52 protein-coding genes and 1 riboswitch (2 of these 53 running past the window's edge) are annotated in these 57,292 nt (G+C 56.1%); of the genes, 29 read left to right on the top strand and 23 right to left on the bottom strand.

Translation table 11 applies throughout. The annotated features are described in order from the left end of the window. A protein-coding gene (gene ilvA, locus IAE30_RS15800) for a threonine ammonia-lyase, biosynthetic (RefSeq protein ID WP_038644129.1) crosses the window boundary here: on the top strand, positions 1–1,317 show its 3' portion. It extends 231 nt beyond the left edge of the window; the window shows 1,317 of its 1,548 coding nt (coding positions 232–1,548); its start codon lies beyond the left edge, outside the window; it ends in the stop codon at positions 1,315–1,317. On the opposite strand, the gene ilvY is transcribed toward ilvA, so the two are convergent. Continuing rightward, positions 1,318–2,199 carry an HTH-type transcriptional activator IlvY gene (gene ilvY / locus IAE30_RS15795; RefSeq protein ID WP_034820008.1) on the bottom strand — a complete coding sequence of 294 codons (882 nt, stop codon included), beginning with the start codon at positions 2,197–2,199 and terminating at the stop codon, positions 1,318–1,320. 161 nt (positions 2,200–2,360) lie between these two features. On the opposite strand from ilvY, the gene ilvC reads away from it, so the two are divergent. Next, positions 2,361–3,836 carry a ketol-acid reductoisomerase gene (ilvC, locus tag IAE30_RS15790; RefSeq protein ID WP_038644132.1) on the top strand — a complete coding sequence of 492 codons (1,476 nt, stop codon included), beginning with the start codon at positions 2,361–2,363 and terminating at the stop codon, positions 3,834–3,836. A 488-nt stretch (positions 3,837–4,324) separates the two neighbouring features. On the opposite strand, the gene IAE30_RS15785 is transcribed toward ilvC, so the two are convergent. The 3 genes from IAE30_RS15785 to IAE30_RS15775 form a co-directional block, all read right to left on the bottom strand. Beyond that, a complete protein-coding gene (locus IAE30_RS15785) occupies positions 4,325–5,656 on the bottom strand; it encodes an MFS transporter (RefSeq protein WP_038644134.1) in 1,332 nt (443 codons plus the stop codon). 289 nt (positions 5,657–5,945) lie between these two features. Next, positions 5,946–6,947 (bottom strand): inner membrane protein YhjD, encoded by a 1,002-nt coding sequence (gene yhjD / locus IAE30_RS15780; protein ID WP_200539084.1) that lies wholly within the window; start codon positions 6,945–6,947, stop codon positions 5,946–5,948. Between the two features lie 45 nt (positions 6,948–6,992). Continuing rightward, positions 6,993–7,892, bottom strand: a complete 900-nt coding sequence (locus IAE30_RS15775; protein WP_045814179.1) for a LysR family transcriptional regulator — start codon at positions 7,890–7,892, stop codon at positions 6,993–6,995. Between the two features lie 115 nt (positions 7,893–8,007). On the opposite strand from IAE30_RS15775, the gene IAE30_RS15770 reads away from it, so the two are divergent. Next, the gene (locus tag IAE30_RS15770; protein ID WP_045832235.1) at positions 8,008–8,766 is read left to right on the top strand and encodes an SDR family NAD(P)-dependent oxidoreductase; all 759 of its coding nucleotides are present in this window, start codon (positions 8,008–8,010) and stop codon (positions 8,764–8,766) included. Between the two features lie 222 nt (positions 8,767–8,988). Here IAE30_RS15770 and IAE30_RS15765 read toward each other — a convergent pair whose 3' ends face one another. Continuing rightward, entirely contained in the window at positions 8,989–9,837 is an 849-nt protein-coding gene (locus IAE30_RS15765) for a PhzF family phenazine biosynthesis protein (protein ID WP_200680356.1), read from the bottom strand. A 113-nt stretch (positions 9,838–9,950) separates the two neighbouring features. Here IAE30_RS15765 and IAE30_RS15760 point away from each other — a divergent pair, with 113 nt between their 5' ends. Next, entirely contained in the window at positions 9,951–10,574 is a 624-nt protein-coding gene (locus IAE30_RS15760) for a glutathione S-transferase family protein (protein WP_038644142.1), read from the top strand. Here IAE30_RS15760 and IAE30_RS15755 read toward each other — a convergent pair. Beyond that, positions 10,541–12,031, bottom strand: a complete 1,491-nt coding sequence (locus IAE30_RS15755) for a PLP-dependent aminotransferase family protein (protein WP_038649803.1) — start codon at positions 12,029–12,031, stop codon at positions 10,541–10,543. The genes IAE30_RS15760 and IAE30_RS15755 overlap by 34 nt on opposite strands. Before the next feature lie 136 nt (positions 12,032–12,167). On the opposite strand from IAE30_RS15755, the gene IAE30_RS15750 reads away from it, so the two are divergent. Continuing rightward, the gene (locus IAE30_RS15750) at positions 12,168–12,755 is read left to right on the top strand and encodes a LysE family translocator (RefSeq protein WP_200680355.1); all 588 of its coding nucleotides are present in this window, start codon (positions 12,168–12,170) and stop codon (positions 12,753–12,755) included. A gap of 71 nt (positions 12,756–12,826) precedes the next feature. Here the strand turns inward: IAE30_RS15750 and mqo are convergent, their stop codons facing one another. Both mqo and IAE30_RS15740 read right to left on the bottom strand, forming a co-directional pair. Next, on the bottom strand, positions 12,827–14,437 hold the full coding sequence (mqo, locus tag IAE30_RS15745; protein ID WP_200680354.1) for a malate dehydrogenase (quinone): 1,611 nt from the start codon (positions 14,435–14,437) through the stop codon (positions 12,827–12,829). Positions 14,438–14,967: 530 nt separating this feature from the next. Then, positions 14,968–15,210, bottom strand: coding sequence for a DUF1158 family protein (locus IAE30_RS15740; RefSeq protein ID WP_038644148.1), 243 nt, complete (start codon positions 15,208–15,210; stop codon positions 14,968–14,970). Positions 15,211–15,493: 283 nt separating this feature from the next. Between IAE30_RS15740 and mntP the strand changes: the two genes are divergently transcribed. The 9 genes from mntP to IAE30_RS15695 all read left to right on the top strand — a co-directional run bounded on the left by mntP (position 15,494) and on the right by IAE30_RS15695 (position 25,925). Further along, the gene (mntP, locus tag IAE30_RS15735) at positions 15,494–16,066 is read left to right on the top strand and encodes a manganese efflux pump MntP (protein ID WP_200680353.1); all 573 of its coding nucleotides are present in this window, start codon (positions 15,494–15,496) and stop codon (positions 16,064–16,066) included. Positions 16,067–16,508: 442 nt separating this feature from the next. Further along, positions 16,509–17,516, top strand: coding sequence for an N-acetyltransferase DgcN (gene dgcN, locus IAE30_RS15730; protein WP_038644154.1), 1,008 nt, complete (start codon positions 16,509–16,511; stop codon positions 17,514–17,516). Position 17,517: 1 nt separating this feature from the next. Then, positions 17,518–18,483 (top strand): N-acetyl-D-Glu racemase DgcA, encoded by a 966-nt coding sequence (dgcA, locus tag IAE30_RS15725; protein ID WP_038644156.1) that lies wholly within the window; start codon positions 17,518–17,520, stop codon positions 18,481–18,483. 15 nt (positions 18,484–18,498) lie between these two features. Further along, positions 18,499–20,367: an ABC transporter ATP-binding protein gene (locus tag IAE30_RS15720; protein ID WP_200539087.1), complete on the top strand. Its 1,869-nt coding sequence runs from the start codon at positions 18,499–18,501 to the stop codon at positions 20,365–20,367. A gap of 21 nt (positions 20,368–20,388) precedes the next feature. Further along, complete coding sequence (locus tag IAE30_RS15715; RefSeq protein ID WP_038644160.1) at positions 20,389–21,930, top strand: glutathione ABC transporter substrate-binding protein; 1,542 nt, start codon at positions 20,389–20,391, stop codon at positions 21,928–21,930. Positions 21,931–22,037: 107 nt separating this feature from the next. Further along, complete coding sequence (locus IAE30_RS15710; protein ID WP_034819965.1) at positions 22,038–22,967, top strand: ABC transporter permease; 930 nt, start codon at positions 22,038–22,040, stop codon at positions 22,965–22,967. After that, positions 22,967–23,851, top strand: coding sequence for an ABC transporter permease subunit (locus tag IAE30_RS15705; RefSeq protein ID WP_200539088.1), 885 nt, complete (start codon positions 22,967–22,969; stop codon positions 23,849–23,851). Before IAE30_RS15710 ends, IAE30_RS15705 begins: the two co-directional genes overlap by 1 nt. 2 nt (positions 23,852–23,853) lie before the next feature. Continuing rightward, positions 23,854–24,900, top strand: coding sequence for a P1 family peptidase (locus IAE30_RS15700; protein WP_200539089.1), 1,047 nt, complete (start codon positions 23,854–23,856; stop codon positions 24,898–24,900). Positions 24,901–25,103: 203 nt separating this feature from the next. Further along, a complete protein-coding gene (locus IAE30_RS15695; RefSeq protein ID WP_200680352.1) occupies positions 25,104–25,925 on the top strand; it encodes a M55 family metallopeptidase in 822 nt (273 codons plus the stop codon). On the opposite strand, the gene IAE30_RS15690 is transcribed toward IAE30_RS15695, so the two are convergent. Continuing rightward, complete coding sequence (locus IAE30_RS15690) at positions 25,920–26,069, bottom strand: hypothetical protein (protein WP_200539091.1); 150 nt, start codon at positions 26,067–26,069, stop codon at positions 25,920–25,922. The two genes, IAE30_RS15695 and IAE30_RS15690, sit on opposite strands and share 6 nt — an antisense overlap. Before the next feature lie 197 nt (positions 26,070–26,266). Here IAE30_RS15690 and IAE30_RS15685 point away from each other — a divergent pair, with 197 nt between their 5' ends. Beyond that, positions 26,267–27,103 (top strand): fumarylacetoacetate hydrolase family protein, encoded by an 837-nt coding sequence (locus IAE30_RS15685; RefSeq protein ID WP_200680351.1) that lies wholly within the window; start codon positions 26,267–26,269, stop codon positions 27,101–27,103. A gap of 236 nt (positions 27,104–27,339) precedes the next feature. Here IAE30_RS15685 and IAE30_RS15680 read toward each other — a convergent pair whose 3' ends face one another. The 6 genes from IAE30_RS15680 to IAE30_RS15655 all read right to left on the bottom strand — a co-directional run bounded on the left by IAE30_RS15680 (position 27,340) and on the right by IAE30_RS15655 (position 34,013). Then, complete coding sequence (locus tag IAE30_RS15680; protein ID WP_200680349.1) at positions 27,340–28,851, bottom strand: serine hydrolase; 1,512 nt, start codon at positions 28,849–28,851, stop codon at positions 27,340–27,342. Continuing rightward, on the bottom strand, positions 28,848–29,588 hold the full coding sequence (locus tag IAE30_RS15675) for an ABC transporter ATP-binding protein (RefSeq protein ID WP_045814146.1): 741 nt from the start codon (positions 29,586–29,588) through the stop codon (positions 28,848–28,850). The genes IAE30_RS15680 and IAE30_RS15675 overlap by 4 nt, the downstream gene beginning before the upstream one ends. Before the next feature lie 95 nt (positions 29,589–29,683). After that, positions 29,684–30,511 (bottom strand): ABC transporter ATP-binding protein, encoded by an 828-nt coding sequence (locus tag IAE30_RS15670; protein WP_200680347.1) that lies wholly within the window; start codon positions 30,509–30,511, stop codon positions 29,684–29,686. Beyond that, a complete protein-coding gene (locus IAE30_RS15665) occupies positions 30,512–31,411 on the bottom strand; it encodes an ABC transporter permease (protein ID WP_045832220.1) in 900 nt (299 codons plus the stop codon). Next, a complete protein-coding gene (locus IAE30_RS15660; RefSeq protein WP_038644180.1) occupies positions 31,408–32,418 on the bottom strand; it encodes an ABC transporter permease in 1,011 nt (336 codons plus the stop codon). Before IAE30_RS15660 ends, IAE30_RS15665 begins: the two co-directional genes overlap by 4 nt. Next, complete coding sequence (locus IAE30_RS15655; protein WP_200680346.1) at positions 32,418–34,013, bottom strand: ABC transporter substrate-binding protein; 1,596 nt, start codon at positions 34,011–34,013, stop codon at positions 32,418–32,420. Before IAE30_RS15655 ends, IAE30_RS15660 begins: the two co-directional genes overlap by 1 nt. A gap of 199 nt (positions 34,014–34,212) precedes the next feature. On the opposite strand from IAE30_RS15655, the gene IAE30_RS15650 reads away from it, so the two are divergent. Together IAE30_RS15650 and IAE30_RS15645 are read left to right on the top strand one after the other, a co-directional pair. Next, a complete protein-coding gene (locus IAE30_RS15650) occupies positions 34,213–35,262 on the top strand; it encodes a dipeptidase (protein WP_200680345.1) in 1,050 nt (349 codons plus the stop codon). 2 nt (positions 35,263–35,264) lie between these two features. After that, a complete protein-coding gene (locus tag IAE30_RS15645; protein ID WP_038644186.1) occupies positions 35,265–36,179 on the top strand; it encodes a LysR family transcriptional regulator in 915 nt (304 codons plus the stop codon). A gap of 105 nt (positions 36,180–36,284) precedes the next feature. Here the strand turns inward: IAE30_RS15645 and IAE30_RS15640 are convergent, their stop codons facing one another. Both IAE30_RS15640 and IAE30_RS15635 read right to left on the bottom strand, forming a co-directional pair. Then, a complete protein-coding gene (locus IAE30_RS15640; RefSeq protein ID WP_038644188.1) occupies positions 36,285–37,637 on the bottom strand; it encodes an MFS transporter in 1,353 nt (450 codons plus the stop codon). Positions 37,638–37,809: 172 nt separating this feature from the next. Then, on the bottom strand, positions 37,810–38,712 hold the full coding sequence (locus IAE30_RS15635; RefSeq protein ID WP_200680344.1) for a GntR family transcriptional regulator: 903 nt from the start codon (positions 38,710–38,712) through the stop codon (positions 37,810–37,812). 135 nt (positions 38,713–38,847) lie between these two features. On the opposite strand from IAE30_RS15635, the gene IAE30_RS15630 reads away from it, so the two are divergent. After that, on the top strand, positions 38,848–39,876 hold the full coding sequence (locus tag IAE30_RS15630; RefSeq protein ID WP_200680343.1) for a zinc-binding alcohol dehydrogenase family protein: 1,029 nt from the start codon (positions 38,848–38,850) through the stop codon (positions 39,874–39,876). Positions 39,877–40,238: 362 nt separating this feature from the next. Here the strand turns inward: IAE30_RS15630 and IAE30_RS15625 are convergent, their stop codons facing one another. Further along, a complete protein-coding gene (locus IAE30_RS15625; protein ID WP_200680342.1) occupies positions 40,239–41,156 on the bottom strand; it encodes a nucleoside hydrolase in 918 nt (305 codons plus the stop codon). 302 nt (positions 41,157–41,458) lie between these two features. Beyond that, positions 41,459–41,534: riboswitch (Fluoride riboswitch) on the top strand. A gap of 91 nt (positions 41,535–41,625) precedes the next feature. Between IAE30_RS15625 and crcB the strand changes: the two genes are divergently transcribed. After that, positions 41,626–42,003, top strand: coding sequence for a fluoride efflux transporter CrcB (crcB, locus tag IAE30_RS15620; RefSeq protein ID WP_038644194.1), 378 nt, complete (start codon positions 41,626–41,628; stop codon positions 42,001–42,003). 118 nt (positions 42,004–42,121) lie between these two features. Then, on the top strand, positions 42,122–42,919 hold the full coding sequence (locus IAE30_RS15615; RefSeq protein ID WP_200680341.1) for a sugar phosphate isomerase/epimerase: 798 nt from the start codon (positions 42,122–42,124) through the stop codon (positions 42,917–42,919). On the opposite strand, the gene IAE30_RS15610 is transcribed toward IAE30_RS15615, so the two are convergent. The 3 genes from IAE30_RS15610 to IAE30_RS15600 all read right to left on the bottom strand — a co-directional run bounded on the left by IAE30_RS15610 (position 42,916) and on the right by IAE30_RS15600 (position 45,473). After that, a complete protein-coding gene (locus tag IAE30_RS15610; RefSeq protein ID WP_200680340.1) occupies positions 42,916–43,521 on the bottom strand; it encodes an alpha/beta hydrolase in 606 nt (201 codons plus the stop codon). The two genes, IAE30_RS15615 and IAE30_RS15610, sit on opposite strands and share 4 nt — an antisense overlap. An 11-nt stretch (positions 43,522–43,532) precedes the next feature. Then, the gene (locus IAE30_RS15605) at positions 43,533–44,474 is read right to left on the bottom strand and encodes a glutathione S-transferase family protein (RefSeq protein WP_200680338.1); all 942 of its coding nucleotides are present in this window, start codon (positions 44,472–44,474) and stop codon (positions 43,533–43,535) included. A 99-nt stretch (positions 44,475–44,573) separates the two neighbouring features. Further along, entirely contained in the window at positions 44,574–45,473 is a 900-nt protein-coding gene (locus IAE30_RS15600) for a LysR family transcriptional regulator (RefSeq protein WP_038644200.1), read from the bottom strand. A gap of 231 nt (positions 45,474–45,704) precedes the next feature. Here IAE30_RS15600 and IAE30_RS15595 point away from each other — a divergent pair, with 231 nt between their 5' ends. Further along, positions 45,705–46,829 (top strand): GNAT family N-acetyltransferase, encoded by a 1,125-nt coding sequence (locus tag IAE30_RS15595; protein WP_200680336.1) that lies wholly within the window; start codon positions 45,705–45,707, stop codon positions 46,827–46,829. Here IAE30_RS15595 and IAE30_RS15590 read toward each other — a convergent pair. Then, positions 46,826–48,658, bottom strand: a complete 1,833-nt coding sequence (locus IAE30_RS15590; RefSeq protein WP_038644202.1) for an ABC transporter ATP-binding protein — start codon at positions 48,656–48,658, stop codon at positions 46,826–46,828. The two genes, IAE30_RS15595 and IAE30_RS15590, sit on opposite strands and share 4 nt — an antisense overlap. A gap of 62 nt (positions 48,659–48,720) precedes the next feature. Between IAE30_RS15590 and IAE30_RS15585 the strand changes: the two genes are divergently transcribed. Further along, positions 48,721–49,215: a GNAT family N-acetyltransferase gene (locus tag IAE30_RS15585; protein WP_200680335.1), complete on the top strand. Its 495-nt coding sequence runs from the start codon at positions 48,721–48,723 to the stop codon at positions 49,213–49,215. Positions 49,216–49,443: 228 nt separating this feature from the next. Here the strand turns inward: IAE30_RS15585 and IAE30_RS15580 are convergent, their stop codons facing one another. Beyond that, positions 49,444–50,358, bottom strand: a complete 915-nt coding sequence (locus tag IAE30_RS15580; RefSeq protein ID WP_200680334.1) for a sugar ABC transporter substrate-binding protein — start codon at positions 50,356–50,358, stop codon at positions 49,444–49,446. Between the two features lie 468 nt (positions 50,359–50,826). On the opposite strand from IAE30_RS15580, the gene IAE30_RS15575 reads away from it, so the two are divergent. The 7 genes from IAE30_RS15575 to kdpA form a co-directional block, all read left to right on the top strand. Beyond that, positions 50,827–52,221, top strand: coding sequence for an MFS transporter (locus IAE30_RS15575; RefSeq protein ID WP_200680333.1), 1,395 nt, complete (start codon positions 50,827–50,829; stop codon positions 52,219–52,221). Beyond that, positions 52,202–53,161 (top strand): 2-hydroxyacid dehydrogenase, encoded by a 960-nt coding sequence (locus tag IAE30_RS15570; protein ID WP_045832207.1) that lies wholly within the window; start codon positions 52,202–52,204, stop codon positions 53,159–53,161. Before IAE30_RS15575 ends, IAE30_RS15570 begins: the two co-directional genes overlap by 20 nt. Positions 53,162–53,382: 221 nt before the next feature. Continuing rightward, positions 53,383–53,691, top strand: a complete 309-nt coding sequence (locus IAE30_RS15565; protein WP_071845581.1) for a type II toxin-antitoxin system RelE/ParE family toxin — start codon at positions 53,383–53,385, stop codon at positions 53,689–53,691. A 42-nt stretch (positions 53,692–53,733) separates the two neighbouring features. Beyond that, positions 53,734–54,066, top strand: coding sequence for a HigA family addiction module antitoxin (locus IAE30_RS15560; RefSeq protein WP_038644208.1), 333 nt, complete (start codon positions 53,734–53,736; stop codon positions 54,064–54,066). 263 nt (positions 54,067–54,329) lie between these two features. Then, the gene (locus IAE30_RS15555; protein WP_038644209.1) at positions 54,330–55,493 is read left to right on the top strand and encodes an HD-GYP domain-containing protein; all 1,164 of its coding nucleotides are present in this window, start codon (positions 54,330–54,332) and stop codon (positions 55,491–55,493) included. 108 nt (positions 55,494–55,601) lie between these two features. Then, positions 55,602–55,691, top strand: coding sequence for a K(+)-transporting ATPase subunit F (gene kdpF / locus IAE30_RS15550; protein ID WP_064511346.1), 90 nt, complete (start codon positions 55,602–55,604; stop codon positions 55,689–55,691). Continuing rightward, positions 55,691–57,292, top strand: partial view of a potassium-transporting ATPase subunit KdpA gene (gene kdpA, locus IAE30_RS15545; protein WP_038644210.1) — the 5' portion only. The gene runs 78 nt beyond the window's last position; 1,602 of the gene's 1,680 nt are visible here — the first part of the coding sequence; the start codon lies at positions 55,691–55,693; its stop codon lies beyond the right edge, outside the window. The genes kdpF and kdpA overlap by 1 nt, the downstream gene beginning before the upstream one ends.

Genomic DNA, 57,292 nt, shown 5'->3' with positions numbered 1-57,292 from the left:
AAAGCACGCGGCGTGATTACGGCTTCGGCCGGTAACCACGCACAGGGTGTGGCACTTTCGGGGAGTCGGCTTGGCATCAAATCACTGATTGTGATGCCGGTGGCCACGGCAGACATCAAGGTTGATGCAGTGCGCGCATTTGGCGGTGAGGTTTATCTGTTTGGTGCTAACTTCGACGAGGCAAAAGCCAAAGCCATCGAGCTGGCCGAGCAGCAGGGTTATACCTTTGTGCCGCCGTTTGACCACCCGGCAGTGATTGCCGGGCAGGGCACGCTGGCCATGGAATTGCTGCAACAAGATGCGCATATCGATCGCGTGTTCGTGCCGGTCGGCGGTGGTGGCCTGGCAGCTGGCGTGGCGGTGCTGATCAAACAGCTGATGCCGCAGATCAAAGTGATCGCGGTAGAGTCGGAAGACTCAGCCTGTCTGAAAGCGGCGCTGGATGCGGGCGAGCCAGTGGATTTGGCGCGCGTCGGCTTGTTTGCTGAAGGTGTGGCGGTGAAGCGCATCGGCAACGAGACATTCCGTCTGTGCAAAGAGTATCTCGATGACATCATCACGGTGGATAGCGATGCCATCTGCGCGGCGGTGAAAGACCTGTTCGAAGATGTGCGTGCGGTAGCGGAACCTTCGGGTGCGCTGGCGCTGGCGGGCATGAAGAAGTACATCCAGCAGCACGACATCAAAGGCGAGCGCCTCGCGCACGTCTTGTCGGGCGCCAACGTCAACTTCCACGGTCTGCGCTATGTGTCGGAACGCTGCGAAATTGGCGAACAGCGCGAAGCGTTGCTGGCGGTAACGATTCCCGAACAGCAGGGCAGTTTCCTCAAGTTCTGCCAGACGCTGGGTGGCCGTTCGATCACCGAGTTTAACTACCGTTATGCGGATGCCGATAACGCCTGCATCTTCGTCGGCGTGCGTTTAACGCGCGGTCTGGAAGAGCGCAGCGAGATCATCAGTCAACTGAATGAGAGTGGCTATAACGTCGTGGATCTGTCGGATGACGAGATGGCGAAACTGCATGTGCGCTACATGGTGGGCGGTCGTCCGTCGAAACCGTTGCGCGAACGTCTGTTTAGCTTTGAGTTCCCGGAAGCACCCGGCGCGCTGCTGAAATTCCTGCAGACGCTGGGCGCGCACTGGAATATCTCGCTGTTCCACTATCGCAGCCACGGCACCGATTTTGGTCGTGTGCTGGCGGCCTTCGAAGCCAACGATCAAGAGCCGGATTTTGAAACGCATCTCACGGCGTTGGGCTACGAATGGCACGATGAGGCGAACAACCCGGCGTTCCGTTTCTTCCTCGCTGGGCAGTAGTTACAGCAGGTTCCAGAAAGCACTGATCAGCGGCTCCCCGAGCCGCTTTTTTTGTACACAGACGCCCAGTTCCAGCGGCGCGACCGACTCCACATTCTCCAGCGTCAGTACGCGATTGCGTACCGGCTCCGGGCTGTTCTCCAGCACCACATCTGGCAGCAGCGCAATACCACATCCCAGCGCCACCATTGAGACAATCGCCTCATGCCCGGACACCGTGGCATAAATTTGCGGATTGGGGATGCGATGGCGACGGAACCACAAATCGATACCGCGCCGCACCGGGCCTTGTTCCGGCACAATAAACGGAATCTGCGACCAATCAGGTTGCGCCTGTGTGGCCTGGCTGCGCACCGCACACGGCAGGGCGGGCGCGATCAGCACCAGCGGAAGAATGGCGAGCGGCGTGAAGTCGATGCTGGCGGGCAGCGATTCCGGACGTCCGGCAATGGCCAAATCTGCCTCGCCAGATTGCACCATCTCAATTGCGTCGGCGGCATCGCCGGTGGTGAGTTTGATTTCCACCTGCGGATGTTCGGCGCGGAAGCGGTCGAGAATCGGCGGCAAATGGCTGTAAGCGGCGGTCACCGAGCAAAATATGCGCAGTTCGCCGCTTAGGGACGGGCCGTTCAGATCCATCACGTGGCGCAGTTGTTGATATTGCAATAAGGTTTGTTGTGCAAACTGCTTGAGGCGTTCACCGGCTTCAGTGAGCGTGACGGTGCGGTTATCGCGCAGAAACAGCGCGTGACCCACATCTTCTTCAAGGCGCTGAATCTGGCGCGATAGCGTGGAGGGACTGACGTGCATAGCACGCGCGGTGCGACCAAAGTGACAGCTTTCGGCCAGATGAAGAAAGAGCTTCAGGTCTCGTAAATCCATGCGCGTTTCACCTCAAAGGGTTGTTGCAAATTCTGCAATGTGACCTTGCTAATATATCAATTTAAGCAATAGATTTCCTGTCATATGATGGGGTCATTCGCGGCACTGAACAGGGTGTCGTTACCGAACAAAAGCAATCACAACATCTAACCGGAGTACCCATGGCTAACTACTTCAACACATTGAATCTGCGCAACCAGTTAGCGCAGTTAGGCAAATGTCGTTTCATGTCACGCGATGAATTCGCGGATGGCGCAAGCTTCCTGAAAGGCAAAAAAGTCGTTATCGTTGGCTGTGGCGCTCAGGGTCTGAACCAGGGCCTGAACATGCGTGACTCCGGTCTGGACATCGCTTATGCACTGCGTGCTGAAGCGATCGCTGAGAAGCGTGCTTCTTTCCGCAAAGCGACCGATAACGGCTTCAAAGTAGGCACCTACGAAGAGCTGATCCCACAGGCGGATCTGGTGGTTAACCTGACGCCAGACAAACAGCACACCGCAGTGGTTCAGGCGGTTCAGCCTCTGATGAAAGATGGCGCAGCGCTGGGTTACTCACACGGTTTCAACATCGTTGAATCGGGCGAAACCATTCGTAAAGATATCACTGTGGTGATGGTTGCACCGAAGTGCCCAGGTACTGAAGTGCGTGAAGAGTACAAGCGTGGTTTCGGTGTTCCAACCCTGATCGCGGTTCACCCAGAAAACGATCCAAAAGGCGAAGGCCTGGCGATTGCGAAAGCCTGGGCTGCTGCAACCGGCGGTGACCGTGCTGGCGTCCTGGAGTCTTCCTTCGTTGCAGAAGTGAAATCTGACCTGATGGGCGAGCAGACTATCCTGTGCGGTATGCTGCAGGCCGGTTCTCTGCTGTGCTTTGACAAGCTGGTGGCTGAAGGTCACGATGCGGCTTATACCGAAAAACTGATTCAGTTCGGCTGGGAAACCATCACTGAATCACTGAAGTTCGGTGGTATCACCCTGATGATGGATCGTCTGTCTAACCCGGCGAAAATCCGTGCTTACGCACTGTCTGAGCAGCTGAAAACCATCATGGCTCCGCTGTTCCAGAAGCACATGGATGACATCATCTCGGGCGAATTCTCTTCCGGTATGATGGCTGACTGGGCGAACGACGACAAAAACCTGCTGACCTGGCGTGAAGAGACCGGTGCAACTGCATTCGAGAACGCACCACAGTTCGACGGCAAAATCGAAGAGCAGGAATACTACGATAAAGGCGTTGTGATGGTTGCCATGGTGAAAGCGGGCGTTGAGCTGGCCTTCGAAACCATGATCGACGCAGGCATCATTGAAGAGTCGGCTTACTACGAATCACTGCACGAGCTGCCGCTGATCGCGAACACCATCGCACGTAAGCGTCTGTATGAAATGAACGTGGTTATCTCTGATACTGCAGAATACGGTAACTACCTGTTCTCCTTCGCGGCAGTACCGCTGCTGAAAGAGTTCATGACCACGCTGCAGCCAGGCGATCTGGGTAAAGCAATCGAAGGCACTCAGGTTGATAACGCACAGCTGCGTGACGTCAACGAAGCCGTTCGTCAGCACCCAATCGAAGCGGTTGGCCGTAAACTGCGTGGCTACATGACCGACATGAAACGTATCGCGGTTGCTGGCTAAGCCACACGCGACACAGTTTTCAGCATAAGAAGAACCCCGGCTTGCCGGGGTTTTTTTATGCCTGAACAGATAGCTTCCCGCAGCCAATAACTAAAAAACGCGACTAAGCCGCAATGCCATGGCGATAACGCAGCCTGGGTCCGCTTAGGGTCTGGCGTCCTCGCGCCGCTAACGCGGTGCCCTCACGTCATTCGTCTGCCTGACGGAACGGCGGGGGATGGCACATCCCTGTGCCGCCCCGCCTTTCGCCCGCGTCCTGCGGGCTATCCTGGCATACTCATTCTGTTCGGCGCTGCGGATTGCCCGCCCCTAAGCGGCCCCAGCCTGCTCCTGAACTTTTGTGCGTTTTGTTAAAAAGGTCACAATGCGTATGGCCTCAAATAGCTGGAATAACGCCATTCAAGGCAATGTATTTTTGGCCCTATCTCAATTCTCACCCAATAAAAAACCCGGCCTGAGCCGGGTTTCATCATTTCAAACAGGCGCTATCACGCTTCGTACAGCGTCTGATGGCGCGTCTCTTTACAGGCAATCAGTGCAATCAGCGTCAGTACCGCCATGGAAGCCAGATAGAAACCGACTGCCTGCAAACCGTAGTTAGCGTTCAACCATGTCGCAATATAAGGCGCAACAGACGCACCTAAAATTGACGACAGATTGTACGAGAAGGATGCGCCGGTATAACGCACTTCCGTCGGGAACAACTCTGGCAGCAGCGCGCCCATCGGACCAAACGTCAGGCCCATAATGCTCAGACCCAGCAGCAGGAAGCCCATCACCAGAATCTGCGAGCCTGAACCCAGCAGCATTGGGAACATCAGCGCGAAAGCGATAATCATCAAAGTAATGGTGATCATGGTGCGACGACGGCCATAACGATCCGCCAATAGACCTGCAATCGGCACCATCACACCAAAACCAATCACTGCCACCATCAGCATCCACAGGAAGCTATTACGGGAGTAACCCAAGCCCGCAGGCGCTGGCGCAGTGCCGTAACTCATCGAGTACACGGTCATGATGTAGAACAGCGTATAGGTCGCCAGCATGATGAAGGTGCCAAGAATCGTAGCGGTCAGATGCTTGCTCAGCAGCGTGCCGATGGGCATTTTGACCTGCTTGTTCTCTTTCTGCACTTTGGCAAAAACCGGGCTTTCATGCAGCGAAACGCGCACATAGAGGCCAATCAGTACCAGTACGGCAGAAAGGATAAACGGCACACGCCAGCCCCAGTTCATGAACTGCTCATCGGTCAGCAACCAGGAGAGCAGCAGGAAAGTACCGTTAGCGAAGAAGAAGCCAATCGGCGCGCCGAGCTGTGGGAAAGAGCCGTAGAGCGCACGTTTCTTCGCGGGGGCATTCTCGGTTGCCAGCAGAGCCGCGCCGCCCCATTCACCACCCAAGCCCAGACCCTGACCAAAACGCGCCAGCGCCAGCAGCAGTGGAGCGGCGACGCCAATGGTTTGATAGCTCGGTAGCAGGCCGATCAATACCGTGGAGACGCCCATGGTCAGCAGCGATGCTACCAACGTCGCTTTACGGCCGACACGGTCGCCGAAGTGGCCGAACAGCGCAGAACCAATTGGACGCGCGACAAAGGCGATAGCGAAAGTCGCCAGCGACTGTAGCGTCGCGACGGTGGGATCGCCCTGCGGGAAGAAAATGTGCGGGAAAATGATCACTGCCGCAGTGGCATAAATATAGAAATCGAAGAATTCGATCGCGGTGCCGACAAGCGATGCCACGACCACTTTGCCGCGTGAGTTTACGGGCGTGTCGTCGTGTTTTTTGTCGAGTGTTTCTGTGATGGAGGCTTGCATGACTGTTTCTTAATTGTAAATGTAGACAGAGAATCTTACGCACCTGTTTTGCGGCATTCAATGACGAAAACCCGCGCCAGAACAGGCATTTTCGGCGAAAAAGTGGATAATTTCTGAGTTGCGGCAATCGACGGGGGATGGGAACGGGAAGTGTCACTTTTTTGGCGGGAATCTCTGCAAAAGGGCCAAATTAAAGTGACCCTTTAGCGTTTCCTGCTGGTTTTTGCTGAAATAATAGCCCGCAGGAAACATTTTTAGCTGTCAGGGCAAATGTAACAAATTTGCGATGTTAATTGCCCTGATGCGGCTGCGGCATCTCTTTATCATCCTTGTATTTTGCGGTGGCGATCCACGCGGCGCAGAACAGTGTCAGACGGGCGAAGAAGTAAAAGAACGCCATTAATCCCAGCACCGAACCAAAGGCTGCGCCGGACGGTGAGGTGGCCAGCTTAGGCAGCGTCAGCGTCATGACAAACTTAATCACCTCAAAGCCAATCGCCGCCAGCAGCGTGCCGCGAAACAGCGCTTTTTTGCGCGGCTTGTGGCGCGGCAGAATCCAGAAAATCCACAGGAACAACAAATAGTTGGCAAAAATGGAGATCGACAGCGCAATGATGGTCATTGCCGGGCGCAGCCACTCGATATCCTCCAATCCCAACGCGTTAACGATGGCATTCTGCGCGGCACCGGCAATGGAGGTCAGCGACAGCGTAATCACCAATGCCAGCATCAGGCCGAGCAACGACACCAAATCACGCGCATATTTCTTCCACAACTTCTCTTGATCGTCCGGCTTACGCTCCCAAACATCACGCGACTGCGCACGCACCGCCTCGCGCAAATTGCCCATCCAGTTGATGCCGGAGTAAAGCGCCAGCAGCAAACCGGTTAACCCGACCGTCGCGCGTTGCTGAATCGCGGTGTTCACGGTGTTCTTTAGGGTGGTGGCCAGCGTAGGATCGCTGATGCTGTTAACGATTTTGTTGATCAACTCGGTGAGTAAATCCTGATTCGACGCCAGCACAAAACCGACTGCCGCAAAGGAGACCATCAAAATCGGTATCAGAGATAGGAAGGAGAAGTAAGTGATCGCCGCACCAAACTGGCTGCCGAGGCGATCGTTAAACCGATCCAGCGCGCGCATAAAATGCGCCACCGCCGGAATGGCCTGGAACCAGGTCGCAAACCGCGACACGTTCTGGATTGAGCCATCCACGGTTTTGTTACCGGTCTTGATATCAATAAGCGGCTTCTTTTCAGCCGTGGATTCTTGGTTAGGTTTGTCTGTCATAGACGGTCAGCATCCTGTTCACTGCGAAATTAAAATTATAGCCCTTTATGTCACATACTCCTGCAACACCTGACTCAGCCACTCCATAAACACCCGCACGCGGCGTGCTACGTTGCGGCGATGTGGGTAAAGCAACGAAATCGGCATCGGCTTAGCCGGGAAGTGATGCAGCACTTCCACTAACTGGCCTGATTCCAGCAGTGGCTGCACGCCAATCGCGGGCACCTGAATAATGCCTAAACCCGCGATGCAGGCGGCACGATAAGTTTCGGTGCTGTTCACCGTCACCACGCCGCCGGTCTGAACATAGTGGCACTGCTTACCATCAAAATATTCAAACCCCAGAGAGGGCTGTCCCAGCTGCTGGGTGTAATGCACCATCGCGTGCTGTGCCAGATCTTCGAGGCGCACCGGCATGCCGAAGCGGGAAAGGTAGTCGGGACTGGCGCAGTTAATCAAGGCATGTGATCCGATTTTTCGCGCAATCAGACCCGAATCTTTCAGCTCGCCCACACGGATCACGCAGTCAAAACCTTCACGAATCACATCCACCTGGCGATCGCTGCTGCTAAGCTCAATTTCGATGCCGGGATAATGCTGCAGAAACTCGGGCAAACGCGGCAGGATAAATCCGGTGGCCATGGCCACCGACATATCGACGCGCAACTTGCCGCTCAGGGTGGCGGGGTCGTGCTGGAACAGGCTGTCCATATCGTCGAGCATCGACAACAGATCAAGACAACGATCGTAGTAGACCAGCCCATCCTGGGTGAGATGAACACGCCGGGTGGTGCGATGCAGCAGACGCGTGCCCATTTGATTTTCCAGCGCCTGAAGCTGGCGCGATACGCTGCCTTTTGGTAGTCCAAGACTTTCAGCTGCACGGGTAAAACTGCCCATTTCTGCCACCCGCACAAAAACCTGCATTGCGTGAATTTTATCCATGTTGTTCACCGATTGTTGTTGTTAGTGAAACAGTGCTGCGTATTCCTCTGCGTTTATAGATCAATTTATAACGAATATCCTTATCCCGTGTTCAATTTTCCACCTGGAGCGAAACATGAGTCATAAAATTGCATTGATTACCGGCGGCAACCGCGGTTTGGGCAAGAATGGTGCGCTGAAACTGGCGGCCAAAGGTGTCGATATTCTTTTCACCTATCGTGGTCACGCGGAAGAAGCGCAGGCCGTGGTGAAAGAGATTGAGGCGCTGGGCGCGCGTGCTGTGGCACTGCAGCTGGATGTTGGTGACAGCAGCACCTTTAACACTTTCGTGGCACAGGTGAGAGAGGCACTGCAAAAAACCTGGCAGCGCGACAACTTTGATTATTTAGTGAACAACGCCGGTCACGGTCACTACAAGCTGTTTGCAGAAACCACGGAAGAAGAATTTGATGCGCTGATCAATGTGCATTTCAAAGGGCCTTACTTTCTGACGCAGAAGCTGCTGCCGTTGATCGTTGATGGTGGTCGCATCCTGAACATCTCCAGCGGATTAACGCGCATGACGTTGCCGGGCTCAGGCACCTATGCTTCGGTGAAAGGGGCGATGGAAGTGCTGACGCGCTATCAGGCCAAAGAGCTGGGCGAGCGCCGCATTCGCGTCAATATTCTGGCACCGGGTGCGATTGAAACTGACTTCGGCGGTGGACGCGTGCGTGACACCAAAGATCTTAACGATCACATTGCCTCGGTGACATCGCTGGGCCGTGTGGGTCAACCGGATGATATTGGTGACGCGATCAGCGCCATCCTGAGTGAGGAAACCGGCTGGATCACCGCGCAGCGCATCGAAGCGTCAGGCGGACAGTCGCTGTAATCATGCACGCTGAGTGACGCGGCATTCATGCACGATAAATCGCGGCGCTACGCACTCCTTTGGATGGCCGTAGCGGCGCAATTTATTGCGCGTGTTTGAGATCTCAATCGCCCAGCTAAGCAATCATGAGGTTGGTCGTTAATTGCCCATGTTTGAGATCTCAATCGCGCCGCTACGTAGCCATGCAGAGAGCCGTAGCGGCGCAATTTATTGCGCGTGTTTTTAGATCTCGATCGTCCCGTCAATCACCGTCACTGTCTGGCCGCCAATCCAGATGTTATCACCGCTAAAACTCACCTGAATTCGCCCTTTACGCTGGATAGCGCTGCCTTGACGCGCACGATAATCCTCGGTTTTCCCCTGCGCCGCGAAATAGCGCGCCAGACAGGCGTTGGCGCTGCCTGTTACCGGATCTTCGGTCAGGCTGCCGTTCTCAACCAGCAGCGCGCGCACCTCATACTGCTCACCGCACTCCTCTGGCAGCGGGCCAAACAGCGCAGTGCCATTGACGTCGGCATGTTTTTGCAAACGCAGCAGATCCGCTGCGCTGGCCTGCACATCCAACACCGCCTGCGCGCTGTTCATCGGGATCAGCAGCCAGCGAATCCCCATATCGACAATGGTCGGCGTCTGGTGGGTATCAAAGGCTTCGCTATTCAGTGCGCTGCTCATCAACGCGTCTTCAAATGGCGTCAGCGTGACGTCGGGTGCGGCGAAGGCCAGTGCGCCATCCTCGCTAATGCGCACATCCACCAGGCCAACGCCGCACTCCTGCACGATCTTACCCGGTGTTTTCACTGTCCATCCCGCTTCCAGCAAGGCGTGAGCCGTGCCCAGCGTCGGATGACCGGCAAAGGGCAATTCCCCTTCAGTGGTAAAAATGCGCACCCGATAATCGGCCGCAGCATCCTGTGGTGGCAGGACAAAGGTGGTTTCCGACAAATTGGTCCAGCGGGCGATAGCGGCCAGTTGGGCGTCACTTAATCCCTCTGCATCCATGATGACTGCCAGCGGATTACCTTTAAACGCTGATGAGGTAAACACATCCACCTGCTTAAACGCGACTTTCATTTTCTCTCCTTGCTGGTTGAGGCACTCTGAAATCCTGATTTACATCCTGCAGATTGCTAATGTCAGTCAACAGGACTATGAATAGGTTAAGAATTCTGGAATCGGAGTCCGCTATGTTAAAAGTTCTTGGTCGTACTTCTTCAATCAACGTGCGCAAAGTTCTGTGGTTGTGTTCAGAACTGGATCTCGCGTATGAGCTCGAGCCCTGGGGTGAAGACCCGCAATCGCTGCACTCGGCGGAATTCATGGCGCTCAACCCTAATGCCATGGTGCCGGTGATCATCGAAGATGACTTCGTGATGTGGGAATCCAACGCCATTCTGCGCTATCTTGCCAACAGCAACGGCGGCGACTGGCTCTATCCTGAAAACCCACGTGCGCGTGCACCGGTGGATCAATGGATGGACTGGCAAGCCACCGAACTCAATACTTCCTGGCGCTATGCGTTTATGTCACTGGTGCGCAACTCACCCGCCCATCAGGATCCGCGTTTGCTGGCCGCCGCGATTAAAGGCTGGACGCACACCATGAATATTCTTGACCAGCATCTGCAAAAAACCGGGCGCTACGTCGCAGGACGTAACTTCTCGCTGGCAGACATTCCGGTAGGGCTTGCGGTCAATCGCTGGTTTGAAACCCCACTGGAGCACCCTGAATTTCCAGCCGTGCAACTCTATTACGAGCGTCTGACCGAGCGTGAGGGTTACACCACCTGGGGCCGCAACGGCAAGCCTTGATCCTGTCCCGGTGCCAGGCCTGTGATTTCGCAGGCTAGCGCACCGGTGCGTTTTAGTGCCCACGTATAACGCTCATCAAACGGATAACAGCAGGAGAGGCGCAGTGCATGTTTATAACGGTCGCTCAGCGAGTAGAGCGCTCCCGGCGTCACGCAAATCTGCTCCTGCAATAACCGGTGGAACATCTCCACGGTATCCACTTTTCCGGGCAACTCCACCCAAAACACAAAACCTCCTTTGGGCAGGGTAGCGCGGGTTCCCTGCGGAAAATGGCGCGCCATGATGCCGCGCGCCGCATCGAGATTGGCGGCATAGCGACGGCGCAGCGATCGCAAATGATGGTCGTAGCCACCGCTTGCCAGAAATTCGGCGAGGGTCTCACACAATAGGCGCGACTCAGACATGGAAGAGACGGCTTTCAAACGGGCGATGGCCTGATGGAAGCGGCCGGCAGCGGTCCAGCCCACGCGGAAATCCGGCGCCACCGTTTTGGTAAAGCTGGTGCAGTAAATCACCCAGCCCTCGCTATCAAAGGCTTTCACCGGCGGTGATAGAGGCCAGTCAAACTGCAACTCGTCATACAGCCCATCTTCCAGCAATGGAACGTGGTAAGTATTCACTAACTTTGCCAGCCGCTTCTTATTCTCCAGTGGCATCACATAGCCAAGAGGATTCTGCGCGCCGGGCATGGCGATCAGCGCCTGAATACGCTTCTCCTGCAGCAGCATCTCCAGCGCGTCCAGTGACAGCCCTTGCTGTGGATCGGTGGGGATTTCCAGTGCTTTCAGGCCCAGTGAGGCCAGCAGTGGGAACAGGAAGAAGTAAGTGGGGGATTCCAGCCCAATGCAATCGCCAGGTTTCGTGACCGCACGCAGCGCCAGTTGTAAGGCTTCCATGCAGCCGTGGGTGAGGGTGATCTCTTGCGCAGTCAGATTGATGCCGGTGTGCAGACTGCGGCGCGCTATCTCCTCCCGTAAGCGTTCACTACCAGGCGGAAGCGCATAGCGCCCGATGATGTCGGGATTGTGCCGTAAAATGCCTGAGGTAATTCGGCCTAAGCGTGCTGCCGGATAGAAGGTGCCATCCTGCGGACAGGCCAGAGAGATATTGGTGTAATCGGCATTATTCTGCGCGGCAAACACCTGCTCAATCAGTTCCAGTTTCTGCGTGCTGGGGTCGTTGATTTTCGCGGGCAGCGGTTTGACCGGACGCGTCACGGCCGGCATCACACCACGCACGTAATAGCCCGATTGCGGACGCGCTTCTATCAGGCCGCGATCTTCAAGAATTTGCCAGGCATTGAGCACAGTATTGACACTAACCTGATGCGATTGTGCCACGCGGCGAATAGCGGGCAGCCGTTTGCCCGGCTTCAGCGTGCCTTGATGAATCGACTCGGCAAAGCTATCTGCCAGCTGCTGATACAGCGTTTGACCGGATGAAAGGGGAAGGGACACAAAAGCCTCCGCGTGCAATGGGTACAATCTAAAATAAAGCAAACTGTATCCATTACAATAGTTGTTTTGTGTCTCTGTTTCCATTGTCCGGCACGCATTAGCATGATGTTAACTTTGAACCATCAGGAAGCGCATCATGCTCGACCCTTCATTCTTCAGCTACGTCACGGTGATGTCGATCACCCCCGGACCGAACAACCTGCTGCTCGCCACATCGGGCGTCAATTTTGGTTTTAAACGCACGCTGCCCATGCTGTTTGGCATTCTGCTCGGCTGTGCGATACAGATGCTGCTGGCTAGCATGGCGTTGGATGTGTTGCTGCACTGGATGGCATCCATTCGTTTGCCATTAACGGTGGTGGGGTGCAGCTATTTGCTGTGGCTGTCATGGAAAATCTTTCGGGCCGCAGCACCAGAAGCGCGTGAACGTCCGCGCCCGATGACGCTGGTGGGCGGCATCTGTTTTCAGGCGGTGAATCCCAAGGCCTGGCTGATGGTGACTAACGTGGCGCTGATGTACGCCAACAGCAACGGCGTCATCACGATATTGCTGGGGTTTGCCGCATTGAACTTACCCTGCATCCTGATCTGGGCCGCGATGGGGGATCGTCTGCGCAGTCATCTGCAGGTGGCGTGGAAACGTCAGGCGTTTAACAGTCTGATGGCGCTGTCGCTGGTGGCCACCACGGCCTGGATGCTGTACGACGCGGTGCTGCTGAGTTGAGCTGAAGTGCACTCATAAAAAAGGCCGCTTGCGCGGCCTTATCAGTATTCACAGCAATCAGGATTGACTGGTTACTTCCCCACCACGTGCGCCGTCTCGCGGGCTTCGTCGTTGGCTGCGTCAGGCGTAACGATTGGTGCGTAATTGAGCTGCAGTACGCGGCTGGTTTCCGCCAGAATCTTCTCGGTCAGCGCTACGTCACCGTTCATCTTTCGGCCCCATGTTGGGATCACCGCGCGGATTTTGGTCTGCCACTCAGGTGAACGCATCTGCTCAGGGAAGGCTTTCGCCATCAGCTCCAGCATAATCGGCGCTGCAGTAGATGCCCCTGGCGAAGCGCCGAGCAGGGCTGAAATCGAACCATCTTCAGAGGTCACAACTTCCGTGCCTAAACGCAGTACGCCGCCCTCTTTCTCATCGTTTTTGATGATCTGTACACGCTGGCCGGCAGTGACCAAACGCCAGTCTTCCTGCTTAGCCTGCGGTACATAAGCACGCAGCGCTTCCATCCGATCGTCATCGCTTTGCAGCACTTGATCGACCAGATATTTCACCAGGTCGAAACTCTTCAGGCCGACCTGCATCATCGGTAACAGGTTACTGCCGTTCATCGCGCCGAACATATCCAGCAGCGAACCCTGTTTCAGGAATTTGGTCGAAAAGGTGGCGAACGGGCCAAACAGCAGCACCTGCTTACCATCCAGCACACGCGTATCCACGTGTGGTACCGACATCGGCGGTGCGCCAACGCTGGCTTTGCCGTACACCTTCGCCATGTGTTGTTGCACCACTTCTGGATTCTCGGTCACGAGGAAGGAACCGCCCACCGGGAAACCGGCGTAGCCTTTCACTTCCGGGATGCCGGATTTTTGCAGCAGTGGCAGCGCGGCACCGCCCGCACCGATAAACAGCTGCCGCGTGATCAGCTGGCGATTTTCACCGCTGGCCAGATTATGCAGCGTCACTTGCCAGCGGCCATCGCTCAGGCGCTTGATATCACGCACTTCCTGACGCAGACGCAGGCGGAAATTGGCTTTCTTCTGTAAAGAGGCAATCAGTTGACGCGTCACTTCACCGAAGTTGACGTCGGTGCCCATTTCGGTCCAGGTGGCAGCCACTTTCTGTTTGCTGTCACGGCCATTCATCACCAGCGGAATCCACTGGGTGATCTGGTCGCGATCTTCTGAATAGTTCATGCCACGGAACAGGGTACTTTTTTGCAGCGCCTGGAAACGTTTGCGCAGGAACTCAACGTTATCGTCGCCCCAGACGAAGCTCATGTGCGGCGTACTGTGGATAAAGCTTTTTGGATTGCGCAGATTGCCTTTCTGAACGTGGTACGCCCAGAACTGGCGAGAAATCTGGAACGATTCGTTGATCGCCACCGCTTTTGCAATGTCGATGCTGCCATCCGCCTTCTGCGGCGTATAGTTCAGCTCGGCCAACGCAGCGTGACCGGTCCCGGCATTATTCCAGCCGTTAGAGGATTCCACCGCGACATCGTCAAGGCGTTCCACCATCTCAATCGACCAGTCTGGCTCCAGATCCTGCAGCCACGCGCCTAAGGTGGCACTCATCACGCCTGCGCCGATCAGCAGTACGTCGACATCCTTTCGTTCCTGAAGGTTTGCGCTATCCATACCAGCGGCGGCGAGCGCCAGGTTTACCGCAGTAGTACTCATGAGGCGACATCTCCTCTCTCTGTTGACCTGAAGTTCAACAGGTTCGCAGGCGAAACAGCCACGCTTCTTTCGAGCGCGTCGCGCTATTTCTCAAAGGTTAAGACTCAGGTTTAAGTCAGGGGACGATAACGGTTAACTGCACGTTATGCATATGCATTTGAATATAACATTCTCGTATCGGAATTAAACGTTTGTTTATTTTTTAAAGGCCGAAATGATTCAGCATAAGAATTAATCAGCTCAACCCTGCTGTCATAAGGGATTTTTATCCCTTAATCAGAGGGTTATGGTAATGCAGTTGTTGCGATATTGTGAGAGGAATGCGCAGGCTAATGTTCAGAGAGTGAGCGGCGTCACATCTTAATTGCATGATTAATATCAATTTATAGTGGATTGATTTTTTATGCGGTTTTTATGTTGCGTGATATTTCGCCAGATCGTGTAAAACTAATGTTACATTTTTGTGGGTGTTAATTTTTCGCCGCGTCAGACAGGGGTCAGAGGAAAAAAGCATTACGCGGCGGTGGGGATCACTTCTTAGCGAGGCGACGCCATGCAAAGCGGATGACAAAAAATTCAATCGCGCCCAGCAGCAGGAACCACAAGCAAAACACGATAGTGTAGAGCTGATTCAGGTCCTGCAAACGCAGCATCTCCTGAATCCGTCTGGACAATTCCAGGCCGAATTGCGGCGCGGGCAGCAGTAGCGCGGAGAGAAAGCCCAGCAGCAGGATTCCGCCAGGGATAATCAGCGTTTCAAACGGGTTTTTCATCGCAGGTTTCCTATCAATTAGCGCGGGCATTAGCGCATAAAAGCGTGCTGGCGTGCAATCCCTGTGCCGGGTAACCCTAAGAAAATTCTTCTATTCCATCCACTTAGCGTCATAAATAGCGCAAGTTAAGAGTTATAGCCTTTGCTATACTTAAATCCATGATTTTACTGTCTTTTTTTTGGTGATTTTGCGTGCTAGACTGCGCGCACTTTTTCATTACTGAACAATAGATGCGGAAAATCGCTCGCTTGAAAGCATTTTTCGCGGCATTGATTGAAAACCCATGACATTTATCGCAACTCTGATTCTGGCCTTTGGTATGTCGATGGACGCCTTCGCCGCAGCACTGGGCAAAGGCGCATCGCTGCATCGCCCGAACTTCAAAGAAGCGCTGCGCACCGGCCTGATCTTTGGTGTGATTGAAATGCTGACGCCGCTGATTGGCTGGGCGATCGGCCTGGCGGCCAGTCGCTACATAATGGCATGGGATCACTGGGTGGCGTTTGCCCTGTTAACCGTTCTTGGTGGCCGCATGATGATGGAAGGTTTCCGTCAGACGGCGGATGATCCCTGCGAAGCGCCGCAGCGTCATGGCTTTATGGTACTGGCGATGACCGCCGTAGCAACCAGCCTTGATGCGCTGGCGGTGGGCGTCGGCCTGGCATTCCTGCAGGTGAATATTGTGCTCACCGCACTGACCATTGGCGCCGCCACGACGATTATGGCCACCACGGGCGTGATGGTCGGACGCTTTATCGGTCCGGTTTTGGGTAAATGGGCTGAAGTGTTAGGGGGTGTCGTATTAATCAGCATCGGCTGCACCATTCTCAGCGAGCACCTTGGCCTGTTCAGCTAATTCAGGCATCTGCCAAACCCCTCATTTTGTGATCTGGCTCAAAAATAATTGCGTGAAAAACGCGCGTTAGTTATACTTTTCGCGTATTTCTTCAACAATTTTTGAGCCAGGTATCCAATGAAACGTTTTTTCCGCTACGTGTTTCGTGCATATGTTGAGACTTTCAAGCACGTCCCGCCAGGCGCACTGCATTAATCGCACTTTATACCCTCGATAATCGCGGTCAGGGATCGACCTGTGGTTATCAATGATTTTCTTATCTCCCCCGCTCAATAACGCCGCGAATTTTCTCTCTATCAAAGGCTTAGTATCGTTAACCATTAGTTTTCGATATGGCTATAGCCTGATGTTATACCCCGCTACCAAACAAGCATTCGTCACCTCTTAACCCGCATGGAATAGTCGATTCAGACCCTCTAACCCGTCTGAAACGAGAAACATCATGCTGATCCCACAACCCTATTTATTGTTCCTTGGCGATGTCACCGATCCACTGGCCGCTAAAACGGCGCGCGGCATTCACGTCTGGCGCCCTGAGCAGTGCGTCGGCGAAATTAAACTGCCGGGCTGTACTGTCAGCTTAGGTCTGGACGTGCTCGATATCGCCACGGCAAAAGAACGTGGCGCGAAAACGCTGGTACTGGGCACCGCCAATGCGGGGGGCTATCTGCCCGAGCACTGGCTCGACACGGTTAAAGGCGCCATCAAAGCCGGTATGAACGTGGCGAGCGGTTTGCACCATCGTCTGGTGGATGAGCCAGAGCTGGTCGCGTTAGCCCAGGAGTTTGGCGTTGAGCTGTTTGACCTGCGTCATATGCGTCCAAAACTGAATGTCGGCAGCGGCAAAAAGCGTACAGGTAAGCGTGTACTTACTGTCGGTACGGACTGCTCAGTTGGCAAGATGTACACCTCGCTGGCGCTGGAAGCGGCAATGCGTGAACGCGGTATGAAGGCGGATTTCCGCGCGACCGGGCAAACCGGCATTCTGGTTGCTGGTGAAGGCATTGCGATTGATGCGGTGATTGCCGACTTCATCGCCGGTGCAGTGGAAGCCCTGTCACCCGCCAATGATGCCGACCACTGGGATATCGTTGAAGGTCAGGGCTCGCTGTTCCATCCTTCTTATGCGGGCGTCAGCATGGGCCTGATTCACGGTGCGCAGCCGCACTGGCTGGTGATGTGCCACGAAATGGGCCGTCCGCACATGCGTCATTTACCGCATCAGCCGATGGTGAGTTTGAAAGATTGCGTGGAGGCCAACCTGCGCGCGGCCGATGTCACCAGCGACAATGTTCAGCTGGCTGGTTTTGCTATTAACACCTCCAACTACAGCGAAGAAGAGGCCCGCGCCTATTGTGCGGAAGTCAGCGCTGAATTCGGCGTGCCTGCTACCGATCCGGTGCGTTTTGGTATCGCAGATATTGCCGCCCTGCTGCAGGAACGTGGCTAAGATGCGGCGCATGCAGATTGAAGTGCTGGAGCTGCCGCTGGCGCGTCCTTTCGCTATTTCGCGTGGTACGCGTACCGCCGTTACTGTCATTCGCGTCACGCTGGAGCAAAACGGCTTTATTGGACGTGGCGAGTGCACGCCGACGCCGCGCTACGATGAAACACCAGACAGCGTTGAGGCGCAGCTGGAAGCGATGCGTGAAGATGTCGAAGCGGGCTTAAGCCGTATCGATCTGCAAAGCCGTTTATCTGCCGGTTCAGCGCGTAATGCGCTGGACTGTGCGCTGTGGCGTCTGGATGCCGCGCTGGCGAAGCAGACGCTGTGGCAGCAGTGCGAACGCACTGCACCGCCTTCGGTGATCACGGCGGAGACCTTAAGCCTCGACTCCATCGAAAACATGGCGGCCGCAGCGGCTGATGCCGTGTCGCGTGGCGCCATCCTGCTGAAAATCAAACTTAATCGTGACGAAATATTAGAGAAGGTGGCAGCCATCAGAGAGGCTGCGCCGCGTGCAACCTTGATCATCGATGCCAATGAAGCCTGGTCGGGCGTCGATCTGCATAGTCTGCTCACTGCGCTACAGGCTTACAACATCGCTATGGTTGAACAGCCGCTGCCTGCCGGACAAGACCAGGATCTGCAACGATTTAACCACCCGATACCGGTGTGTGCTGATGAGAGCTGCCATACGCGTGAAGACATCGCCGAGCTGCGTAATCGCTACGAGATGATCAACATCAAGCTGGATAAGTGCGGCGGCCTGACCGAAGCCTTAGCGATGGTCGAAGAAGCGCAGAAGCGGGATATGCGTCTGATGGTTGGCTGCATGCTGGGCTCCTCACTCGCAATGGAAGCTGCGCTGCCGGTGGCGATGGCTGCAGAACACGTCGATCTGGATGGCCCCATCTGGCTGGCCGCCGATAGCTCACCCTTCCTTTCCTACGCTCAGGGCCGAATCTGGCTGTAACCGCAAGAGGCAACGATGACGGACACTTTACTTACCCCCAACGCCGCCAGCGTTGCCGGTCCCGCGCCGGTACTCGCGATACAGGATCTCAGCGTCTCGTTTCGCGGCCGCAGCGGCGAAAATCAGGCACTGAAAGGCATCACTTTTGCCATTTATCCCGGTGAAATTGTCGCCGTAGTGGGTGAAAGCGGCTCGGGAAAATCTGTCACTTCGCTGGCGGTGATGGGCCTGCTGGCCGCTTCAGGCCGTATCGATCGCGGCAGTATGCAGTTCCGCGACCGTCGCGGCACAACCCACGCACTGGAAAAGTTGGACGACACTCACCGCCGCACTTTACGTGGTCGTGAGATGGCGATGATTTTTCAGGAGCCGATGACCTCACTCAATCCGGTGCTGCGAGTGGGCGATCAGTTGACGGAAGCGCTGCGTGATCATCAGATGTGCGATAAAGCCGCAGCGGATGCGCGTGCGCGGGCACTGCTGCGCCAGGTTCGCATTGCCGATGTTGATCGCGTCATGAAAAGCTACCCGCACTCGCTGTCGGGCGGCATGCGTCAGCGCGTGATGATTGCGCAGGCGCTGGCGTGCGATCCACAGCTGCTGATTGCCGATGAACCGACCACCGCGCTGGACGTCACCGTGCAGGCACGCATCCTGCAGATCCTGCGCGACCTGCAACGCGAGAAGCAGATGGCAGTGCTGTTTATCACTCACGACATGGGCGTGGTGGCGGAAATCGCCGACCGCGTGGTGGTGATGTTGCGCGGTGAAGTGGTGGAACAGGGCACGGTCGCCGACATCTTCAATGCGCCGCAGCATCCTTACACCAAAGCGCTCTTGGCCGCCGTGCCGAAATTGGGCGACATGCGCGAACAGCGCTGGCCGCAGCGCTTCCCACTGTTGGGCGCCACTCAGCCCGCCGATAGCGGTGAACAGCGCACCGCCCGTTATGACGAAACCCCGCTGCTGGATGTGCGCGGTTTAAAAGTTTACTACCCGATTCGCAGCGGCATCTTTTCTGCCTTGACTCATCAGGTGCACGCAGTGGAGCAGATCGACTTCAGCCTGTGGCCGGGCGAAACCCTGGCGATTGTCGGCGAGAGCGGCTGCGGCAAATCCACTACCGGCCGCGCGCTGATGCGTCTGATTAAAAGTCAGGCCGACAGCATTCATTTCCAGGGCAGTGAAATCGCCAACCTGAAAGAGGCGGAGTTTCAGCCGCTGCGCCGCGAAATTCAGATGGTATTTCAGGATCCCTACGCCTCTTTAAACCCGCGTCTGACCGTGGGCTTTACCATTGCCGAGCCTCTGCTGCTGCACGGCCTGGTGAAATCGCTGGAAGAAGCCACGCCGCAGGTCGATGCCTTGCTGAAAAGCGTTGGTCTGTTGCCCGAACATGCCACGCGCTATCCCCATGAGTTTTCCGGCGGCCAGCGTCAGCGTATCGCGATTGCCCGTGCCATGGCGTTAAAACCCAAAGTTATCATCGCCGATGAGGCCGTTTCAGCGCTGGATGTCTCCATTCAGGCGCAGGTGGTCAATCTGATGATGGACCTGCAAAAGCAGACCGGCGTGGCGTGGATTTTCATCTCGCACGACATGGCGGTGGTGGAGCGTATCGCTAACCGCGTGGCGGTGATGTATCTCGGCCAGATTGTCGAGCTTGGCCCGCGTCAGTCGGTGTTCAACCAGCCGCAACATCCGTATACCCAACGTCTGCTGGCCTCGGTGCCGGTGGCCGATCCACAGAACCGTCAGACCCGTACTTTCGAAGATAGCGAAATTCCTTCGCCGCTGCGCAAGTTGGGCGAAACGGTCACCAAACCCCGTTATCGCCAGGTTGCACCGCAACACTGGGTCGCTGACGACATTGCATCGCGCTAACGCTCAATACCAGGAGATTTCATGAAAACCCTTTTTCGCCGTTCGTCACTGGCTTTTGGCTTGACCCTCGCGCTGGCTGCCGCCGCGCAGGCGCAGGATCTGCGTATTTCGATGTATGCCGATATCACCGGTCTTGACCCACACGATACCTCGGACAACGTCAGCTATTCGGTACAGAGCGGCATCTTTGAACGCCTGTTCCAGTTCGATGCGCAGATGAAGCTGCAACCCTGGCTGGCGACCAGTTATACCCATAATGACAACGCCACCGAATTTACCCTGACGCTGCGTAAAGGCGTCACATTCCAGGACGGCACGCCGTTTGATGCTGAAGCGGTCAAGGCCAACCTCGATCGCCTCGCCGATCAGACCAAAGGCCTGAAGCGCAATAGCCTGTATAAGATGATTGCCAAGGTCACGGTGCTGGCGCCGGATCAGGTGAAAATCGACCTCAATCAATCCTTTGGTGCCTTCATCAATACCCTGGCGCACCCATCAGCGGTGATGTGGAGCCCGGCGATCCTCAAACAATACCCAGAAGAAGCACAGTTGCGCCTGCATCCGGTCGGCACCGGTCCGTTCAGGTTTGTCGACTGGCAGCCGGGCAAGGCCGTTTCGCTGGTGAAGTATGATGGCTACTGGCAAAAAGGCTGGCCGAAGGTGGATAAAGTGACCTTCTCGCCCAGCCCGGAAGATGCCACCCGCGTTGCCGCACTGAAATCAGGGCAGGTGGATGCGATCTGGCCGCTGCCATCGGATCTGATAGCCACCGTGCAGAGCGACAGTAAATTAGCGATCCAGCGCGATCCGAGCATCTATCTCTACTACATGGCGATCAACACCCAGCACAAGCCATTGGCAGACGTGCGCGTGCGTCAGGCGATCAACTACGCCATCGACCGTAATCTGTGGTTGAAAGTGGCGTTTGCCGGTATGGGCAAACCCGCTTCTTCCGCGATGCCGGAAGGGGTGCAGTTCTATCAGAAGCAGAGCGAGCCGAATTATCACTACGCTCCGGATGAAGCCAAAGCCTTGCTGAAAGCGGCCGGATACCCGAACGGTCTGGATTTGAAACTGTGGACCACTAACACCACCGCCAGCGTGCGTGCGGCGCAGGTGCTCAAAGCCCAGCTGGCGACCGTCGGCATTCGTGCCACAGTGACGCCAATGGATTCCGGCACACGCAACGCCAAGCTGTGGGGCGTAAAAGATCCCAAACAGGCAGAGTTTGACCTCTATTACGGCGGTTGGTCGACCTCAACCGGTGATGCGGACTGGGCATTGCGTCCACTGTATGCCACCGAATCCTGGGTACCGACCTCATATAACGTCTCGTACTTCAGCAATCCGGATGTCGATAAAGCCATTGCCGGTGGGTTAGCCACTGCCGATCCAGCCAGACGCGGTGAAGCCTATGCGGAAGCCCAGAAACTGCTGTGGAAAGAGGCGCCAGTTGCCTTCCTCGGCACGCCGGACAACCTGGTGGGCAAACGCAGCAACCTGACAGGCGTGTCCATGCTGGCAGATGGCAACTTCCTTTATACCCAGGCGGCCTTTAAGTAAGAACTTGTCGTGATGGGTCGTCGCAAATGGCGACCCTACGGCTCATCAGCACATTTTACGTAGGGTGCGCATTTATACGTACCTGGTCGCCATCCAAAAGGAACTGCATGTTCGCATACATTATTCGCCGACTGCTGGAGATGATCCCGGTCTTGCTGGTGGTCTCGCTGTTGGTGTTCGGCTTTATCAAGCTGCTACCGGGCGATCCCGCACGTATTTACGCCGGGCCAGACGCACCGATTGAAGCGGTCGAAGCCGCGCGTCAGCATCTTGGACTCAACGATCCGCTGCCGCAGCAGTACGTTAACTGGATCGGCGGACTGCTGCGTGGCGATCTTGGCGTCACTTACCGCACGCAACAGCCGGTGCTGCAAGTGATCAAGCAAGGCTTTATGCCAACCCTATTGCTGGCGCTGGCGGGCTTCGCCTGGTCGGTGATCCTCGGCCTGTTTCTCGGTGTGCTGGCCGCACTGAAGCGTGGTAAATGGCAGGACTGGACATTGATGAGCGTCGCCGTCGGCGGCATCTCGATGCCCACTTTTTGGTTGGGCCTGTTGCTGATCCAGTTCGTTGCCATGCCCTTTGGCCTGTTCTCGGTGAGCGGGTTCAACAAGGCCAGCGACATCATCCTGCCTGCTATCACTTTGGGTTCCTCGGTGGCCGCTGTGATGGCGCGCTTCACCCGTTCCGCCTTCCTCGAAGTGGCGCAGGAAGATTATGTGCGCACCGCCAAAGCCAAAGGGCTGCGCAATCGGCTGGTGACGTGGAAGCACGTGATGCGTAATGCCCTGATCCCAGTGATCACCATGCTCGGCTTGCAGTTCGGTTTTCTGCTCGGCGGATCGATCGTCGTAGAGAGCGTTTTCAACTGGCCCGGTTTGGGCTGGCTGTTGATCGAGTCGATCAAAGCACAAGATCAGCCGGTGATTCAGGCGCTGGTGATGCTGTTCGTGTTTGAATTTATTGTGATTAACTTGCTGGTGGACCTGCTCTACGCCGTGGTCAATCCAGCCATTCGCCTGCGACAGGAGTCGTGATGAGTACAGAATATCTCTCTGCCGCAACGTCACAGACCATCCGCTCACCGTGGCGCGATTTCCTGCACGCCTTTGTACGTAATCCGCTGGCGCTGGTCTCCGGTGGTTTTGTATTGCTGCTGGTTATTGTGGCGATCTTCGCGCCCTGGCTGGCGCCGTGGGATCCGATGGCACCGGACTGGATGGCCTTATCATCACCCCCTTCAGCGGCACACTGGATGGGCACCGATGACCTGGGACGCGACCTGCTGAGCCGCATCATCTACGGTGCGCGCATTTCACTCTATGTTGGCGTGCTGTCGGTAACGCTGGGCATGGTGGTGGGCGTACTCCTCGGTTTGCTGGCGGGCTATTACGGTCGCTGGATCGATATGCTCATCATGCGCGGTTCCGACGTGCTGTTTGCTTTCCCCGGCATGCTGTTGGCGATTGCGGTGGTGGCGATTCTCGGTCCGGGACTGAATAACGTGATTATCGCCGTAGCGGTGTTCAGCGTGCCGGTATTTGCTCGCATAGTGCGCGCCTCAACGTTATCGCTCAAACAGGCTGCGTATGTCGAAGCGGTGCGCTGCGCCGGGGCACCCGATCGTGTGATCCTGCTGCGCCACATTCTGCCCGGCACACTCTCCAATGTGATTGTCTATTTCACCATGCGTATCGGCACCAGTATTCTAACGGCAGCGGGGCTCAGTTTTATCGGCTTAGGCCCGGAACCGGATGTGCCGGAGTGGGGTAATATCCTGGCGATGAGCCGCAGCATGATGATGGGCGGTTTATGGCACGTCAGCGTGTTCCCCGGCCTGGCGATTTTCATTACTGTGCTGGCGTTTAATCTGCTGGGTGATGCGCTGCGTGATACGCTCGATCCCAAACTAAAGAGTTAAACATGGATTTCCAACAATTGCAGCGCGATGGGCTGCTGCAACGCTGGCGCAGCGAGCGACAGCTGGGGCAACCGCGCAGTGCTTGCGGCGCCACCAACCGCATTAGCGATGTGCCCGGCGTGCGCGTCGGCCATCACACGCTGGCAGACGGTGAGAGACAAACCGGTGTGACGGCGATTGTGCCGCCGGGCGATAATCTGTTTCTCAAGCCGTTACCCTGCGGCGCGGCGGTCTTAAATGGCTTTGCCAAGCCGGTCGGGTTGGTGCAAGTGGAAGAGTTAGGCGTGCTGCAAACGCCGATCTTGCTCAGTAACACGCTGGCAGTCGGCACGCTGTTTACCACGCTGGTACGCGATGCCATCAGCCGCAACCCGGAGCTGGGTCGCAGTTTGCCGACCGTCAATCCGCTGGCGCTGGAGTGCAACGATGGCTGGCTGAACGACATTCAGGCGCTGGCGGTGACCGAAGCGATGGCGCAGGATGCATTGGACTCGGCGCAGGCCGATTTCGCCCGTGGTAGCGTCGGTGCCGGACGTGGCATGAGCTGTTTCAGTTTGAAGGGCGGCATTGGCAGCGCATCGCGCTTAATTCCTTCACTGAATGCCACTTTGGGCGTGCTGGTGCTGGCTAACTTTGGGGCACTCAATGCGTTCACGCTGGATGGTGTGCGCATGGGTGACATGATTGGGCCGCTGCTGCCAGAACTGGCACCGCAGCGCGATGCCGGCTCCATCATCATTATCATGGCCACCGATGCGCCGCTGGATGCCCGCCAGCTCAAGCGTATCGCCAAACGCGCCGGTGCCGGATTAGGTCGTTTAGGCAGCTACTGGGGCCATGGCTCAGGCGATATTGCCGTGGCATTTTCCACGCAAACGCAGCCAATTCCGCCGGACGATGCGGCGCTGGAACCGCTGCTCGCCGCCGCTGCCGATGCCACTGAACACGCGGTGCTGGATGCATTGTTAAGCGCCGAAGCGGTCAGCGGTTTTCGCGGCCATCATCGTCCGTCACTGACGCAGGTGCTGGATGAATTGGCTAAATCTTAGGGTTGCGATTGGCTGTACTGCTAATGACAGGATCGCCATTCATAGCGTAATGCTTGTCACTTCAGTGCGTTTCGGTCGCCATTAATGGCGCCTTTTACAGCAGCGCTTGCGGTCAGCCTGAATGCTGCACTTGACCCACAATTGCCCGTAGGGTCGCCATTTATGGCGACCGTGTTTCAACCCGCATGGAATTTGCCTGACTCATGAAAATATTCATCTCTGCTGACATTGAAGGTATCGCGGGCGTGATGCGTCCGGAACAGTGCTCACCCGGCCATGCGGAATACCAGCTGGCACGCGGGTTGATTGAACAGGAAGTGAACGCCGCCATCGACGGTGCATTTGCCGGCGGCGCCACCGAAGTGGTGGTGGCAGACAGCCATGCGCAAATGACCAACCTGCGCGCAGAAAACATCGACCCTCGTGCGCGCATGGTGCAAGGCAAGCCGCGTGGCTTGTCGATGGTGGAAGGCATTGAGCAGCAGCCGTTTGATGGCCTGTTCTTTATCGGTTATCACAGTGCGGCGGGTGAGCCGGGCGTGCTGGCGCACACCATTAACGGCCGTGCTTTTTGGCGCATTCATATCAATGGCAAAGTGATGGGCGAAAGCGATATCTACGCTGCTGCCGCCGCCGAACAGGGTACGCCGCTTTGGCTCGTCAGCGGTGACGACCAGCTACAAGGTTGGATCGCCGAACACTATCCGTCGGTGGATTACGTCTGCGTGAAACGCGCGATTTCCCATACCTGCGCCGAGTCCATCAGTCCGCAAGCGGCTCAAAACGCCATTCGTGCTGCCGCCACCGCGGCGGTACAGCGTGCGCGCCAGGTCAGCACCACACGTTTGACCGCGCCGTATGAGATGCAGTTGCAGGCCAGTAAACCGGTGCTCGCGGATTTGTTCAGTCTGATTCCCGGCGTGACGCGTATTGATGCCGTAACCGTGGGCTATCGTGCCGATCAAATGGGCACCTTGATCAGCCTGCTGAGTGCGTTCTCCTATCTGGCCAGCACCCAGTCATAATGCAGCCAGCATCGAAGGCCACTGAATGTGTAGCGGCTCAATATATTGCTCATCTGCCAGCAACAATGCCGTCAGCATCGAAGGCCGCTGGATGTGTAGCGGCTTAATACATTGCGCATCTGCCAGCAACAATGCCGCCAGCATAGAAGGCAACTGAATGTGTAGCGGCGCAATTTATTGCGCACCTTGCATCAACAATGCCGCTCCAGGAGAGCGCGATAAATCTCACCGCAGCGGGGTTGAGCAAGGCATGGTGCAGGCATATTCCTGGCAGGTCGTACCGCATTTCCTGCTGGCTTTTGGTAACCTGCGCGCAATTTATATATAACAACGAGGCAGTCATGCAGCTCTGCAGTTTTTATCTTATTGACCAGGAAAGAAAAAGTTACGGAATCGTGCGGGAAGAAGGCATTGTTGACGTCGGTTCGCGCCTCGGCGCGGAGTGCCCGGACCTGAAATCTTTGTTACAACGCGGCGCGGTCAGCGACCTGGAAGCCTTTCGCTCACTGCCTGCGGATCACCCATACAGCGCTATTCGCTTTCTTCCGGTAGTGGAAAATCCTGGCAAAGTGTTCTGTGTCGGCATGAACTACGCGGACAAGCGTAAAGAGTTTGCCGAGACTATAGAAGCGCCAACGCTGTTTGTGCGTTTTGCCGATTCACTGGCAGGTCACGAGCAGCCGCTGTTAAAACCGGCCACCACGCAGGAGTTCGATTACGAAGGCGAACTGGCAGTAATCATCGGCAAAGATGCCTATCAGGTTAAAGCGGCCGATGCGCTGCAACATGTGGCGGGTTACAGCTGCTTTATGGATGCCACGGTGCGTGACATGCAGTTTACCTGGTTTACCGCCGGTAAAAACTGGCAGCAGACCGGTGGCTTTGGTCCGTGGATGACCACCTCAGATGAAATCCCCGATCCGCAGCAGCTGGCGATCAAAACCTGGCTGAATCAGCGTGAAGTGCAGAACGACACCACCGCCAGCATGGTGCATCCGGTGGCAAAAATCATCGAATACATTTCGGCGTTCAGCCCGCTGTCAGCAGGTGATGTGATCATCACCGGTTCACCGGGCGGCGTCGGTAAAAAACGCACACCACCGCTGTTTATGTTCCCAGGTGATGTGATTGAAGTCGAGATCGAGAAGATTGGTCGTTTGCGCCACCACGTTGTTTAAGCCGTGATGCTTGAATGCGCAGATTGCCATTTAAGGCGTAATGATTATTCATTCCGCGGCAGAGGATAACGCCGTATGGTGCCGCTCAGGGGCTGGCGGGCGGCCCGGCAGCAGCAGAGGTGCGCTGGACCGCACTCCAGCATGTCCACCCAAAGGAAAAAAGCGGGCATTATTAAAATGGCCGCTTTTGCGAATGTGATTTTCATTGACCAACGCCATGTAGCAATGGCGTCCGCTTAGCGCGTAAATCTCACCACGCGGCTGCGATTGAGCAGCAGCCGCAGCGAGTCACCTTCACGCGCTATCACAAAGCGTTTTTCCCAAGGCCCATCCTGTGCAGTGGCGAGCACGCGATCGCCGCCCAGCGATTGCAACGTGGCATGAATGGCCGCTGGGCCAATGCCCATGATCAGCCGGTCACCCTCAATCACCATTTCACTGCGCCACGGCTGCGCGAACCAACGGCCTTGCAGCTGTTCAAGGCTGGCACTGTCTGCTTCTACCGGCACAAAACGACGCGGCGCATGACCGATTTCACCGACAATGGCATCGCCTTCATGACGCAGTTTTATCGGGAAGGTGCTGGACAGCGACACCGCATCACCGTGTGGGTCGGCGCGCCATAGCGTTTCGCCAGCGCCAAGCCAGGTCGCCGTGACACCTTTGATCTCCAGCCAGTCGGCGGCGTTTTCCGCCGCGTATAGGCCCGGCGTCAGATCATGACCTTTCTCCGGCAGCGTGCGATTCAGCAGCGCCGCCATTACGCGCAGTGCGCTTTCTGACGTCGTCACATCTTCGCGGTTAGCGACAATCGCCACGCCCAGCTTCAACTCCGGATGCAAAAGGAAGTAGCTCTTGTAACCCGCATGTGAACCGCCATGACCAAACAGCGTTTGGCTGCCCAGCGTGGAGCTGGTGATGCCCAGCCCGTAGCCGCTGGTGCGGCCATCATTGAGGCTGCGCGGTGCGGTCAGACGTTGCAATACCCCTGCGCCGGGACCGCTATCCGCTAACAGGCTTTGCAGCCAGCGCGTCAGATGATTAACGCTGCCGGTGACACTGCCCGAGGCGGAAAGGTGTAATCCGGCGCTGGAGAGCTGCCACTGTTGGCCATTTTGCCAGTAACCCGGCACCAGTCCCGGCACGATATCGAACCAGGTTTCCGGCGCGATCAAACTGATATCCAGCGGCTCACAGATATATTGCTGCAACAGATCGTTGAACAGCACACCTTTGGCTTTCAGCGCCTCTTCCACCAGACGGTAACCGGTGTTGGTGTAAGAGATCTCGCTGCCCGGCGGGTAGCTGAGGTCGCCTTCCTGTGCGACAAAATCCAGCAGATCGGCAGCGCTGGTGGCGTTGTACACCGACAATCCCAGCAGCGACAGGGTCTCGCGCACATCAGGCAGGCCACTGCTCATATCCAGCGCCTGGCCGACGGTGATCTGGCCGTTGGTGCCCGTAAGCTGCGGTAGATGCTGCACCAGCTTATCGTCGAGTTGCAGATAGCGGCGGCCCGGCCCGGTGACCAGCGCGGCAAACAGATGCTTGGTTATCGAGGCAAAACGCACCACGCTGTCGGCGCTGAAGGGGGTTTGTTGCGCCAGATCGGCCAGACCAGCGCAGTGTGTCGAGTGAATCTGATGAGCATCAAACAGGACTATCGCACCACCCGGTGCGCCGGGTTGCTGCCAGCCTTGTGTTATCTGCTGTGCCACCTCGGCGGCCTGTTGCCAGTTCGCGGTCATGCTGGTTCCTCCAGCGTCATGCTGAGATCAAACAGTTGAGCGGTATGCGGATGCTGGATGCGCCGCGCGCGCAAATCCTCCGCGCTCAACTGCTCCACCATCTCACCGTGCTGCATCACCCCAATGCGCTGGCACAGATGGGTCACCACCGCGAGGTTATGCGTCACCATAATGTAGGTGAGTTTGCGTTCGCTGCGTAGATCGCTGAGTAAATTCAGGATTTCGGCCTGCACCGAGACATCCAGCGCCGACGTGGGCTCATCCAGCAGCAGCACTTCCGGTTCGGCAATCAATGCGCGGGCAATCGCCACGCGCTGACGCTGACCACCCGAAAGCTGGTGCGGATAACGGAAACGTACCGCTGCGGGTAAGCCAACTTCACTCAGCGCCTGGCTGATACGCTGTTCGGCGCGATCAAGCTGATGCACCAGCAACGGCTCATGCAAAATGCGGTCGATAGTTTGACGCGGGTGCAGCGAACCAAAGGGGTCTTGAAACACCATCTGTACCTGGCGATAGAAAGCACGGCTGCGTTTGGCGCCCAGCTCCATGCCACCAAATTTCATGCTGCCTTGCCAGTCGGCATTGAGCCCGGCGAGGGCGCGCAGAATAGTGGATTTGCCCGAACCACTCTCGCCGACCATGCCAAAGCTTTCGCCGTTGGCGACGGCGAAGCTCACACCTTTCACTACCTGATGCGCACCAAAGGCGATGCGCAGGTTATCGATTTCAATCATGAAGCTGCCTGTAAATTCTGTGCGTTCGTTGAACGGTACGCATCCTGCGGGCGTAAAGCGGGCATGGGGGTAAAACCGCGTTGATGGGCAAGGCGTTATTCCCGCCACGCCGCATCGCGCTGCAATGCCGGTAAACGTTCGCGCGGATGTTTTAACGAAGGCAAACAGGCCAGCAATCCACGGGTGTACGGATGTTGCGCCTGCTGCAATTGTCCCGCCTCCAGCAGCTCAACGATGCGCCCGGCGTACATCACCGCTACGCGATCGCAAAAGTGCGAAACCAGCGGCAGATCGTGACTGATCAGGATCAACCCCATGCCGCGCGCTGAAACCAGATCGTCAATCAGCTTGAGGATCTCCGCCTGTACCGTGGCATCCAGCGCGCTGGTAGGCTCATCGGCGATCAGCAGTTCTGGATCCGGTGCCAGCATCATGGCAATCATCACGCGCTGGCCCATCCCGCCGGAAACTTCATGCGGATAGCGCTTCGCCACCGCGGCGGCATCACGAATTTTCACCTGCTCCAGCAGATCAATCGCTGCCAGCATCGCTGCTTTGCGGCTGCCGCCTTTGTGTTCGCGCCAGGCTTCCGCAATCTGCTGCCCAATGGTCATCACCGGATTGAGCGAATATTTCGGGTCCTGCAGGATAAATCCCACGCGTTTGCCGCGAATTTGGCGCAGCACTTTTTCGCTGGCGCCGCGCAGATCGATACCGTCAAAACGCAACACGTCGGCGGTCACTTCGGCATTGCCTGGCAGTAGCTGCATCAAACAGCGTGCGGTCAGCGACTTGCCCGATCCGCTTTCGCCAACAATGGCAAACTTCTCGCGGCCCACGCTAAAACTGACGCCGCGCACCGCTTCAAAGGTTTCTGTGCGACTGCGAAAGGCAATGCGCAGGTTTTCAATTTCCACCAGCATTTAGCGCTCCTTAGGGTCCAGCACGTCACGCAGACCGTCGCCGAGAAAGTTAAACGCCAGTGAGGTCAGGAAGATGGCGATGCATGGCATCAGCGGCACCCACCATTCGCTAAACAGGAAGCGGCGCGCGGTGGCAATCATGGTGCCCCATTCAGGTGACGGCGGCTGCGCGCCCATACCCAGAAAACCGAGGCTGGCGGCGGTGATGATGATGGAACTCATATCGAGCGTGACACGCACAATCAGGCTTGGCACGCACAGTGGCATGATGTGGCGCAGGATAATGCGCAGCGGCGAGGCACCGGTGAGTCGGCTGGCGGCGATAAAATCGCTGTGGCGGAACTGCATGGTTTCGGCACGTGCCAGACGCGCATACGGCGGCCAGGCGGTTAAGGCAATCGCCAGAATCGCGCTCTCCACGCCGGGTTTTAGCGCAGCCACAAACGCCAGCGCCAGAATCAAACGCGGAAAAGCGAGGAAGATGTCGGTAATACGCATCAGCGTCTTATCCACAATGCCACCCGCGTAGCCTGCGATACAGCCAATCAGCAGGCCGAGTGGGGCGGTGAGCAGCACCACGGCGATCACCATACCGAGCGTGGTACGTCCGCCATAGATAATGCGCGTCCAGACATCGCGGCCGAGTTCATCCGTGCCGAGCCAGTGCGACACGGAAGGCAGCGCCAGGCGGTTTTCCAGATGTTGTGTGCCAGGGTCAAAGGGCGTCAGCCACGGGGCGAATAGTGCCAGCAATAGCATAACGGCAATGACCGCCAATCCGGCCATCGCCAGCGGGTTGCTGCGCAGGCTGAGCCACAAGCGATAGCGTCGGCCCCACACCGCCTGACGGCGATTGGCTGGCGTATCGTCCAGCAGCCAGTCACGAGAGAAGAAGATCATTTTACGCGTGGGTCCCAAAGTCGATAGAGAAGGTCAGCCAGCAGATTCAGCAACACATACACGGTGCCGACCAGCAGCGTGGCACCGACCACCGGGTTCATGTCGGCGTTCATCAGCGAGGTGGTGAGATACTGTCCGAGGCCGGGCCAGGAGAAGACGTTTTCGGTGACGACCGCGCCCTCCAGCAAGCCGGCGTAGGTCAGCGCCAGTACGGTCACCAGCTGCACCGCCACGGTAGGGAAGGCATGCCGCCAAATCACCCGGCGCGATGACAGCCCTTTAGCGCGCGCGGTGATCACGAACTCGCCGCTCAAGGCATTGAGCATAAAGGTGCGCGTCATACGCGTGATGTAGGCCATGCTGAAGTAAGCGAGGATCAATACCGGCTGCGCCATATGTGCCAGCGCATCCCAGAAGGCGTCGGTTTCACCCGCGAGCAGCGAGTCGATGGTGAGAAAGCCAGTGACCTGCGGCACCATATCCTGCCAGATGATGTCCTGCCTACCGGGCCCCGGCGCAATGCCGAGTACCGCGTAGAACACCAGCAGGCTCAACAGCGCCAGCACAAACACCGGCAGTGAATGTCCCGCCAGGCACACCACGCGGATGGTCTGATCGACCCAGGTGCTTTGCCGTACTGCTGCCCAGACTCCCAGCGGAATACCGACCAGCGCAGCGATAATAATCGCCGCTGTCGCCAGTTCCATGGTGGCGGGGAAGAAGCGCGCAATATCGGTGGTCACCGGATTTGAGGTGAGAATCGATTTACCCAGATCGCCATGGAGTAATTGGTTGAGATAGTGGCCGAACTGAATGTAGAGGGGCTGATCCAGCCCCATTTCAATGCGCACGCGATCCACCACGGACTGCGGTGCGTTATCACCCACCGCCGCCAGCACTGGATCGGTGGGCATCACTCGACCAATAAAGAAGGTCAGCACCGACAGACCAAACAGCGTCAGCACCAGGCTTCCCAGGGTGCTGACGATTTTCTTCAGTAAAGGCATCAGGCTTTTTTCACCTGATCGTAAGGCCATTGCTCCAGCACCGTCATGTGCACATCCGAGATGTTTTTGCCGCAGGCGACATTCTTGGTCTTCTGCATCATGTAGATGAACGGACTTTTCTCACGGCCCAACTGCTGAATCTGCTGATAGAGCGCAATACGCTTCGCCGGATCCGGCTCGTGCAGTGCCTGCTCGGTCAGCTTGTTGAACTCTTCATCTGACCAGCTGCAGCGCCAGGCCAGCGTGCGGCTGCGGGCATTTTCGCTGTTGTCGGTGTTGACGCAGAAGGCTTCGGTGTTGGAGTTGGGATCGAAATAGTCCGCGCCCCACACGGTCAGTGCGAGCTGATGCTGACGCGCACGCATCTTGGTCAACACCTGGCGGTTCTCGGCAGCAATCAACGACACCTTGATGCCAATGGCGCCCAGTTGGGTCTGGATCGCCTGAGCGATATCGGGATAAGGCTGCATTGAGTAGTGGTCGAGGGTGATCTCGAATCCATTGGGATAACCCGCTTCCGCCAGCAGCGACTTAGCTTTCGCCACGTCTTTGTGGAAGGGCGTATCGTCCAATGCCGCCGGGAAGCCGCTTGGCAGGAAGCTTTGATGGGTAATAAAGCTCATCGACAGAATGTTCTTCTGGATGCTGTCGTAGTCCAGCGCCCATTTCAGGGCTTGCCACACCTGCGGCTTTTTCAGGTATTCGTTATTGGTGTTGCATGACATCAGCATGATGGCTGACAGCGACTGATTGACCAGCGACACGTTGCTGTCGTTCTTCACCTGCAACAGCTGCTCGGTGGTGAGATCGTAGGCCGCATCGACATCCCCTTTCTTCACCATCAACGCCTGGGCTGCCGGGTCAGTGATGTGCTTCAGGATCACGCGCTTAATCTTGCTCTGCGCAGCATATTGCGGGCTCAGTTCCAGAATTACCGTTTCGCTGGCTTTCCAGGTGCGCAGGGTGAAGGCGCCCGAACCGGCGCTGTGCTGTTTCAGCCACGCATTACCGAAGTCGTTGTTCTGCTGGTTGGCTTCACAGGCTTTCTTCGACACGATGCTGCCGACGGTGGCGGAGAGGCAATACAGCAGGAAGGTTTCGGCTGCTGGCGCACCCAGTTTCATCTCCACGGTATGCGCATCTTTCGCGGTGACCAACTGCGTCACATTATCTTTGGTAAAGCCAAACTGGTTGATGATAAAGGCCGGGCTTTTATCCAGTTTGACGATACGTTCAATCGAATAGGCGACATCTTCTGCGGTGAGCGCTGTGCCATCGGCGAATTTCGCTGCCGGGTCGAGGTGGAAGGTGTAGGTGCTGTTATCACTGCTGACATCCCAGCTTTTTGCCAGCTGGCCGATCACCTTGTCGGCTTTATGTGGATCGGGCGTGACCAGGCGCTGGTACATGTTGCCGCAGATCTGGCCGCCGGTGGCTTCAAAGCTTTCGTGCGGGTCGAGGCTGGTGATGTTGTCCAACTGCATCGCCATCACGAACATACTCGGTGGCGTATCAGCGAAGGCGGTATTGAGACTCAGATAGGAAAAAGCAGGGACGGCGGCGCATCCTGCGAGAAAACGTCTTCTGGTTACCATGACAACTCCAAGTTATTGATTATTAAAATTAAATTTAATTATTTTGCTGTTTTTTGTCTTGACTTTCCCGCAGTGCGGGAGGATTAATAATGGGATTAAGCCATTTGTTTCATGCGTAAAGACTTGCCTCTTTTTGGTGCAAATTGCCCCGCCAGCTGGCAGCGCTTGCGCTTTCTCCCGAATATGGAACCGATAAAACATGTCTGACATCTTCAACATTCCGGTCTTTGACGGTCACAACGATGTGCTCAATAAACTCTGGCAGCACCATCAGCCTGACGCAGTGCGGGCCTTCATGCAGGGCACCGGACGCGGTCAGATGGATCTTCCCCGTATCCGCCAGGGAAATATGGTAGGTGGGATATTTGCCACCTGGGTGCCATCTCACCCTCTGATTGCAAGAAGTGCGCCAGACCTCTCAGATTTTCCTCAGGAAATTATTGGCGCTGCGCGCGATGCCACTTTTTCGATGCTGGCGCTGCTGCTGCGAATAGAACAGGCCTCTGAAGGACAAGTGAAGATTTGCCGCAGCGTGCGCGATATTCGTGACTGCATGGCAAAGGACGTGCTGGCGGTGGTGATGCACGTGGAAGGAGCGGAAGCGCTGGATACCGATGGCGAATTGCTGGATATCCTGTATGCCAGCGGCCTGCGTACGCTGGGGCCGTTATGGAGCCGACCCAATCAGTTTGGCGAGGGCGTGCCGTTCCTCTATCCGTCTTCACCCGATGTCGGTAACGGTTTAACCGCAGCGGGTAAGCAGCTGGTGCGTGACTGTAATCAGCGCCGCATCATGGTTGATCTGTCGCACATGGATGAAAAGGGCTTCTGGCACACGGCGGAGATCGGCAATGCACCGCTGGTAGCGAGTCACTCTAATGCTCATGTGATTAGCGCCCAGTCGCGCAATCTTACCGATCGCCAACTGGCGGCGATCAAAGAAACCCACGGCTTTGTTGGCGTGAACTTCGCCGTACCTTTCCTGCGTGAAGATGGCGATCGTCATGCACCCACCACCGTGGATGCCATCGTGCAGCATGTGGAGTATCTGCTGGAAAAAGTGGGTGAAGATGGCGTGGGCTTTGGTTCCGATCTGGATGGCGCCACCATGCCGGGCGACATGAAAGATGTGGCCGGTTTTCCGCTGGTGGTGAACGCGCTGGCGGCACGCGGTTATTCGCGTGAACTGTTGGAGAAAATTTGCCACGGCAACTGGCTGCGCGTGCTCGAAGCGACCTGGGGCGAGTAATTATGCGATTACGACACATTGAAGTCTTTCAGGCGATTGTGCAGACCGGCAGCATCAGTGCGGCGGCGCGATTGCTCAATGTGTCGCAGCCGAACGTGAGTCGCGTCTTGACGCACGCCGAGCAGCAACTGGGTTTTGCCCTGTTTGAGCGTCGTGCGCAGGGCATGGTGGTCACCGCAGAAGGTCGGCGTTTACTGCCCGAAGTGGAAGATCTCTACCAGCGTTTACACTCCATCACCCAACTTACCGAGCAGTTGCGGCGCGGCGAGGGGCAAACAGTGCGTGTGGGTGCTGCACACGCTTTTGGTCAGATGGTATTAGCACCCGCACTGGTCAACTGGCGACAGCAGGCTGCATCGGTGAGTGTGGAGTTAGTGACCGAACACTTCAGCACGCTGTGTCAGATGATCATGGATAACCAGCTCGATTTCGCGCTGGTGTTTGGTCAGCAGGTGGATGCCGATCTGCTGGCGGAACCGCTGTTTCAATCCTCAATGGTGGCACTGTTGCCGCAGCATCACACCCATAACGAACCCGCCACGCTGGAGTGGTTGTGTGCCAATAACCTGTTGATGATGCAGAACCAGGACCCACTTGGGCGCGTGCTGCACCGTGCGTTGCGTGACAAAGGGCTGGACCCGGCGGTGTCGTTGTCGATCAAAACCTATTCGGTGATTGCTGATATGGTGCTGGCAGGCGGTGGCGTGGGCGTGGTGGATCTGTTTACCGCCTGCCGCTATGCCGACCAGCTAAAACTGCTGCCGGTGGCACAACCGCTGCCGTTTGAAGTGATGTTGATCAGCCGCCGCGATCAGCCGCAATCGCAGTCAACGTTGCAGCTGAAACAGGTGATTCGCAATAAGCTGTGGGAGATTGCGCGACAGTGTGAAACGCGGTTTTTTACCCGGTCGCCATGAATACCGTAATGCTTGCCACTTAAGCGCGTTTGGGTCGCCATTAATGGCGACCCTACAATGGCTTGGTGCGGTTTTCGTAGGGTGCGCATTCATGCGCACCGGGAATCAAACCCCATCGGTAATCGGTTTACGCACCAGCACCAAATACGCCAGTGCACCCACCACGGCCACGCCTGCACAAATCATCAGCGCAAGGCTAAACGATTTGGTGGTGTCCAGCACCCAGCCAGTGATCACCGGCGCGAATGAGGCGAAGACAAAGCTGGCGAAGTTCTGGATGCTGCCCACGGAAGCCGTCATACGCGCGGTGACGTTAGCGTGAATCAAGCCCCAGCACGATGTCCCGGCAAAGTGAATGCAGAACAGCGCCATGCCAATCAGCGTCACTGCACTGGTGGTGTCTGTTGCACGGGTGACGAAGGTGGTGAAGGCCGCAGACAGCAGCATGCCGCTGACAATCGATATCTTACGCACTTTCACCGCATCCATTCCACGGCGCACCAGCGCATCCACCACATAGCCGTTTAACAGCATGCCCGCCGCGCCAAACAGGAACGGAATCGCCGCCAGCAAGCCGGTGCTTTTCAGATCCAGATGGTAGGTCGATTGCAGATAACCCGGCAGCCAGGCGATGTAGAGCCACGCGGTATAGTTGATGCCGCTGAAGCCAATCATCATGCCCCACATGGTGCGCTGCTTGAACAAACCGCGCCACTCGGCAAAGCTCAGCGGCTCTTTGCGTGATGCCACGCTGCCGGCTTGCAGATAGTGAATCTCTTCACCGCTCAGCTTGCTGTTATCGCGGTTGCGATACATCAAATACCAGCCAATGGCGAGGAACATCCCGAGCACGCCGATGGTGACGAACATGCCGCGCCAGCCCATCACCAGCATCATCGCCGCCAGAATCGGTGGCGCAATCGACAGACCAATCATCGATGCCGCGTTAAACATGCCCATCGGCATGCCGCGATCTTTGATGTTGAACCAGTCGTTGATCACCTTAACGCCGCACGGGTTCATCGGCGCTTCACCGATGCCCAATCCGATGCGCACCAGCACAAACTGGGTGAAGTTATGCACCAGACCGGCAGCGGCCTGGAACAGTGACCAGACAAACATCCCCAGCGCCAGCATGATGCGCGGACCTTTACGGTCCAGCAGCGCGCCGCAGGGCAACTGTGCCAGGCCGTAGGCCAGCGAGAATGCCGACAACAGCACACCAATTTCGGTGGCGGATAAGCCCAGTTCTCCACGAATGGTCATGTTTGCCACTGACAGCGAGCTACGATCGAGATAGTTGATGATGGCAGCAAACAGCAGCAGCAACATGGCGGTCAGCTGAATCTTCTTAATGCGCGGTGAGCGCACCACATCGCCGCGTGCCGGGACAAAGTCTTGTCCATCGGCGACGGATGTTGGCGCAGCGTCACGGCCACGTGCAGATGTATTTTCCATTGCAACCTCCCAGGTCTGGGGTCTTATCGTTATCGAGGGTTGGGGTCCTGCGGCAGCGAAACGGTGCTGCCACAACGGATTGCTTTGGAGACTAGAAGTAAACCGGTTGGGATGTTGCGAGGATGTTTCAGATTCGTGCGGGCGCTTCAGAATTGTGGTTTTTAATCGGTTTTTAATTGTACTGACGAATGCAGCGGATCATCGATGACTTCGCCGTACCAAGATGGTTATGTAACGCGCACAAAGCTTCGACATCCCGGCGGCTGATTAGCGCGGTCAGAATAGCCATATGTTCCTCCAGTGCCACGATGTTACGCTGTTTTAAATCTGTTTCATCCCATTGATAATGCGAATGAAAAATCACGGAGATGATCTCCAGTGACTGATTGAAGAACGGATTATTAGCCGCTGACAGAATCAGCGTATGCATCTCTTTATCCAACGCGGCAAAGTGGCGGTAGTTACTGGCGATGGTGTCACGCATGGCACGGTGGCGATCTAACAGGTCGCGCGCCTGAATCCAGCGCTCATCACTGGAGGGTAGGTTGAGAAAGCGGGTAAGTGCATGTGTTTCCAGCATTTCACGCAGTTCGAACAGGTTCTCAGCGTATAGTTGATCAAACTTTTTCATGCGCCAATGGCCGCGCTTGACCAGTTCCAGCAGATCGTAACGCATAAACCGCAGCAGAAACTCGCGCACCACCACAGGACTGGTTTTCACCTGTTGCGCCAACTGCAACTCGCTAAAGCTATCGCCGGGCATGAGTTGGCGTTGATTGATCAGATTAAAAAACGTCTGTTCAAACTGTCGCGCTTGCTGGTCAATCGGAGGCGTTAATGCACTAAAGCCATCCTGTTCGCTGGGATCGCGCACGATAACGTAGGTTTCCTCAACCTTATCCAGCACGCCGCGCTCATGCAGATGCTGCAAGGTATGGCGCACGGTGGTACGGCTGATATTGAACATTTCAGCCAGCGCAGCCTGCGGTGGCAGCGGAGAACGGATGTGGCGTTTGGCGATGCCTTCCAGCATTTGATTGATCACGTTCTGGCGTAAATTCAGGCTTCGGCTCATGCGATTCTCCGGTTTTTTATTTATTAAAAACCACACAAAGCCCAAAAAAATTGGCCTGCCTCACAGATCGGGATGTGCAAAAAGCGGATATCAGCGATTTTCGCCATAACTGCGACATCAGCACAGGAGAATCCCATGACAACAATGAAAACTCTGGTGGTTGCCGAACCACGCAAAATGGTGTGGCAGCAGCGAGAGAAACCGACAGCGGCCGCCCAGGAGGCTGTGATTAAACCGATCGCCGCCGGGATTTGCGGCACCGATATTCATGCCTGGGCGGGTAACCAGCCGTTCTTTAGCTATCCACGCGTGCTGGGCCATGAGCTGTGTGGCGAAGTGGTGGAACTGGGCAGTCGGGTAACGGGTTTCCAGGTTGGCCAGCGCGTGGCGCTCATTCCTTATGTTTCATGCCAGCAGTGCGATGCATGCCTGAGTGGGAAGACCAACTGCTGCGAAAATATTTCGGTGATTGGCGTACATCAGGATGGAGGCTTCTGCGAGTTCCTTAGCGTACCCGCCAGCAACCTGTTAGCTGTTGATGATGTAGAGCCGGAAGCGGCGGCACTGATCGAGCCTTTTGCCATCAGTGCACATGCGGTAAGACGTGCGGCGGTGGCAGCGGATGAGCAGGTGTTGGTGGTCGGAGCCGGGCCGATTGGTCTGGGTGTCGCGGCAATAGCGGCTGCGGCGGGTGCCCAGGTAGTGGTGGCCGATACCAGCGAACCGCGACGCGCGCATGTCACAGACAAACTGGGGCTCGCGACCCTCAACCCGATGGCCGAGGATTTCGAAGCCACGTTGCGTGCGGAGTTTGGTGGACGTCTGGCAGCGAAAGTGATTGATGCTACTGGCAATCCAGCGGCGATGAACGGTGCGGTGAAGCTGATTCGTCATGGCGGCACCATTGTGTTTGTCGGCTTGCATAAAGGCGATTTGGTGATTCCTGACATTGAGTTCCACAAACGTGAAACAACGTTAATGGGCAGCCGCAATGCCACGCACGAAGATTTCGCCAAAGTCGGTGAACTGATGGCTTCGGGTCAGCTACGCGCCGACATTATGCTCAATCGGCATTATGATTTTTCTACTTTGGCTGAGAATTTTGAGGCAGAGGTGATTAACAATCGTGAGCTGATCAAAGGTGTGATTCATTTTGCGAGGTAGTCGGTGCGGTTAACTGCGCGCCAATGCGGGCCAGAGCACCTCTGCAGCTGCCGGGCCGTCCTCGCGCCGCTGACGCGGTGCCTTCGGCTTGCACGTCGTGCCTACGGACCGTTCGGGTAAGGCCATCCAGGCCAACCCGAACTGCCAGTCGCATCCCTGCGTCTGGCTCCTGGCCCAACGTAAAAGCCTCCGCGCTGCGGATAGCCCTTGCAGCAGCAGAGGCGCTCTGGCCTCAACCATCGTGTCGTTTTTGACAACACGCACTGAAAGTTCAGAGCAGCCAGCCCCGGAACGGTACCAGACTGCGTTATCACCCGGCGCTTAACGGGCAAGCATTACGCCATTGATAGCGACCATCAATCTCATGCCCGCAATGTGGCAAAAAAGTGTTCTCGCACCGCTTCAGCATCCACGCCGAGGCACAAGCGCTGTGGGCGGAGTCCGGCAAACGGATCTTCACGTGAGGCGAGGGCGCTGAGACGCCGTACTGTTTGGCCACGACTGATGCCTTCCGTTATCACGCGCACTGGTGCTTCGGTCACGGTGAACGCCTGCGGCAATGCCAGCCAGGAAAGTGTCAAGGTGTCATGCAGCGCCATGCCATCAAACCCTTCTTTTTGCAGGCTGTAGGCCAGATAAGGACGGCAGATGGCGCTCAATACCGGTTGATTTAACTGCCGCACTTCATCGCCGGTAATCAGCACCTTGTGCGTCACATCCAGCGGGAGTACCACCACCGGCAGCGCCGAGGCCAGCACCTGATCGGCAGCATGCGGATCTTTCCAGATATTGAACTCGGCAAACGGTGAGACGTTACCGGAATGGCCGTCAGTGCCAAAGGCACCGCCCATGATCACTAACTCTTTCATTAGTGGAATGATATCCGGCGCCTGATTGATGGCGCTGGCGATATTGGTCAGCGGACCAATCGCCACGATGGTGATGGCATGAGGCTGCGCGCGCACGCTATCAATAATGAACTGCACCGCGCTGGGTGCTTCTTCACTGTGTGAGTTCTCGAACGCATCACCCAATCCATCCAGACCGTGCAGCGTGGCGGGTGCCGAAGGGGCCAACGCCAGCGGACGCGAGCAGCCGCGATACACCGATGCTTCAATCCCCATCATTTCGCAGAACAGCCGGGCATTTTTCACCGCCTGGCCCACCGCCACATTACCGAATACCGTGGTGATGCCCAACAGCTGCTGAGTCTTAGCCGCATAGGCCAGCGCAAAAGCGTCATCCACGCCAATATCAGTGTCAAAAATCAGGGTACGCATCGGGATCTCCAATTTTGTATAAATGGAAGTGAAGCAAAAATATCAAGATGATGAATGTGCTATAAACGCGAAAATTAATCAGGAATATGCATGATAATAAAATCGCTGATATTCATTGCGCCATCTGGTCAAGGCCAGCGTTACCAGGAACACTGTGCTTTACTCACCTTACTTGCTCTCTCAGAGAAAGATAAAGCAGCAAATACGGGAATGACGCGAGAAGAGTTGTTGAAAGACCTTATCCAGGTCACGACGGATTAGCCCTCCGATATTGTCACCCCCGCTGCGCCAGCGTATTATCGTCCCCCTAAGGTGATGGCGTGCCACCTTCCCCAACCGCCGTTCTGGAAACAGACGGCTGATGACGCCTGACAACACTCGTATCCCTGCGCGGGAGACGGCGGTGTGTCAGGCGTTTTTCTGTCCTGCCGCGGCCCTGCGCGTAACTCATTTCAGGAGCTCCAAAAGTATGTTGAAGTCGTTACTGGCTGTTGTGCTCGGTGGTGCCGTGGGCTGCACGCTGCGCTGGCTCATCTCGATTCGCTTTAATGCACTGTTCCCTAATCTGCCGCCGGGCACCTTGATGGTGAACCTGATCGGTGGATTTATTATCGGTGGCGCCATGGCGTGGCTGATGAAAAATCCTCACCTCGATCCCGCATGGAAGCTGCTGATTATCACCGGCTTCTGCGGGGGCCTCACCACCTTCTCGGCCTTTTCCGCAGAGATCATGGTGATGCTGCAATCCGGTAAATATCTGTGGGCAATGTCGAGCGTCATGGTTCACGTAGTGGGGTCTGTGCTGATGACCTTCGCCGGCTTTGCGGTGGTGAATCTGCTGGGATAAAAGCCCTGCGCATCACGGGCTTGAAATAACGCCTAAGAGGTAGATACTGGTCGCTGTTCTGTTTGCGTGACAAGCAGAACCTGTCACCGATTTATCCGGACGATTAGGGAGCCCGTTGATGCGAAGTAACCCCAAATTCCTTAACCTGGTGTTGTTAAACGGTGAACCTGAGCAGAAACTGCGCGCGGCCCGTGCCGCCGGTTTCGATCAGGTCGAAATCTGGCGGGATGATGTGGAGGCCAGTACGCCGCAGCTGGCCCAAGAGTTAAACCTGGGATTTACCAATGTTCAGGTACTGCGCGACTTTACCGGCAGCCCTGACCGCGAACGTTTACAGAAGCGTGAAGAGCTGCGGCAGTTTATCCAGATTGCGCAGTCTATCGGTTGCAACACCATTCAGGCACCGGCCACCACGCGTGAAGATTGCGTGGCGGAGCGCATCGATGAAGATCTGCGTTGGATGGCCTCGGAAGCCGCGCGCTATAACATGCGCATCATGTACGAACCCATGGCGTGGTGCAGCGTAGATAATACGCTGCCGCTGGCGTGGGAACGATTGCAGCGTCTGGACCAGCCGAATATTGGACTGGTGGTCGATCTGTTCCACATCTGTGCTTTAGGCGGTGATGCCTCGCAGCTGGATGGCATTCCTGCCGATCGTATCTATGAAGTGCAGCTGTGTGATATGGCAGAGATGCCGCCGCAAGAGAGGGGCGCGCTGAGCGATTTTGCGCGTCACCAGCGCTTATTGCCCGGTGACGGCATTATTGAAGTGGATCGCTTTGTCGATAAGCTAAAAAGCGCCAGCTATCGTGGCCCGGTCGGCATTGAAGTGTTTAACGATGGGCTGAAAGCGCAACCGCCGGAAGTGGCCGCGCAACAAGCCTGGCGCGCATTGAATCGCTACTGGCCTTAGTCCTGCAAACACTGGGCAATGAATGCGGCTGCCTGCATCGCACCCTGTGACGAAATGGTGTGGCCGGTAGCGGCTTCATAGCGCGCTTCCACCGTGACGCCTGCCGCCTGCAGACGCGCTACCGCAGATTCACTCTCGCTAAACGGAATCACATCATCCACTTTGCCGTGAATCAGCAGGGCCGGGGTCTGCGGGTTGGGTGTTAATGCACCCTCAAAAGACAACCGGCCGGAAAACGCCACCACGCCCGCCAGCGGATAACGGCCAGATGCCAGTGCATCCAGCGCCATGATCGAACCCTGAGAAAAGCCCACCAGAATGACTTTATCCCAGGAATCCGCCATACCGTGCTGCGCCATCAGTTGTTGCAGTGTTTCATCAAACGCCTCGCGGGCTTGACGCACGCGAGCCGGACGATTTTCTGGGGTAATGCCCGTCAGGCTAAACCACTGATAACCCATCGCATGTTCAAATGGATAGGGCGCGTTCGGCGAGGCAAAAGCCACATCCGGCAGCAGGCTGGCCCAGTGCTGGCCGAGTACCGCCAGATCGTCGCCATTACTGCCCACCCCATGTAAAAAAATCACTAATGCTTTTGCCATCTTCCTGCTCCTTATAAACCATAATCCGCCATATCCGGGCCTACCGGCACAATCCCATTCGGGTTCAGCGCCTTAATCGAATAGTAACCCTGTTTGATATGGTCGATGTTCACTGTCTGACGCACACCTGAAACTGCCAGCATACTCTTCAGATAGCGATCGAGCAGCGGATAGTCGCGCAGACGGCGCAGGTTGCATTTGAACAGGCCATGATAGGCAACGTCAAAACGCACCAGCGTCACGAACAAACGGATATCGGCTTCAGTCAGGCGCTCGCCGAGCAGGAAGGTACGGCCATCTTTCATACGCTGTTCAAGTTCGTCTAACTGGCTGAACACATCATTAAACGCCTGCTGATAGCTCACCTGCGTAGTGGCAAAACCAGTGCGATACACGCCGTTGTTAAGACGTGGATAGATCGATGCGTTGATCGCGTCGATCTCAGCACGCAGATCCTCTGGATAAAGATCGAGGCTGTTGTCTGCCAGATCGCCAAACCCGCTGTTGAGCATACGCAGGATGTCAGCAGATTCGTTGTTCACAATGGTCTGCGTCTTTTTATCCCACAGTACTGGCACGGTCGCGCGGCCGGTAAAGTCAGCATCGGCGCGGGTATATAACTCATGGATGTATTCGGCTTTATTGAGCCAGTCACGATCAGCACCCGGATAATCACCAAAATGCCAGCCTTGTGCACCCAATTGCGGCTCGACCACCGAGACGCTGATGACGTTTTCCAGCCCTTTCAGGCTGCGCGCCACCAGCGTGCGTGAAGCCCACGGGCAAATCAGCGCCACATACAGATGATAGCGATCCGGCTCGGCGGCAAATTCGCTGGAGCCGTCTGCGGTAATCCAGTGGCGAAAACTGGACGTCTGACGGACAAATCCGCCCTGTTTATCGGTGGCTTGAACCGGATGCCACTCTGCGCTCCACTTACCATTAACCAACATATGCTCGACTCCTCTCTGGTGATGGAGTGAGCATACCGCGCTGCTGGTTAGGTGATAATCCGGGCAAAATGGCTTTCATTGCTTCCAAATTGGAAGGAATCAGCCGGGAGGATGCTGCTGGAAATGATCGGCGAGGAAATCAATCAGTAAGCGAGTTTTCTGCGCCAGATGGCGGGCGGGAGGATAGAGGGCAAACAGCCCCATCGGCGGCGTGGCGAAGTTTTCCAGCAGCGAGACGATTTCACCGCGTTGCAACGCCGGTGCGGCAATAAAACCCGGCAGACGGGCGATACCCAATCCGGCAATCGCTGCCTGCAAACAAGCTTCGGTATTGGAGAAACACAAGCGGCCACGAATCGGCATGCTGACACTGTCGCCGCAGGGTGTAACAAATGGCCAGTGCCAGGGATCGCGGAAGTTGGTGTCGCTAATACATTGATGCGTCGCGAGGTCACGCCAGTGCTGCGGTGTGCTGTGTTGCAGTAGATAGCCCGGCGAGGCCGCCACGCGAATCGGCACATCGCCCAGACGACGTGCAATCAGACTGCTGTCATCCAGCTTGCCAATGCGAATCGCCATATCGAAGCCCTCATCGACGATGTTCACTGCACGATCGGAGAAGTTAACATCCAGTTCAATGAGCGGATAGTGACGTGCAAACGCCACGAGTACGCTGGCGAGCACCGCGGTACCAAAGGTGCCGGGCGCGCTGATTTTTAAGCGCCCCGTCGGCGTGGTGGCGTTTTCTCGCACCGTGGCATCCAGCGTGTCGAACGCCTCCAGCAGCGTTTTCACGCGTTCGTAATAGGCACGACCCACTTCCGTGGGTGACAGTGCACGCGTGCTGCGTTTAAACAACTGCACGCCCAGTTCTTGTTCCAGCCGGGAAACCAGCTTGGACGCCTGCCCGCTGCTGGTGCCAAGGCGCTCGGCGGCACCAGCAAAACTGCCGACTTCCAGCACAGCGACAAACATGCGGTCACAATCGAGGCGATCCATGGCGGTTCCTGAGGTGAAAAGGGTGAGTATACGTGATTGGGCGGGATTTCTGTTTATCGCGTGCGCTCAATGTAATCGTTGCCATAAATTGCGATATTGCAGGAACGAAGGATGTGTCTTTATGCGCACCTCACCGAACAATGCCGCTATACATTCAGTGCGCCGCATCTTTTCCCGCGCAGCAAAACCTGTTGAACTAGCACCTTGCCTTTAGCTGGCCGGGAGCCATGCATGTCTTTGCTTCATCTGTCATCGCTGGCGGAGATTTCCGCCCTCGAATGGGATGCGCTGTTACCTGACGATCAACCGTTTCTACGCCATGCCTTTCTGCTCACGCTGGAAGAGAGCGGCAGCGTGCGGCCGGAAAACGGCTGGCAACCGGATCACTTACTGTGGCGGGAAAAGGGCGTGCTCAGCGCCGCGCTGCCGGGCTATCGCAAACGCAATTCGCAAGGTGAATACGTATTCGATCATGCGTGGGCCGATGCCTGCCACCGCGCCGGCATTCAATACTATCCAAAATGGCTGGGTGCGATCCCGTTTAGCCCGGTCACCGGTGCGCGTTTATTGGGTGAAGGAGCCGCTATCAGCCAACTGCTCGCGGCGTTGCCTGATGAACTGGTACAGCATGGCCTGAGCGGTGCACATATCAATTTCACCACGCCGTTCGCCAACGATGTGATGGAACAGCAGCCCGACTGGCTCGCGCGTCTCGGCATCCAGTATCACTGGCATAATAAAGGCTACCGCGATTTTCAGGACTTCCTCGACACGCTGATGTCACGCAAACGTAAACAGCTGCGTAAAGAGCGGGAGCAGGTGCAAAGCAGCGGCTTTGAGTTCAACTGGTATCGTGGTGACGAACTCAGCGAAGATCAGTGGGATTTCGTCTACACCTGCTACGCCAACACCTATGCGGTACGTGGTCAGCGTCCTTACCTCACCCGGCAATTCTTTAGCCTGCTGGCCGAACGCATGCCGCGCTCGATTCGCGTAGTCATGGCCACGCTGCAGGGCCATCCGGCCGCCATGGCGTTCTATCTGGTGGATGGCAATTCGCTGTACGGGCGTTACTGGGGCTGTCTGGCAGAGTTTGACAGTCTGCACTTTGAAACCTGCTTTTATCAGGGCATGGATTTCGCCATTGCCGAAGGATTACAGCGTTTTGATGCCGGTGCGCAGGGCGAGCACAAACTGGTGCGCGGCTTCGAACCGCAGATTACCCATTCATGGCACTACCTGTGCCATCCGGGATTGCGTGAAGCCGTAGAAGAGTACTTAGTGCAGGAACGGGCAGGGATTCGCGCCTATGCCATTGAGGCGCGCGAAGCCCTGCCGTATCGACGCGGAGATTAATCTTCGCCGACAAAACCACCGGTCTGATGCTGCCACAGACGCGCGTAGAGTCCATTATGCGCCAGCAGTTCGCGGTGATTGCCCATCTCAACAATCTCGCCTTTATCCAGCACCACCAGTCGGTCCATTTTGGCGATAGTTGAGAGGCGGTGCGCAATGGCAATCACCGTTTTGCCTTGCATCAGCGTTTCCAGGCTCTCCTGAATCGCCGCTTCTACCTCAGAATCGAGTGCGGAAGTCGCCTCATCCATGATCAGAATGGGTGCATCTTTCAATAGCACGCGGGCGATGGCGATACGCTGACGCTGACCGCCCGACAGTTTCACTCCGCGCTCACCCACATGTGCATCCAACCCGGTGCGGCCCTGTGGATCGGACAGCAGCGGAATGAACTCGTCGGCACGGGCGCGAATAATCGCCGCCTGTAGTTCATCTTCCGTGGCGTTCGGTCGCCCGTACAACAGGTTTTCTCGAATCGAACGATGCAGCAGTGAGGTGTCCTGAGTAATCATGCCAATCTGGCCGCGCAGACTCTCTTGCGTCACTTCGGCGATGTTGTGATCGTCAATCAGGATACGCCCGCCGTTGATGTCGTACAGTCGCAGCAGCAGGTTCACCATTGTTGATTTACCCGCGCCGGATGGCCCAATCAAACCGATTTTTTCACCCGGTTTGATATTCAGGTTGAGGCGATTGATCACCTGGCGGCTGCCGCCGTAATCAAAGCGTACATCTTCAAATCGAATCTGCCCGCTCGTCACCTGCAGGTTTTTCGCCTGCGGTTCATCCTGCACACTCAGCGGCTGCGCGATGGTGTTCAATCCATCCTGCACCATGCCGATGTTTTCAAAGATGCCGTTCACCACCCACATAATCCAGCCGGACATGTTCACCAGGCGAATCACCAGGCCGGTGGCTAATGCAATCGCACCGACGCTGATCAGCGACTGGCTCCACAGCCACAGTGCCAGCCCGGAAGTGCTGACAATCAACAGGCCATTCAGCGTCGACAGCGTGATATCCATGGTGGTGACCATGCGGCTGGCGTGCTGGGTTTTGTCGGTTTGCTCCTGAATCGCTTCGCGCGCGTAGCGCTTTTCCAAATCGTTGTGCGCGAACAGTTTGATGGTGGCGATGTTGGTGTAGCCATCGACTATGGTGCCCATCAATTTAGAACGCGCTTCTGAAGAAACCACTGAACGCTGCTTTACGCGCGGCACAAAGAAGCTCAGCGACACGCTATAGGCAACGATCCAGATAATCAGCGGAATCATCAAACGCCAGTCGGCTTCGGCGAACAGCACCAGTGACGTCACGGCGTAAATCACCACATGCCAGATGGCATCCACCAGCTGCACTGCGGAATCGCGCAGGGAATTACCGGTCTGCATAATGCGCTGAGCGATGCGCCCGGCGAAATCGTTCTGGAAGAAGTTCAGGCTCTGACGCAGCACGTAGTTGTGGTGCTGCCAACGGATCATGCTGGTCATGCTCGGGTTAATGCTTTGATGCACCAGCATATCGTGCAGCGCAATAATCACCGGCCGCAGAATCAGCGCGACAAAACCCATCCATAGCAGCACCTGCCAGTTGTCGGTGAACAGCGTGGCGGGCGTTGAGTGATTCACTAAATCGATGATGCGGCTGAGGTAGCTGAACAGCGCCACTTCAATCAGCGCCTGCGCTAATCCCACAATCAGCAGGGCGACAAAGCTCGGCCACACCTGACGCAGATAATAGAGGTAAAACGGCCAGACGCTGGAAGGGGGAGAATCGGTTGGTGCATCCTGGAAAATATTGATAAAACGTTCAAAACGACGATACAACATACAGTCACTCTTTCCGTTTGGTAAGAGTTAACAGCTTAGTGCAATTGAAAGGGATTACCGACATGGATCTGATCATTCGCGGTCGCGAACCAACCGATGCGGCCGCATACCAACGCCTTTACAGCTACCCTGAGGTCTATCGCTGGACCACGCAGCTGCCGTTTCCCAGTGTGCAAACCTGGCAGAAAAAATTCGAGAACATGGACGCGGCAGGCTATATCGGCTTTGTGGCCGAAATTGATGGCCAGATGGTGGGCGAGCTAACGCTGTTTGTTGAGCAGCGGCCGCGCACGCGCCACAGCATCAGTTTTGGTATCAGCGTCGATCCGGCGTTTGGCGGGCGGGGCATCGGTGAGAAACTGATTCGTAACGCCATGGATTATGCCTTTAACTGGCTCGGCGTGGTGCGTATTGAGCTGGAAGCGTTTCACGATAACGAACGAGCGCTGCGCCTCTATCAGCGCCTGGGTTTTGAGCAGGAAGGGGTGAAACGCAAAGCCTGTCTGCGTGAGGGCGAGTATCACGACATCGTGGTGATGGCGAAACTGCGCGATTAAGTGACGTGCGGGCTTTGATCAGGCGCGCATAAAGGCGTCATTAAGGCTTGTGCGGTATTTGGCCAGGTGCGCATAAATGCGTCATTAAAGCTTGTGCGGTATTTGGGCAGGTGTGCATAAATGCGTCATTAAGGCTTGTGCGATATTTGGCCAGGTGCGCATAAATGCGCACCCTACGGAGGGGATGAGGGGTTCGTAGGGTCGCCATTTATGGCGACCGTGCAAACGTTACTGACTCTTCTCCACGTACTTCTGCATGTTCTCTTTGGTCACCAGCTCGAACGGGATCCAGACGTGTGAATCCACTTTCTCGCCTTTAATCAGCTTCTGCGCCACATCCACCGAGGCTTTACCCTGACCAATCGCATCCTGGAACACGGTGACCTGCATTTTATCCTGCGCCATGGCTTTCAGACCATCCGGCGTGGCATCGATCCCGCCGACCAGAATCTTCTTGTTGCTCTTCGCCAGCGCCATCGCAGCACCAATCGCCATTTCATCGTTGTTAGCGGCGACGATATCAATCGCCTCGCCGTTACCGATCCAGTTGAGCATCAGATCCATGCCTTCATTACGTGCATAGTTGGCCGGCTGCTTCTGCACCACTTTCATGCCCGGATATTTCGCCACCACCTGCTCCACATCTTTGGTGCGTTGCAGCGCGCCCGCATCAGTCAGATTACCGATCATGATCGCCACATTGCCTTTGTAGTTGGCCATTTTCGCCAGGGCTTCCATTTGCAACGTGCCGGACTCGCGCTCATCCGAACCGACAAACACCACGCCCGTGGGCAGCGTTTTGTCGCCTGGCGTGCGGTTGACATACACCAGCGGGATTTTTGCCTGCTGCGCCAGCCTGGTCAGCTGCGGCGTGCTGGCGGAATCCACCGGGTCGACGATGATGGCGTCAACGCCCGCCCCGATAAAGCTCTGCACCTGATCGGTCTGACGGCCAACGTCGCCGCGCGCATCTTCAAATTGCACATCGAGTCCGCGCTCCTTGGCCTCTTTATCAATCGACTGGCGAATAATGGTTAAAAAGTTCTGATCGAAATACGCCATTGATACGCCGATTTTCTCTGCCAAAGCGGAGGCAGAACTGGACAGCAGGCCAAGCAACAGTATCGCCTTGAGGGTTTTCATCGCGGACTCCAGGGTAAGCTTGTTATTAGAATGAATGTTTCAATGAGAGTTAAAATGGCTCAATGAAATCATTTTCAGACTACGAGGCGGTAAGGACCCTGACAATCAACATGTATGGATTTTGCAGCTAAGCGCACATTTTGCTCGCGGGTGCATCATGCTGGCGGCCTCATGTGACGAGCCGGTGGATGATGATTTGCAGGCTCATAGTGATGTTGCGAAGGTTTTTCTCAGAGCTGGCGCACATTCCGGCGTAAAAGCATCGGCTTATTTAAGGTTCTGTGCAGCGCCGCACCCTGCTTTGTGGCAGATGCCAAAACGGACGCAAAATTACCGCAAGGATTCCTCCATTCGCACAATGACCACCTCACATCTGGCTCTCTATAGTTGCTGAACAGTGAAATTTAAGCGGTATTCCTGAACATCATCGCTTCGGAGCAGGACGCTCCTTCATCAAGGGGTTCAGCCATGTTACTAAGCAAAAACCGCAATGAGAACAGCCATGTGCGTATCTGGATCCTCTGCCTGATCCTGTTTCTGTCCGTGGTGGCGTATGCCGATCGTTCGATCTTGTCGATCTCCGGATCGGCGATCAAAGAGGAGTTTGGTCTGTCGGCGATCCAGCTGGGCCTGATCCTCTCGGCGTTTAGCTGGGCGTATGTGATCGGTCAGATCCCCGGTGGGATATTCCTTGACCGCTTCGGCACTAAAAAAGTCTACGGCGTGACGCTGGCGCTGTGGTCGGTTTCTACCATTTTAATGGGCTTTATTGGCGAATTTTCCAACGGCATGACCATGGCGCTGGTGTTGATGTTTGCGCTGCGCTTCGCGCTCGGCCTGATTGAAGCGCCGAGTTTTCCGGCCAATGCCCGTGCGGTAATCATGTGGTTCCCCGGCGCCGAACGTGGCCGAGCCTCATCGCTGTTTGCCTCAGCGCAGTATTTTGCCGTTGCCATCTTCTCGCCGCTCTCCGGCTGGCTGGTGTCTCGCTTCGGTTGGGAGTGGCCGTTCTTTGTGCTGGGTGGCATTGGCGTGCTGGCGGTGTTTGTGTGGGGTTGGTATATGCGCAGCCCAAAACAGCATCCGCATGTGTCAGCCGCAGAGTTGAAATATATTGAGGAGGGGGGTGCGCTGGTGGATATCGATTCAGCGCAAACGCTGAAAGCCCGCCCACCGCTGAGCAAAGCGATGTTCAAGACCTTGCTCAGCAATCGCATGCTGTGGTGCGCCTATATCGGGCAGTACTGCATCATTGCGCTCAGCTACTTCTTTATCACCTGGTTCCCGATTTACCTGGTGCAGGCACGCGGCATGAACATCATGGAAGCGGGCTTTGCCACCATTGCACCGGCGCTGTTTGGCTTCCTTGGTGGCATCAGCGGCGGTTACATCTCTGACAAATTGCTGGCTAACGGCTGGAGCCTGTCGTGGGGGCGCAAAACGCCCTATATCGTCGGCATGCTGATGGCCGCCTCGCTGATTCTGGCAGCCGTGATCCCGACCAATGCCGGCATTATCGCCATTATGTCGTTTGCCTTCTTTGGCAAAGGCGTAGCGGCGGGCGCGGGAACCTGGACGATTGTTAGCGATACCGCACCGAAAGAAGCTGTGGGTCTGGCGGGCGCGATCTTTAATGGTATCGGGAATATGGCCGGATTTATCACGCCACTGCTGTTTGGCATCATCGTTGGTGTGACCGGTAGCTACAGTATTGGATTGGTGTTCGTTGGCGCGCATTGCATTGTCGCGGCGCTGCTGTTCCTGCTTGTCATGGGCCCGATTGAACGTGTCGGCGACGAGCAGGATTCGTCTGCAACATCCTACGAAACTCAGGGGAAACAAGATGGGATCAAAGCCGTTTAACGTGCTGCTGAAAGGGCCGCTGTTGCCGCAGCGGCTGCAGGATAATCTCGACGCGCATTTCACTACCTCGCGCCTGTGGCAGCAGGAAGACCAGGCGGCCTGGCTGGCAGAACACGGTGCCAGCATCGATGCACTGGTGACCAGCGGTAATGCGCTAATGGGTGCCAATGCAGAATTGCTGGCGCGTTTGCCCAATCTGAAAGTGATTTGCAGTAATGGTGTCGGCTACGACGCCATTGATATCGCGGCTGCCGAAGCGCGTGGCATTGTGGTGACTAACACGCCAGGCGTGCTCAACAGTTGCGTGGCCGATACCGGCATGGCGCTGCTGCTGGATGTGGCGCGCCGCATCAGCGCATCGGATCGTTATGTGCGCGCCGGTAACTGGCAAACGAAAGGACGTTATCCGCTGACAACGAAAGTCGGCGGGAAAGTGTGCGGAATTGTGGGGCTAGGCGGTATTGGTAAACAGTTGGCGAAGCGCGCGCAGGCGTTTGATATGGAAGTGCATTTTTACAACCCGCGCTCGCGCCCGGATGTGCCTTACACGCGACATGACTCGCTGCTATCACTGGCAAAGCAGGCGGATTTCCTGGTATTGACGCTGCCGGGTGGCGCATCGACGCATCACCTGGTCAATGCTGAGGTGCTGCGTGCGCTGGGGCCACAAGGTTTTTTGATTAACATTGCGCGCGGCAGCGTGGTGGATGAGCAGGCGTTGATTGCGGCGCTTGAAGTCGGTGAGATTGCGGGTGCCGGTTTGGATGTGTTCGAGCACGAACCGGCGGTGCCTGCCGCACTGCTAAAGCGTGATGATGTGGTGATCACTCCGCATCTCGCCAGCAGCACCCATGAAACCATGGCCGCGATGGCGGATCTGGTGTTTGAAAACCTGCTGGCGTTCTCGCAGGGTGAAGCGGTATTGACGCGGGTGGTATAGCTTCTGCTGCATGATAAATAGCGCCGTTACCGATGCATACAGGCAAACGTAGCGGCTGCACAATGCTAAGTTGCTCACAGTTCATATGAAGTTTTCTTGAATCTCAAAATAATTTTGTAATCTCGCTAGAATACTTCATAATATGTTAAATATTGCACTTTGATATTGTGCATTTCGGCGTTAACTTGCCTGCCTGATTTAATTTTCAGGCAGGGAAGCATATGAAGGGTGCAATTAGACATTTTCGGGATGATTGGCTTGAGCAATTTTTTATTTATGCCTTACCACACAGGTGCCTCCCCAAAACAATTGAATCCGCGCTCGCGCGTAAGCTCGATATCATCAATGCCGCTAAAACGCATCGTGACCTGCGCTCGCCGCCCGGAAATCGTTTTGAAGCCCTGAAGCCTCCTTTGCTGGGGTATTACTCCATCCGAGTTAATGAGCAATATCGACTCATATTTCGCTGGATGAATGGCGAAGCCAGCGATCTTTATCTCGATCCGCATTCTTATAAAAACCACCGATAACCACTGCTTGTGGTCGAAAATTACCAGCAAAGAGACACAAAAATGAATCAGGCAAAACGTAAGCCCACCAGTGTTGGTGATGTGCTGCAGTATGAGTTCCTCGAACCCCTTCATCTCAAAGTGAATGATTTAGCTGAGATGCTGAATGTGCACAGGAACACCGCCAGTGCGATGGTCAATAACAATCGCAAACTGACTACAGAAATGGCATACCGTTTAGCGGCCGTTTTTGATACTTCCGTTGATTTCTGGCTCAACCTCCAGCGTTATCAGGACCAATGGGAAGTTGAAAATGATGCCCGCACGCAGGAAGAGTTAAGCCGTGTCATCCCGCTAAGCACTTTTATGGCACAGCGCGGTATGCAGGTTGCCTGACGAGTTATAACCCTAAACCCATACAGAAAAGCGTAGCGGCGCAATTTATTGCGTATCTGTCAGCAGCTCTGCGGCTGTAAACACGTACGATGAATAGTGCCGCCACCGCTCGCTGAGTTTTTTGTCCATCCATCTACTGAACGGTCGCTCGAGATATGAGCGATAAATCACACCGCGAAAGATCGCACAAATCACTCCTGAAGAATATTTGCTCAGCTGCCGATACCTCTCCTTACCATCCACTGATATTAAGGAGCGATATCGTGATAAAGCTGATTAACGTTGACGAACTGCGGCAGGGAATGTTCATCCACAAACTCGAGGTTTGGTGGCTCAAGGACAAACGCATTCGCAACCAAATGCTGATCACCGATAAACGCCAGATCGCGATGATCCGCAACGAAGGGATCCAGCAAATCTGGATCGATCTCGATAAGTCGGTGCAGGCACCTGCAAAGCCTGCGCCGAAAAAAGCCATTCCGCAAACCCCCTTTTTTAAAGAGCTGGACCAGGCGCAAACCATCTTTAATCAGGGCAAGCCGCAGGTACTGGCGATGTTTAACGAAGCCCGTATGGGGCAGGGGCTGGATCTCGACTATACGATGGATCTGGTGGACGATATTGCCGGGTCGATTACCCGTGAACCGACGGCACTGCTTAGCGTGGCGCGGCTGAAAAATCACGACGATTACACCTATTTGCACTCCATGGCAGTGTGCGGTTTGATGATCTCGTTGGGTAAAAAAATGGGGCTTGATGAGCACCAGCAGCGGCGTGTAGGCATGGGCGGATTGCTCCATGATGTGGGGAAATCGGCGGTGCCGCTTGAAATCCTCAACAAACCCGGCAAGCTCACTGAAGAAGAGTTTACCGTTATGCGTCAGCACCCGATTGTTGGTGCGCAGATGCTCATGGAGGCCGATGCGGGCGAAGACCTGCTGGATATCGCGCTGCATCATCATGAGAAATTTGACGGTAGTGGTTATCCGCATGGCCAGAAAGGGGAAGAGATCTCGCTGTTTTCCCGCATGGCCGCGGTGTGCGATGTCTATGATGCTGTCACCTCTAATCGTCCTTACCGCAAAGGCTGGACGCCCGCCGAAGCGATGCACAACATGCTGAGCTGGCGCGGCCATTTCGATAACACGCTATTGCACGCCTTTGTGCGCACCATTGGCATTTATCCAGTGGGATCGCTGGTGCGACTCGCGTCTGGGCGCGTAGCGCTGGTGGTGCAGGCTGGCGAAAAATCATTGCTGAAACCCAAAGTGCATGTGTTCTGGTCTTTACACGCGCAACGTGAAGTGAAACCTGAAGAGCTGGATCTCGGGGATTCGTTCTGCACCGACAGTATCACGGGGGCCGAAGACAATAGCCTGTGGCAGAACATCGACCTCAATCGTATCTGGGCACTGGAAACCGCCTAATTCGACTGCATTTTTATACTTTCTTTACGCCGGATTCCCGCCTTTTTACCCCTTCTTTATGCCGCGCCGCGCATGCTTGCAGCACTACCAAATCCTCTGGAGGTTGCTGTGAGCGTGGGCGTGATTACCGGCATCGTGCTGGTGTTTATCTTGTTGGGCTACCTGATTTATGCCCTGCTTAATGCGGAGGCATTCTGATGGCTGCGAATGCGTTTTTACTGATTGCGGTGTTCCTGCTGGTGCTGATGGTGCTGGCACAACCGCTGGGACGTTTTCTTGCGGTGCTGGTGGCCGACAAACCGCTGCTGCCACGAACCGAGCGGGCGCTGTGGCGGCTGGCGGGCGTAGAAAACGGCGCGATGCGCTGGCCGCACTATCTGCTGGCGATTCTGCTGTTCAATGCGCTGGGTTTCTTGTTGCTACTGGCAATTTTGATGCTGCAAGGATCGTTGCCACTGAACCCGCAACACCTGCCTAATCTGAGCTGGGATCTGGCGCTGAACACCGCCATCAGTTTTGTCACTAACACCAACTGGCAAGCCTACGCCGGCGAAAGCACGGTGAGCTACTTTAGCCAGATGGCGGGCCTCACGGTGCAAAACTTCTTGTCGGCGGCGACCGGTATCGCGGTGGCCTTTGCGCTGATTCGTGGGTTTGCCAATCGCTCACTGGCTACGCTGGGTAACGCCTGGCGCGACCTGACGCGCATCACCGTCTATGTATTATTACCGATCAGCCTGTTGATGGCGCTGTTCTTCGTTTATCAGGGCAGCATCCAGACGTTTGAGCCATACCACGCACTCACCACGCTGGAAGGGGCACAGCAAACGCTGCCGCTCGGTCCGGTGGCCTCGCAGGAAGCGATTAAAATGCTGGGCACTAACGGTGGGGGCTTCTTCAACGTTAACTCGGCCCATCCGTTTGAGAATCCGACCGCGCTGACCAACTTTGTGCAGATGCTGAGTATCTTCCTGCTCCCCGCTGCGCTGTGTTTCACCTTTGGTCAGCATCTGGGCGACCGTCGTCAGGGCCATATGCTGCTGTGGGCGATGACCATCATGTTTGTGCTGGCAGTGGTGACCGTGATGTGGGCGGAGCTGCGCGGCAACCCGCACTTCCTGACGTTGGGGGCGGACAGCGCCATCAACATGGAAGGCAAAGAGACGCGCTTTGGCATCCTCAACTCCAGCCTGTTTGCGGTAATCACCACCGCTGCGTCGTGTGGCGCGGTGAACGCCATGCATGATTCCTTCACCGCGCTCGGCGGAATGGTGCCGATGTGGCTGATGCAGCTGGGAGAAGTGGTGTTCGGCGGCGTAGGTGCTGGGTTGTACGGCATGCTGCTGTTTGTGCTGCTCGGCGTATTTATTGCCGGTCTGATGATTGGTCGCACACCTGAGTACATGGGTAAAAAGATCGACGTGTGGGAGATGAAAATGACCGCACTGGCGATTCTGGTGACGCCGACCTTGGTGCTACTGGGAACTGCACTGGCAATGATGACCGATGCAGGCCGCGCTGGTATGGCTAACCCCGGCATTCACGGCTTCAGTGAAGTGCTGTATGCCGTCTCATCGGCGGCGAACAACAACGGCAGTGCCTTTGCCGGCTTAAGCGCTAACACGCCGTTCTGGAACCTGTTACTGGCCTTCTGCATGTTGATCGGACGCTTCGGCATCATCATCCCGGTGATGGCGATTGCCGGTTCGCTGGCGGTGAAGAAAATCCAGCCGGTGGGCAACGGTACGCTGCCGACCCACGGCCCACTGTTTATCGCGCTGCTGATTGGCACCGTGTTG

Source organism: Pantoea sp. S61, assembly GCF_016625145.1.
GTDB classification, from domain to species: Bacteria; Pseudomonadota; Gammaproteobacteria; order Enterobacterales; family Enterobacteriaceae; genus Pantoea; species Pantoea rwandensis_B.
This window is presented reverse-complemented; position numbering and strand designations above follow the sequence as displayed.

What these genes read in the sequence shown, in the direction of transcription:
- IAE30_RS15650 (WP_200680345.1), top strand. Translation starts at nt 34,213, where the DNA reads ATGTCTGACATCTTCAACATTCCGGTCTTTGACGGTCACAACGATGTG.
- IAE30_RS15770 (WP_045832235.1), top strand. Translation starts at nt 8,008, where the DNA reads ATGAGTCATAAAATTGCATTGATTACCGGCGGCAACCGCGGTTTGGGC.
- IAE30_RS15595 (WP_200680336.1), top strand. Translation starts at nt 45,705, where the DNA reads ATGTCTTTGCTTCATCTGTCATCGCTGGCGGAGATTTCCGCCCTCGAA.
- IAE30_RS15710 (WP_034819965.1), top strand. Translation starts at nt 22,038, where the DNA reads ATGTTCGCATACATTATTCGCCGACTGCTGGAGATGATCCCGGTCTTG.
- IAE30_RS15635 (WP_200680344.1), bottom strand. Translation starts at nt 38,712, where the DNA reads ATGAGCCGAAGCCTGAATTTACGCCAGAACGTGATCAATCAAATGCTG.
- IAE30_RS15640 (WP_038644188.1), bottom strand. Translation starts at nt 37,637, where the DNA reads ATGGAAAATACATCTGCACGTGGCCGTGACGCTGCGCCAACATCCGTC.
- dgcA (WP_038644156.1), top strand. Translation starts at nt 17,518, where the DNA reads ATGCGGCGCATGCAGATTGAAGTGCTGGAGCTGCCGCTGGCGCGTCCT.
- IAE30_RS15565 (WP_071845581.1), top strand. Translation starts at nt 53,383, where the DNA reads ATGAAGGGTGCAATTAGACATTTTCGGGATGATTGGCTTGAGCAATTT.
- IAE30_RS15600 (WP_038644200.1), bottom strand. Translation starts at nt 45,473, where the DNA reads ATGGATCGCCTCGATTGTGACCGCATGTTTGTCGCTGTGCTGGAAGTC.
- IAE30_RS15610 (WP_200680340.1), bottom strand. Translation starts at nt 43,521, where the DNA reads ATGGCAAAAGCATTAGTGATTTTTTTACATGGGGTGGGCAGTAATGGC.
- ilvC (WP_038644132.1), top strand. Translation starts at nt 2,361, where the DNA reads ATGGCTAACTACTTCAACACATTGAATCTGCGCAACCAGTTAGCGCAG.
- IAE30_RS15740 (WP_038644148.1), bottom strand. Translation starts at nt 15,210, where the DNA reads ATGAAAAACCCGTTTGAAACGCTGATTATCCCTGGCGGAATCCTGCTG.
- IAE30_RS15575 (WP_200680333.1), top strand. Translation starts at nt 50,827, where the DNA reads ATGTTACTAAGCAAAAACCGCAATGAGAACAGCCATGTGCGTATCTGG.
- IAE30_RS15685 (WP_200680351.1), top strand. Translation starts at nt 26,267, where the DNA reads ATGCAGCTCTGCAGTTTTTATCTTATTGACCAGGAAAGAAAAAGTTAC.
- IAE30_RS15760 (WP_038644142.1), top strand. Translation starts at nt 9,951, where the DNA reads ATGTTAAAAGTTCTTGGTCGTACTTCTTCAATCAACGTGCGCAAAGTT.
- IAE30_RS15705 (WP_200539088.1), top strand. Translation starts at nt 22,967, where the DNA reads ATGAGTACAGAATATCTCTCTGCCGCAACGTCACAGACCATCCGCTCA.
- IAE30_RS15690 (WP_200539091.1), bottom strand. Translation starts at nt 26,069, where the DNA reads ATGCTGGCGGCATTGTTGCTGGCAGATGCGCAATGTATTAAGCCGCTA.
- IAE30_RS15675 (WP_045814146.1), bottom strand. Translation starts at nt 29,588, where the DNA reads ATGATTGAAATCGATAACCTGCGCATCGCCTTTGGTGCGCATCAGGTA.
- IAE30_RS15715 (WP_038644160.1), top strand. Translation starts at nt 20,389, where the DNA reads ATGAAAACCCTTTTTCGCCGTTCGTCACTGGCTTTTGGCTTGACCCTC.
- mqo (WP_200680354.1), bottom strand. Translation starts at nt 14,437, where the DNA reads ATGAGTACTACTGCGGTAAACCTGGCGCTCGCCGCCGCTGGTATGGAT.
- IAE30_RS15580 (WP_200680334.1), bottom strand. Translation starts at nt 50,358, where the DNA reads ATGAAAACCCTCAAGGCGATACTGTTGCTTGGCCTGCTGTCCAGTTCT.
- IAE30_RS15630 (WP_200680343.1), top strand. Translation starts at nt 38,848, where the DNA reads ATGACAACAATGAAAACTCTGGTGGTTGCCGAACCACGCAAAATGGTG.
- IAE30_RS15585 (WP_200680335.1), top strand. Translation starts at nt 48,721, where the DNA reads ATGGATCTGATCATTCGCGGTCGCGAACCAACCGATGCGGCCGCATAC.
- IAE30_RS15750 (WP_200680355.1), top strand. Translation starts at nt 12,168, where the DNA reads ATGCTCGACCCTTCATTCTTCAGCTACGTCACGGTGATGTCGATCACC.
- IAE30_RS15570 (WP_045832207.1), top strand. Translation starts at nt 52,202, where the DNA reads ATGGGATCAAAGCCGTTTAACGTGCTGCTGAAAGGGCCGCTGTTGCCG.
- crcB (WP_038644194.1), top strand. Translation starts at nt 41,626, where the DNA reads ATGTTGAAGTCGTTACTGGCTGTTGTGCTCGGTGGTGCCGTGGGCTGC.
- IAE30_RS15695 (WP_200680352.1), top strand. Translation starts at nt 25,104, where the DNA reads ATGAAAATATTCATCTCTGCTGACATTGAAGGTATCGCGGGCGTGATG.
- IAE30_RS15785 (WP_038644134.1), bottom strand. Translation starts at nt 5,656, where the DNA reads ATGCAAGCCTCCATCACAGAAACACTCGACAAAAAACACGACGACACG.
- IAE30_RS15560 (WP_038644208.1), top strand. Translation starts at nt 53,734, where the DNA reads ATGAATCAGGCAAAACGTAAGCCCACCAGTGTTGGTGATGTGCTGCAG.
- IAE30_RS15765 (WP_200680356.1), bottom strand. Translation starts at nt 9,837, where the DNA reads ATGAAAGTCGCGTTTAAGCAGGTGGATGTGTTTACCTCATCAGCGTTT.
- IAE30_RS15680 (WP_200680349.1), bottom strand. Translation starts at nt 28,851, where the DNA reads ATGACCGCGAACTGGCAACAGGCCGCCGAGGTGGCACAGCAGATAACA.
- IAE30_RS15700 (WP_200539089.1), top strand. Translation starts at nt 23,854, where the DNA reads ATGGATTTCCAACAATTGCAGCGCGATGGGCTGCTGCAACGCTGGCGC.
- IAE30_RS15590 (WP_038644202.1), bottom strand. Translation starts at nt 48,658, where the DNA reads ATGTTGTATCGTCGTTTTGAACGTTTTATCAATATTTTCCAGGATGCA.
- IAE30_RS15655 (WP_200680346.1), bottom strand. Translation starts at nt 34,013, where the DNA reads ATGGTAACCAGAAGACGTTTTCTCGCAGGATGCGCCGCCGTCCCTGCT.
- IAE30_RS15720 (WP_200539087.1), top strand. Translation starts at nt 18,499, where the DNA reads ATGACGGACACTTTACTTACCCCCAACGCCGCCAGCGTTGCCGGTCCC.
- IAE30_RS15670 (WP_200680347.1), bottom strand. Translation starts at nt 30,511, where the DNA reads ATGCTGGTGGAAATTGAAAACCTGCGCATTGCCTTTCGCAGTCGCACA.
- IAE30_RS15665 (WP_045832220.1), bottom strand. Translation starts at nt 31,411, where the DNA reads ATGATCTTCTTCTCTCGTGACTGGCTGCTGGACGATACGCCAGCCAAT.
- IAE30_RS15615 (WP_200680341.1), top strand. Translation starts at nt 42,122, where the DNA reads ATGCGAAGTAACCCCAAATTCCTTAACCTGGTGTTGTTAAACGGTGAA.
- IAE30_RS15605 (WP_200680338.1), bottom strand. Translation starts at nt 44,474, where the DNA reads ATGTTGGTTAATGGTAAGTGGAGCGCAGAGTGGCATCCGGTTCAAGCC.
- ilvY (WP_034820008.1), bottom strand. Translation starts at nt 2,199, where the DNA reads ATGGATTTACGAGACCTGAAGCTCTTTCTTCATCTGGCCGAAAGCTGT.
- IAE30_RS15660 (WP_038644180.1), bottom strand. Translation starts at nt 32,418, where the DNA reads ATGCCTTTACTGAAGAAAATCGTCAGCACCCTGGGAAGCCTGGTGCTG.
- IAE30_RS15625 (WP_200680342.1), bottom strand. Translation starts at nt 41,156, where the DNA reads ATGCGTACCCTGATTTTTGACACTGATATTGGCGTGGATGACGCTTTT.
- dgcN (WP_038644154.1), top strand. Translation starts at nt 16,509, where the DNA reads ATGCTGATCCCACAACCCTATTTATTGTTCCTTGGCGATGTCACCGAT.
- mntP (WP_200680353.1), top strand. Translation starts at nt 15,494, where the DNA reads ATGACATTTATCGCAACTCTGATTCTGGCCTTTGGTATGTCGATGGAC.
- IAE30_RS15775 (WP_045814179.1), bottom strand. Translation starts at nt 7,892, where the DNA reads ATGGATAAAATTCACGCAATGCAGGTTTTTGTGCGGGTGGCAGAAATG.
- IAE30_RS15645 (WP_038644186.1), top strand. Translation starts at nt 35,265, where the DNA reads ATGCGATTACGACACATTGAAGTCTTTCAGGCGATTGTGCAGACCGGC.
- yhjD (WP_200539084.1), bottom strand. Translation starts at nt 6,947, where the DNA reads ATGACAGACAAACCTAACCAAGAATCCACGGCTGAAAAGAAGCCGCTT.